The organism is Caulobacter sp. 602-1, assembly GCF_003931565.1.
Lineage (GTDB): Bacteria > Pseudomonadota > Alphaproteobacteria > Caulobacterales > Caulobacteraceae > Caulobacter.
Genome location: NZ_RRYI01000012.1, coordinates 1 through 55,651 on the forward strand (window position 1 = coordinate 1; position 55,651 = coordinate 55,651).

The window sequence follows — 55,651 nt, forward strand, 5'->3', positions numbered from 1 at the left end:
GTGTCAAATCGTTTTTTTCAAAACTTTCCGACAAACCCGCCAACCAACCCCAAGGTCACCAGCGGAGCCGGCAGCTTCTAAAGAAACCACCAAATCCAGTCAAGCAATTATTTCGAAGAAACTTCAAAACGATTACTTGTCTAGACCAACATCGCGCCGCTGATTTCTTGCAAAGTCTTGGCGGCGATGTCCGGAGCGGCGCTTCTAAAGAGGCGACACTCCGAAGTCAACCAACTCTTTTCGGCTATTTCAAACTCCGGAAACCCGGGGAGTGAAGAGACAAAAGAAGGATCCCTGGGCCGCCGTGGCCGCCCTTGCGGATCCGTCATCGAGTCGATTGGAGCGCGGTGTTTAGCGAAGCGTCTGAACCGATGCAACTCCCTTTCGGGGGTCGCGTCGTCCGGTCGCGATGCCGTTCCGAGCGAGGCGGTGATCTAGTCCTCCCTCGGACGACTGGCAAGCCCCTCGCGACAATATAACGTCGATCTTTTGACGCCGTGATTAATGCTGGCTTTCCGGCAGCCGCACGATCAGGCCGTCCAGCGCGTCGCTGACCTTGATCTGGCAAGACAGGCGGCTGTTGGGTTCGACGTTCTCGGCGAAATCCAGCATCGACTCTTCCATGGCCGACTTGTCGCCGGTCTTATCGAGCCAGGCCGGGTCGACATAGACGTGGCAGGTGGCGCAGGCGCAGGCCCCGCCGCAGTCGGCGTCGATGCCCGGTACGTTGTTCTTCACGGCGCCTTCCATGACGGTCAGGCCCGACTTCACGTCCAGGACATGTTCGGCGCCGTCGTGTTCGATGTAGGTGATCTTGGCCATCTGTTTCCCGTTACCCCTGGAAGGCTGTCTCTATCAGGGCGGCCTAAGCCGCCACCTCTTTCATGGACACCGATGTATCGGCGAGCTTGTCGGCGCTCACCGGCGTGCGTTTGGCGATCAACTGCTTGCCCGCCATGAATTCAGGCGGCGCGTTGACCGCCTCGACGGCCTGCAGCAGGTCGCCCTTCAGATGGAAGACCGCGAACTTGGCGGCGGCGACGTCGCCGCGCACCACCTGGCGGTCGGCCTCGAACGGCAGGCCGGCGATCTGCAGCTTCAGATCATATTGGTCGGACCAGAACCACGGCGCCTCGGGCGCGGGACCCGGACGTCCGAGAATCGCCGAAGCGGCCTGCTTGGCCTGCTCCAGGGCGTTGGGGACGGACTCCAGGCGGAACTGACGCTCATAGAGCGGGAGCGGACGATGGGTGACGTCGCCAATCGCGAAGATCGACGGATCCTCGGTTCGCGCCTCCAGGTCGACGACCACGCCATTGGCCGTCGCCAGGCCCGCATCCTTGGCCAGCTCGTCATTGGGGACCGCGCCGACGCCGACGAGGGCGACATCGCAGGCGACCACGCGGCCATCCGAGAACTTCACGCCGGTGACTTGGCCATTCTCGCCCTCGAAGCCGGCGACACCGGCGTTCAGCTCGAACACGACGCCATGCTTGCTGTGATAGTCCTGGAAGAAGAGCGACAGGGTCTCGCAGGCGACTCTCGCCAGGACCCGGTTTTCACGCTCGACAACCATGGCGTGGCTGCCCAGCGCCCGGGCCGAGGCGGCCGCCTCCAGACCGACATAGCCGCCGCCGATCACGGCCAGGCGCTTGCCCGGCCCCAGGGCGTGCTTGAGTCGTTCGGCGTCCGCGGCCGTGCGCAGGGACAGGACGCTGGCAAGGTCAGAGCCCGGAATCGGCAGCTCACGGGCGCGAGCGCCGGTGGCCAGGATCAGGAAGTCGTAGGCGATGACCTCTCCCGAAGCGAGGGTCACCGTCTTTTCGGAGCGGTTGATCCGCTCGGCCACGCCTTCGAGGCGCAGAGACACGTTGTTCTCCGCGTACCATTCGGCCGGCTTCAGCGAGAGCGAGTCGGCGTCGGCCTCGCCCTTCAGCCAGGCTTTCGAGAGCGGCGGGCGCTGATAGGGCAACAGCGGCTCGTCGCCGATCAGGACGATCCGGCCCTCGTGCCCATACTGACGCAGGAACGCGGCGGCCGAACCACCCGCGTGACCCGCGCCGACGATCACGACGCATGCGTTCTGATTGACGTTAGCGTTCAACGACGCCCTCCCTTTCGTCAAAAATGACGCCGGCGTCACCTATTGGCAAGCGCCTTCGACAGAGGCGGATATAGAGCGCGTCAGAGAAAGTGTCTGCGGTTTCGCGCCCGGACGCGCTCCCCATACAAAAAAGAGCCTACTAATGCAGGCTCTATGGGGCGGCTCGTTTCCGAAGCCGCCCCATTCTTGTCTTCTCAAGGAGCCCGTCAGACGACGCGCTCGACCATCATCTTCTTGATTTCGGCGATGGCCTTGGCCGGGTTCAGACCCTTCGGGCAGACCTGGGCGCAGTTCATGATCGTATGGCAACGATAGAGCTTGAAGGGGTCCTCGAGCTGGTCGAGACGGTCGCCGGTCGCCTCGTCGCGGCTGTCGATCAGCCAGCGATAGGCGTGCAGCAGGGCCGCCGGGCCCAGATACTTGTCCCCGTTCCACCAGTAGCTGGGGCACGAGGTAGAGCAGCAGGCGCACAGGATGCATTCATAGAGGCCGTCGAGCTTCTCGCGGTCTTCCGGCGACTGCTTCCATTCGGCCTGCGGCTCGGGCGTATCGGTGTGGAGCCAGGGCTCGACCGAGGCGTATTGGGCGTAGAACAGAGTCAGGTCCGGGATCAGGTCCTTGACCACCGGCATGTGCGGCAGCGGGCTGATCTGCACGGCCTTGCCCGGCACCTCGGCCCAGCCGTGGGTGCAGGCCAGGGTGTTGCGGCCGCCGATGTTCATCGAGCAAGAGCCGCAGACGCCTTCCCGGCACGACCGACGGAAGGCCAGGGTCGGGTCGATGGTGTTCTTGATATACAGCAGGGCGTCCAGGACCATCGGGCCCACGGTGTCGACGTCAACGTCGTAGGTGTCCCAACGCGGATTGCCGCCCGCTTCCGGGTCGTAGCGGTAGATCTTGAAGGTCTTAACCTTCTTGGCGCCGGCCGGCGCGGGCCAGTGCTTGCCCGACTTGACCTGCGAGTTCTTGGGGAGTGCGAGTTCGACCATCGTACCCTCAGTAGACCCGTTGCTTCGGCGGGATGTAGGCAATGTCGTCCGACATCGTGTAGCTGTGCACCGGACGGTAATCGATCTTCACCTTGCCGGTCTCGACATCGAGCCAGGCCAGGGTGTGCTTCATCCATTCGGCGTCGTCGCGGCTCGAGAAGTCCTCGCGGGCGTGGGCGCCGCGGCTTTCGGTGCGGTTGACCGCGCCGGCCACGGTCACGACCGCTTGGCCGATCAGGTTGTCGAACTCCAGGGTCTCCATCAGGTCGGTGTTCCACACCAGACCGCGATCGCTGACCTTGATGTCCTTGGCCTTGTCCCAGACCGTCGCCAGGCGCTGAGCGCCGCCGACCAGGGTTTCGCCCGTGCGGAACACCGCGGCGTCTTCCTGCATGGCCTTCTGCATCTCGAGACGCAGGGCGGCCGTGCCTTGGGTCCCGCTGGCGTTGCGATAGCGGTCAAAGCGGGCCAGGTGGCCGTCGGTCCAGGCGTCCTTCAGTTCCGGCTGCTTGGCGCCGGGGGTCAGGACCTCGGCGCAGCGCAGGGCCGCGGCGCGACCGAAGACCACCAGGTCGATCAGCGAGTTGGAGCCCAGGCGGTTGGCGCCGTGGACCGACACGCAGGCGGCCTCGCCCACGGCCATCAGGCCCGGGATCACCTGGTCGGGATTGTCGCCCGACTTGGTGACGACCTCGCCGTGATAGTTCGTCGGGATGCCGCCCATGTTGTAGTGGACGGTCGGCAGCACCGGGATCGGAGCCTTGGTGACGTCGACGCCGGCGAAGACCTTGGCGGTCTCGGAGATGCCGGGCAGACGCTCGTGCAGGATCTTCGGATCCAGGTGATCCAGGTGCAGGAAGATGTGGTCCTTGTTCGGGCCCACGCCGCGCCCCTCGCGGATCTCGATGGTCATCGCGCGGCTGACCATGTCGCGCGGCGCGAGGTCCTTCACCGACGGGGCGTAGCGCTCCATGAAGCGCTCGCCTTCCGAATTGGTCAGATAGCCGCCCTCGCCGCGCGCGCCTTCCGTGATCAGGCAACCGGCGCCGTAGATGCCGGTGGGGTGGAACTGCACGAATTCCATGTCCTGCAGCGGCAGGCCGGCGCGCAGCGCCATGGCGTTGCCGTCGCCCGTGCAGGTGTGGGCCGAGGTAGCCGAGAAGTAGGCGCGGCCATAGCCGCCCGTGGCCAGGATCACCGTCTGGGCCTGGAAGCGGTGCAGGGTGCCGTCATCGAGCTTCCACGCCGTCACGCCGCGGCAGACGCCGTCGTCCATGATCAGGTCGAGGGCGAAGTACTCGATGAAGAACTCGGTGTCGTGGGCCAGGGACTGGCCGTACATCGTGTGCAGCATGGCGTGACCGGTGCGGTCGGCCGCCGCGCAGGTGCGCTGGATCGGGCCTTCGCCGTAGTTCTTGGTCATGCCGCCGAAGGCGCGCTGATAGATCTTGCCGTCGGCCGTGCGCGAGAAGGGCACGCCCCAGTGCTCGAGCTCATAGACCGCCGCCGGCGCGTTGCGGGTCAGATACTCGATGGCGTCCTGGTCGCCCAGCCAATCCGATCCCTTGACGGTGTCGAACATGTGCCAGCGCCAGTCGTCCTGCCCCATGTTGCCCAGCGAGGCCGAGATGCCGCCCTGCGCCGCCACGGTGTGGCTGCGGGTCGGGAACACCTTGGTGACGCAGGCGGTCTTCAAACCGGCTTGTGCAGCGCCGAGGGCGGCGCGGAGACCCGAACCGCCGGCGCCGACGACGACGACGTCGAACTTGTGGTCGATGAACTTGTAGGCCGACATCAATGGGCTCCGGTCACGGTCAGGGCCACCTTGAGGATCGAGAAGACCCCCACGGCGCCGGCCAGCACGCAGACGAACAGATTGCCGATCACCAGGGCCGACTTGCTCGTGAAGCGGTGGATGTAGTCTTCGATCACCACCTGGACCGCGTTCGAGAGATGGATCAGGGCGGAGATCAGCAGCAGGCTCAGCAGCACCGCGTTGACCGGCTGGCCGACCCAGGCGGCGGCGGTGTGCTGGTCGGCGCCGACCAGCTTCAGGGCGGCGAACACGCCCCAGACGCTCAGCGGCGCCAGGGCCAGACCCGAGACGCGCTCTGTAATGAAATGGCTCACGCCGTGGCGCGAGGCGCCCAGGCCGCGAGCGCGCGACAGCGGCGTACGGAACTGGATGGGCTGGAAGATGTCGTTCTTGCTCATGATCAGAACGCTCCGTTCGCGCCGGCGATGACCCAGGTGACGATCGTCGCCACCACCGCGAAGGCGATCGCCATGGCGCCCGTCATGTCGGCGATACGCGGGGCGAACCCCTTGCCGGTGTCCCAGAAGGTCTGGCGGATCGTGTAGGCGATGTTGAAGAACACGGCGAAGGTTTCGCCCAGCAGCACCAGCTTGCCGATCGGCGAGCCCAGTACGCCGAGCAGGCCGGCATAAACGTCCGGGCCGGCGGCCAGGGCGGCGGCCCAGGCGGCCAGGATCACGGCGCCGACCCACAGGCCGACGATACAGCCGCGGTGGAGGATCGAGCAGGCCATGGTGATATGCCAACGCCACACCTGCAGGTGTGGCGACATCGGGCGCTCAGGCAGCCCCCGGCTCGTGTCGGTCATGAGAGGTCCAACCCCAGTAGCCTTTGTGCGTTGCGGGATGCTTTTAAGCGTGAGGGCGGGGGTGTCAATTAAAGCGACGCCTGTTGAGAAACGTTCTCAGTACCGCTCCAGCTTGGTTAAGGAACTCCCAAGGCCAAGGTTGCGTTACGGTCTGTCGCTTAGGGGAGCAAGGCGTGCGCATGACGGGTCCGATCGATTTCGGCGCGATCTTTGATCGCATCCCTTCGCCCTACATGCTGCTCGACCGTGACTTTCGGTATGTGGCCGCCAACGCCGCCTATCTGCGCACCGTGCAACGCGGGTGGGGCGAACTGGAACATCGCAACATCTTCGACGCCTTTCCCTCGGAAGGCGAGACGCGAGCCCAGCTCGAAACCTCCCTGGCCCACGCCCGTGACCGGGGCGAGGTGACCGAACTGCCGCTGATCCATTACGCGATCGAAAGACCGGCCCACTTGGGCGGCGGCTTCGAGGATCGGATCTGGAGCGCCACCCATACGCCGATCCCCGATGAAGCCGGCGTTACCCGCTACATCCTGCAACACACCCAGGACGTCACCGCGATCCAGCGCCTCAAGGACGCGGCCTTTGGCTCGCGGTCGGCGACCATGCTGGGCGACGAAGTGCTCCGGCGGGCCCAGACCGTGCAGACCCAGAGCCGGCAACTTCGCAGCCTGTTCATGCAGGCCCCCAGCTTCATGGCCGTGCTTCGCGGTCCCGATCACGTCTTTGACCTCGCCAACAACGCGTACACCCAGCTGATCGGCCACCGCGAGGTTACCGGCCTGCCGGTGCGAACCGCTCTTCCGGAGATCGTAGACCAGGGCTTCATCAATCTTCTGGATCGGGTCTTGGCGACCCGCGAGGCGTTCGTGGGCCGGCGCGTGAAGATCGCCTTGCAGCGCAACGCCGGGGCGGCGCTGGAAGAGCGCTATCTCGACTTCGTCTATCAGCCGATCATCGAGGCGGACGGGACGGCCTCGGGCGTCTTCGTCGAAGGCGTGGACATGACGGATCAGGTCCAGGCGGACAACCGCCAGCGCCTGCTGCTCGACGAGCTGAACCATCGCGTAAAGAACACGCTGGCCACGGTCCAGGCCATCGCCCAGCAGACCCTGCGCGGCGCAACGACGCCCGAGACCTTCGCCGCCGCGTTCGAGGCTCGGCTGCTGGCCCTGTCCCAGACGCATAACGCCCTGACCGACAGCCAGTGGGCCGGAGCGGGTCTGCGCCAGATTCTGATCCAGGAGCTCGGACCCTATGGCTCGGAGCGCATTGTCATGGACGGCCCGGACGTTCACCTGCCGGCGCGCGTGGCCCTTTCGCTGGGCATGGTCTTCCACGAGCTGGCCACCAACGCCGCCAAGTACGGGGCTCTTTCGATGGGAGGCCGGCTGCTGCTGGATTGGAACCTGACCGGCGGCGGCGAAGTGCTGAGCTTCGAATGGCGAGAGACCGGCGGCCCACCGGCCAAACACCCCGAGCGTCGGGGCTTCGGCTCCCGGCTGATCGAGCGCAGCATCACCGGCGAGCTTCAGGGTGAGATCGAGGCCGACTATGGCGAGACCGGACTGGTGACCCGATTCAGCGTGCCGCTGGCCCGGGATTTCGGCTAGGCGCGGAACACCGTCAGGGCCAGATGCTGCAGCAGCATGATGGTCTTGGCGTCGCGGATGCGGCCATCGGCGATCATCGCCAGGGCCTCGTCTATGGTCGGCTCCAGCACCTCGATGTCCTCGCCCTCGTCCGGGTGCCCGCCGCCGTCGCCGATCCGCATGGCCGCATCATACTCGGCGACGAAGAAGTGCAGGATCTCGGTCACCGAGCCCGGACTCATGAAGGCCTCGAACACCTTACGCACGTCGCCCAGGCGGTAACCCAGCTCCTCCTCGACCTCGGCGCGGATGCGAACCTCCGGCTCGGCGTTGTCCAGAAGACCAGCCGCCGCCTCGATCAGCAGGTCGTCATAGCCATTGACGAAGGCGGGCCATCGGAACTGCCGGACCAGCAGCACCGTCCGGCTTTCCAGATTGTAGGGCAACAACACCGCCCCATTGCCCCTGTCGTAGTGCTCGCGATGCTGGGTTTGCCAGGTCCCGTCCCGCCGCTTCCAGTCGAAGGTGGTCGTCTTCAGGACGTACCAATTGTCGGACAGCAGCTTGGTCTCGCGGACGCGGACACGATCCTTGACGCTCATCGCCTTCTCCCTAGTCCCGCACCCGCGCCACATAGTCGGCCGAGCGCATTTCCTGCAGGCGCGAGACCGTGCGCTCGAACTCGAAGGATCCGTCGCCTTCGGGATAAAGCTGTTCCGGCTCGGCGTCGGCCAGGGCCACCAGCTTGGCGTCGGCTTCGTAGAGTGCGTCGATCAGCGTGTTGAACCGCTTGGCCGCGTCACGCCGGGCGGGGGTCAGGCGTGGCACGTCTTCCAGGAAGATGGTGTGGAACCGCTCGGCGACGGCCAGGTAATCTTGCGGCCCCAGGGCTTGCTGGCACAGGCTGGCGAAGGATGAGCGCAGCATCCCGCCGGCGGCGCGGGGCAGGCGCATCTTGCGGCCCAGCACTTCCAGCGTCGCGCCGGTCTCGGGCGCGCCATCCAGCATCTCGGACCACAGCCGCTCGAACTCGGCCTGGCTTTCCTTGTCGTTCGGCGCCAGCCAGGTGCGGGCCGCGCGCAGACGATCCAGTCGGAAGTCGACCGGCCCGCGCACGGCCACGACGTCCATGGCGCTCTTCAGCATGTCGATGAAGGGGACGAAGAGCTGGCGGTTGAGACCGTCCTTGTAGAGGTCGTCCGGCGGCCGGTTCGAGGTGGCCACGAGGGTGACGCCGCGCGCGAACAGGGCCTCGAACAGGCGACCCAGGATCATGGCGTCGGCGATGTCGGTGACCTGCAGTTCATCGAAGCACAGCAGGCGGGCGCGCGTGGCGATCAACTCGGCGGTCGGGGCGATCGGATCGTCGCCCTTGGACTGGCCGAAGCGCGCCTTGCGCGCCGCGGCGTCGCCCTTGCGCCAGGCGTCGATGTCGGCATGGACCTCGGCCATGAAGGCGTGGAAGTGGATGCGGCGTTTCTTGCCGATCGGCGCGCTGTCGAAGAACAGGTCCATCAGCATGGACTTCCCGCGCCCGACCGGTCCCCACAGATAGACGCCGCGCTGGCTCTTGGGTTTGCGGCCGAACAGCGAAAACCCGGGCTCGCCAGCGTTGTCGAGATCGGCCTCCAGCCGCGACAGGGCGTCGACGGCCGCGGCCTGGGCCACGTCGGGCCGGATCTCGCCCTGAGCCAGGCGCTCGCGATAGGCGGTGCGAAGAGAAGTCGGCATCGGGACTGCGGTTAGCGCGTGAGCGGCGCGGGGGGAAGGGCCTTGCGCCTCTCAACATCAAGGGAGCGAAGCGCTATGGGAGGGGAATGAATATCCTCCACTTGCCCGACGAGGCCGCCACCCAGGCCTTGGGCCGAACGCTGGCCGCGTCCCTGCGCCCGGGCGACGCCGTGTGCCTGACCGGTCCTCTGGGCGCGGGGAAGTCGACCCTGGCCCGGGCCCTCATCAGGGCCCTGACGACGCCGGACGAGGAGGTGCCCAGCCCGACCTTTACCCTGGTGCAGTTCTACGAGACACCGGCCTTCCCGCTGGCGCACTTCGACCTCTACCGCCTGTCCGACCCCGACGAGGCCTACGAGATCGGGCTGGACGAGGCCCTGGACGGCGGCGTCGCCCTGATCGAATGGCCGCAACGGCTCGAAGGGCGTTTGCCCGCGACTCGGCTCGATATAGACATCGCCCTCGACGGCGACGCACGGCGCGCCGTCATCACACGGCACGGCGATTTCGAGGGGCGTGATCTTGAGTTCTGAGCGCGAGACGGCGAAGGCCGCGTTCCTAGAAACCCACGGCTTCGGCGACGTCCGCCGAGAGAACCTGGGCGGCGACGCCTCGACCCGGTCGTATGAACGGTTGCACCGGAATGGCGGCGCCAGCTTCATCTTCATGGACCAGCCGCCGGCGCTGGAAAGCGTCGTCTGTCCGCCGGGCGCGACCGAGGCCGAGCGCCTGGCCTTGGGCTACAACGCCGCCGCGCGCCTGGCCGCCGGCTCGGTCGCCGCCTTCGTCGCCACCGCCGACTATCTGCGCCAGCGCAGCCTCTCGGCGCCGCGCATCTTCGCCTATGACGTCGCCCAGGGCTTGGCGGTGCTGGAAGACCTGGGCGACGGCCTCTACGCCACCCTGATCGCGGAAGGCCAGGACGAGCGCCCGCTCTACGAGGCCGCCGTCGATCTGCAGGTGGCCCTGCACGTCGAGACGCCGCCGGACGTTCTGGCCGTCGACGACGTCCGCTGGCCGCTGCTGACCTACGACACCCTGGCCCTGAAATACGCTACCGACACCTTCCTGGAATGGTGGCCGCAGTTCGCCGGCATCCCGGCCTTCAGCCCCGAAGCCGTAAACGCATGGGACGCGCTGTGGGCGCCCGTCTGGGTGCGCGGCGAGGCCGGGGCCAGCGTCTTCAGCCACCGCGACTATCACGCCCAGAACCTGCTGTGGCTGCCCGAGCGCGACGGCGTCGCCCGCGTCGGCCTGCTGGACTTCCAGGACGCCCTGCGCGCCCACCCCGCCTGGGACCTGACCCACCTGCTGCAGGACGCCCGCCGCGACGTGTCGCCGGAATTGGAGGCGGCCATGCTGGACCGCTATCTCGCCGCCCGACCGAGCGTCGATCGCGAGGCCTTTATCGCAGACTATCGCGCCCTGGCCGCGTCGAACGCCGCCCGCATCCTGGGCCGGGTCTTCGCCCGCCAGGCCCTGCTGGGCCGCCGCCAGTACGAGGCCTTCATGCCGCGCACCTGGCGCTACCTGGAGCGGAACCTGAGCGATCCGGCGATGAGCGATCTCAAGGCCTGGTTCGATCGCTACGTTCCCGCCGAGGCCCGCCGATGAGCGGCCCCAAGGTCGCGATGGTGCTGGCCGCCGGCCTCGGCACCCGCATGCGCCCGCTGACCAACGACCGGCCCAAGGCCCTGGTCGAGGTCGCCGGCAAGGCGCTGATCGACCACATGCTGGATCGCCTGGCCGCCGCCGGGGTCGAAACGGCCGTGGTCAATGTCCACTATTTCGCCGACCTCGTGGAAGCCCACCTGAAGGCTCGCGAGGCCAAGGGTCTTGGTCCGCGCATCGTCATCTCCGATGAGCGCGCCCAGGCCCTGGAGACGGGCGGCGGCGTCAAGCACGCCCTGCCGCTGCTCGGCGAGGATCCGGTCTTCGTGGCCAATATCGATTCGATCTGGATCGAGCACGGCGGCGCGGCCGTCGACGCCGTGGCCGCCGCCTGGAATCCCGAGACCATGGACGTCTGCCTGATGCTGGCCTCGACTAGCGGTTCACTCGGCTTCCACGATAGCGGCGACGTGTTCCTCGAAGACGGCGTCGTGCGCTTCAAGGATCCCGGCGAGATCGCGCCGCTGGTCTATGTCGGCGTCCATATCTGCAAGCCGGCGATCACCGCCGATGGCCCCGAGGGTCCGTTCTCATTGCTGCCGCTGTGGAAACGCCTGGCCGCCGACCACCGCGTCCACGGCGTCGCGCCCGACGGCCTCTGGATGCACGTCGGCGATCCCGACGCCAGGCTGGCGGCCGAAGCCAGGCTCTCCCAGGGCGATTTGGCCGAACGATGAGCGGACCGGCCCCCTTCTTCGAAAGACCGGGGCCGCGCTGGTTCTCGATCCCCGCCCATCGGCCGTTCGTCGACGACCTGGCGCGCGGCCTGCTGAACACGCTGGAACCGCTGGGCCCCGAGGCCCTGCCCCGCGCCATCGTCCTGACCCCGACCCGTCGCGGCGCCCGCGCCCTGGCCGACGCCTTCCTGGCGGTCGGCGGCGGTCGGGCGCTGTTGCTGCCGCAGATCCGGCCGCTGGGCGACCTCGATGAAGGCGAGCCGCCCTTCGAACCCGGGGAACTGTCCCTCGACTTCCCGCCCGCAATCTCGTCGCGCCGTCGTCGGTTCGAGCTGGCGCGGCTGGTCGTCGACCACGGCGACAAGCTGTCGTTCAAGCCTGGCCCGGTCCAGGCTCTGGAACTGGCCAAGGCCCTGTCGGACTTCCTCGACAGTTGCCAGATCGAGGAGGTCCCGTTCGCCGACAAGCTGGACGGCCTTGCCGAGGGCGACCTGGCCCAGCACTGGCAGGTCTCGGCCCGCTTCCTGAAAGGCGTGCTGACCGCCTGGCCGAAGCGCCTGGAAGCTCTGGGCCTGATCGACGTCGCCGAACGCCGGGTGAAGCTGCTGCGGGCCCTGGAAAAGCAGTGGGCCGAGAACCCGCCGGCCGGGGTTCTGGTCGCCGCCGGCTCGACCGGCACGGCGCCGGCGACCGCCGATCTGCTGCGCGTCATCGCCGCCGCCCCGAAGGGCGCCGTGGTGCTGCCAGGCCTCGACGAGGACCTGGCCGACAGCGCCTGGACCCAGATCGAGGGCTCCCAGGGCGAGCAGCATCCGCAAGGCGCGATGAAGCGCCTGCTGGACCGCGCTGGCGTCGCGCGTTCGGATGTCCGCGCCTGGGTTCCCGATGTCGACAGTCGCGGCCGCTGGCGGCGGCGGATCGTCAACGAGGCCCTGCGTCCAGCCGAGGCCACCGCCGACTGGCTGGCCCAGATCGCCGCCCTGCGCGCCGAGGCCCCGGACCTCGACCCCGTCGCCGAGGGCCTGACCGGCTTCTCGGTCATCGCCGCCCGCGCCGAGGAAGAGGCCGCCGGGGCCTGCGCCTTGCTGCTGCGCGAGGCGCTGGAGACGCCGGACAAGACCGCGGCCCTGGTCACGCCCGACCAGACCCTGGCTCGCCGGGTGATGACCCGCCTGCAGCGTTGGGGCGTGATCCCCGACAGCTCGGCCGGTGCACCGCTGGCCGCCGCCGGCTCGGCGATCCTGGCCCTGCATCTTGCGCGTCTGGTCGAGGAACCGTTGGATCCCGTCCGCCTGCTGGCCTTCGCCAAACATCCGCTGGTGCTGGGCGAAGACGAAACGCCGGCCGCCGCCGTGCTCGAACGCAAGGGACTGCGCGGCGCCGCGCCCGGCTCGAAGGCCGTACTACGCGCCCGGCTGAGCGACGCGCCCGACGCGCTCGCGCTCTGCGACCGTGTGCTGGCGGCCATCGACCATGCCGCCAGCCCCTATGCCAACGGCTTCGCGCCGCCCTGCCGCGCCGCCCAGGCCCTGGTCGAGGCGCTGGAAGGCCTGATCGCGCCACACCGCCTTTGGGCCGGCGGCGCGGGCGAATGCCTGGGAACCCTGATGGCGGCCCTGATCCAAGACGGCGAGCCCCTGCCCGACGCCTCGCCCCAGGCCTTCGCCGACATCCTCGACCGACTGGTCAACGAGGAGACCGTCCGCGTCGGCGGCGCCACCCATCCGCGCCTGCGCATCCTGGGCGCCATCGAGGCCCGCCTGGTCCGCGCCGACCGCCTTGTGCTGGCGGGGCTGGAGGAGGGCGTCTGGCCGCAGGGGGCGCCGATCGATCCGTTCCTGTCGCGCCCCATGCGGAGCCGGCTCGGCCTGCCGCCGCCAGAACGCAAGATCGGCCTGACGGCCCACGACTTCGCCCAGGCCGCCAGCGCGCCGGACGTGGTGCTGGTCCACTGCGAGCGACGCGGCGGCGCGCCGGCCGTCGAGTCCCGCTGGCTGTGGCGCCTGAAGACCCTGGCCGCCGGCGCGGGGCTCGCCCTGCCCCGTCGCGACGACGTACTGGACTGGGTGCGCGCCCTGGACGCGCCTGATCCTTACGCGCCGATCGGCCGCCCGGCCCCGACGCCGCCGGTCGAGGACCGTCCGCGCAGGATGGCCGTCACCCGGATCGAGGCCCTGACCCGCGACCCCTACGCCGTCTGGGCCCGCGACATTCTCAAGCTCTATCCGCTGGAGCGCCCCGACGAGCCGGTCGAGGCCCGCGCCCGCGGCACCGCCATCCACGCGGCGTTCGAGACATTCGCCGAGACCTATCCCGACGCCGTGCCGGTCGAGGCCGCCGGCGTGTTCGAGCGCCTCTACATCGACGCCCTGATCAAGGCCGGCATGCCACCGACCGCCCTGGCCCGCGAAAGGGCCCTGGCTCGCGAGGCCGCCCTGTGGGTCGCCGACTGGGAGCGCCATCGCCGCACCACGGCCCGCAAGGTCGTGGTCGAGGCGGCGGGCGAACTGTCGCTGTCGATCAATGGCCGCCCCTTCACCCTGACCGCCAAGGCCGACCGAATCGAGCCGACCGCCGATGGGACCGCCCACATTCTCGACTACAAGACTGGCGCCGCCCCGTCGCAGAAGCAGGTCGACACCGGCTTCTCGCCGCAGCTGACCCTGACGGCGGCGATCCTGATGCACGGCGGCTTCCCGGACCTGGGCAAGCCGACGCCCGGTGACCTGACCTATGTCCGCGTCACGGGCCGTCGCCCCGCGGGCGAGGAGCAGGTCCGCGCTCTGGCCGGCGAGGAAAGCGCCGCCGCCGCGACCAAGGCGCTGGACGGCCTCTCGACCCTGATCGCCCGTTATGACGATCCGGACGAGCCCTACCGCTCACGGGTCGCCCCGCAGTTCGTCAAGGAGCATCCCGGCGACTATGCCCACCTGGCGCGGGTGTTCGAATGGTCGACCAGCGGCGACGACGGGGATGGCGAATGAGCGCGCCCGATCATCAGCGCATCGCCGCCGATCCGACGATCTCGGCCTTCGTCACGGCCAATGCCGGTTCGGGCAAGACCAAGACCCTGATCGACCGGGTCGCGCGCCTGCTGCTGGCCGGGGTCGAGCCGCAGGCGATCCTGTGCGTGACCTACACCAAGGCCGCCGCCGCCGAGATGCAGCGCCGCCTGTTCGAGCGCCTGGGCAAATGGTCGGTGACCAGCGACGCCGATCTGCGGGCCGAGCTGATCAAGCTCGTGGGCGAAACGGACGCCGCTTACGACGCCAAGGGCCTGTCGGACGCGCGCGCCCTGTTCGCCAAGGCGCTGGAGACTCCGGGCGGCCTGAAAATCCAGACGATCCACGCCTTCTGCGAAAAGCTGCTGCGGCGCTTCCCTCTGGAGGCCGGTGTCTCGCCCGGCTTCACGGTGATGGACGATCAGGCGGGCGCCGCCATCGCCCGCGCCGCCCGCCGCGCCACGGCCCAATGGGTCGATACGCACGAAGACGCCTTCTCGGAGGCCTATGCCCGCTTCTCGGTGGCGCTCGACTTTCAGAGCTTCGAGAACATGTTCGCCGGCTTCGAGGCGCGGCGCGGGCAGGTCATGGACTATGTCCGGCGCTGCGGCGGCCTTTCCGAAGCGGTCGCCGACGCCTGGACGCGCTGCGGCTTCGACGATCCGACCTCGGCCGCGGACCTCGCCGCCCAGGCGATGGCGCGGCTTGACCTCGGCGTCTGGCGCGCCGCCGCGACCGTGCTGTTCGACGGCGGCGGCAAGCAGGACGCCAAGTATGCCGAAGCCCTGGCCGCCGTGGCCCGCGACCCGGACGCCACGCTGGAGCTTGCCCTCCGCGCCCTGTTCACCGAGGGCGGCGAAGGCGCGCCGGCGACCTGGCCCGGAAAAACGTCGGGCCTGAAGAGCCGCGAGGACCTTCGGGAGGCCCTGCTGCTGGACCAGGCCAAGCTGGAGGCCGCCCGCGAACGGGTGCGCGCCGCCAAGGTGGCCGAGGACACCGCCGACGCCCTGCGGCTGGCGGTGCTCTATGTGGAGTCCCACCGCATCGAAAAGGACGCCCGGGGCGCGCTGGACTTCACCGACCTGATCGACAAGACCCGCGTGCTGCTGACCGAAAAGGTCGAGGCCGCCTGGGTGCTCTACAAGCTGGACGGCGGCATCGACCACATCCTGCTCGACGAGGCCCAGGACACCGCCCCGGAGCAGTGGGAAATCCTCAGAGCCCTGACCGCCGACTTCTTCGTGGGCGAGACCTCCGAGGGCTGGAGCGGCCGCCGGGCCGAGCGGACCCTGTTCGTGGTCGGCGATCACAAGCAATCAATTTACTCGTTCCAAGGTGCGGATCCCGCGCGCTTTGGAGCAGAAACCCGAGGTTACATCGCCCGGATAGCTGAGGCTGGCCGGGAAGGAGTGGGCGTCCGTCTAGCGAAATCGTACCGTTCGACGGCCCAGGTCCTGGCTTATGTCGACAGTCTTTTTTCAGTGGAGGAGAACCGCGTCGGGCTCATGCCTGAAGGAGGAGACCTTGAGCCCCATGAGCCTACTCGACGCGAGCCAGGCTGCGTGGACCTCTGGCCTCTAACGCGCGAGTCCCCGGGCGAAGAGCGTGAAGCTTGGGAGGCGCCTGTCGACGCCGAGAGCGAGCAGAGTGCCAACCGCCGCCTCGCTGAGAAAATCGCTGCCGAGGCTGCCGCGATTATCCATCGGGGTGACGCTGTCTTTGACAAGGACCTTCGTATCAGTCGCGCCGCCCATGCCGGCGATATCCTTGTCCTCGTCCGCCGCCGCAAGGTGCTGTTCGAGGAGATCATCCGGGCCTTGAAGCGACGCGGCGTGCCGGTGGCCGGGGCCGACCGGCTGTCGCTGTCCAGCCACATCGCCTTCGAGGATCTGCTGGCGCTCGGGCGATTCATCCTGTTCCCGGATGACGACCTGACCCTGGCGGCCCTGCTGAAGTCGCCGTTCTGCGGCCTCTCCGACGAAGACGTCTACGCCCTGGCCAAGGGCCGCCGGGCCGCCCTGTGGGCCGAACTGCGCCGCCGGGCCGATGAGCGCCCGGAATGGACCACGGCGCGGACGGTGCTGGACTGGGCGCTGACCGAGGGGCGCAGGCGCCAGCCATTCGAGTTCTTCGCCGGCTGGCTGGGCCTGGCCGACGCCAGCGGCCGCTCGCACCGCGCCAAGGTCCTGACGCGCCTCGGGGCGGAAGCCGAGGAAGCGCTCGACGAGTTCCTGGCCCAGGTGATGGAGGCCGAGCAGCGCGGCGTCCGCGACCTGGAAGCCCTGGTCGCCGACTTCGCGGCGCTCGACATCGTGGTCAAGCGCGAGATGGAAGGCGCCCGGCGCGAAGTGCGGGTGATGACCGCTCACGGGTCCAAAGGCCTGGAGGCGCCGATCGTCTTCCTGCCCGAGACGACGGTAAAGCGCGGAGCCGGGGGCTCGCCGCTGCTGGTCACCGAGGACGGCGGCCTGCTGTGGTGCGCCAGCGGCAAGGGCGACTGCGACGCCTCGGCAAGGGCCCGCAAGCTCCGCGAGGACAAGGAGAGCCAGGAGGCCCTTCGCCTGCTGTACGTGGCCCTGACCCGGGCCCGGGACCGGTTGATCCTGTGTGGCCGTATCGACGCCCGGACCAAGGACGACAAGGTCGGCGGCTGGTACGCCGCCGCTCGCGCCGCCTTCGGCCACGCCGATATCGCCCCTGAAGTGCGGACGATGGGCGAGGGAGAGACCGCCTTCCTGCGCTACGGTCCCGATCCGGTCAGCGCGCCGCGCATCGAGGAGACCGTGCGCGACCCGGCGGGGGCGCCGGCCTGGATCAAGGTCGAAGCCCCGCCCGAGCCCGCCGCAGCCCGCTACGCCGCGCCGTCGCGGATCGAGGACAACGCCCGTGTCCCGGCTCCCTCGCCGCTGGCCAAGGTCTCGGGCCTGGGCCGCTACAGACGGGGCGAGATCGTCCACAAACTGCTGCAGCTGCTGCCGGAGGTCGCGCCGGACCAACGCTCCACCGCCGCCCGACGCCTGCTGGCCGCCGAGCGCGACCTGACCGACGAACAGCGCCAGGAGATGGCGGAGGCCGCCTTCGGCGTGCTGGACGATGCGCGCTTCGCCGCCGTGTTCGGCCCCGGCTCTCGCGCCGAGGTCGCCCTGGCCGGAACCAGCGCTCACTTGCCCAAGGGCCTCGCCGTCTCGGGCCGTGTGGACCGGCTGGTGGTCGACGAAGGCCGGGTGCTGGTGGTGGACTACAAGACCAATCGTCCCTCGCCTGACCAGATCGAGGACGCCGACCCGGCCTATCTGGCCCAGATGGCGGTCTATGCCGCCGTGCTGCGCGAGGTGTTCCCAGGACGGACCGTCGAAGCGGCCTTGGTCTGGACGGACGGCCCCAAACTGATGCCGGTTCCAGAAAAGGTGATGGCCCAGGCTCTGGCCCGCCTGACCTAATCCCGTTGCCGGACGGCCAACGTCCTCCTACATCTTTCGCAAGCGACCGGAACGAATCCGGGCACATTGACCTTATCGCGTCCTCCGCGCCGAACGCGTGACGCCAGACTGGAGCAAGCCATGAGCACCGTTGTGGTGACCGACGCCACCTTCGAATCCGACGTCCTGAAGGCCGGCAAGCCCGTGCTGGTCGACTTCTGGGCCGAATGGTGCGGTCCCTGTAAGCAGATCGCTCCGGCCCTGGAGCAGATCTCCGAAGAGCTGGCCGACGTGGTCACCGTCGCCAAGGTCAATATCGAGGACAGCCCGACGACGCCGTCGCGCTATGGCGTTCGCGGCATTCCGACCATGATGCTGTTCCGCGATGGCCAGATGACCTCGATGAAGGTCGGCGCCATGCCCAAGCAGAAGATCCTGGAATGGCTGAACGAGGCCGGCGTTCAACCGGTCTAGACGGCTTTCAGGCCTTGAATTGAAGACGCCCGCTCCGGTTTCCGGGGCGGGCGTTTTTCGTGTCGGCCTACTTCTTGGGCGTCACGATGAACGGCGAGACCGAGACCGGCGGGGCCTTCTTCTCGGCCTTCGGTTTGCGGATTTCCTTGTTTGATTTCTTCTGACCCTTGGCCATCGGCGGTTCCTGCCAGGACGGGTGCGCTCGCCGAGGATGTCCAGCGGGCCGCGCCGCCCTATCGGCGTGGGCTCAGCCTTACGCGTTTAGGTCGGCCAAGTCTCTGGGCTCATCGCCAGCACCTCGCCCGCGAGGTAGAGCGAGCCGCAGATCAGAACGTGGGGCGTCGGCTCCAGGTCGAGCGCCCGCTCCAGGGCGTCTTCGACCGAAGCGCAGGCGCGGGCTCGCAAGCCGGCCAGCTCGGCGGCGGCGGCCGTATCGGCGGCGCTGGCGGCGGCGCGGCCTTCGAAGGTGACGGTGAAGACCTTGGCCGCCACGCCCCGGAACGGGCCGAAGAAGCCGGGCGCGTCCTTGTTGGCCAGCAGGCCCGAGATCAGCGCCACCGGCCGGCCGTCGCGGGCGGCCAGATCGGCGACGGCGCGGGAGACGGCGCGGCCAGCGTGGGGATTGTGGCCGCCGTCCAGCCAGAGATCGGCGCCGGCCGCCCTGGCGCGCTCGGCCAGCGGGCCGGCGGTCAGGCGCTGGAAGCGAGCCGGCCAGACCGCGCCGGCGATCCCGCGCCCCATGGCGGCTTCGTCGATGCGCGGATCGGCCAGGGCCAGCAGGGCGGCGACGGCCAGGCCGGCATTGGCGAACTGGTGCTCGCCGGGCAGCGAGGGCGCCGGCAGGTCCAGAAGACGGTCCTGCATCTGGACCAGCAGCCGGCCCCGCTCGTTCCAGGCGTCGAAATCGCGGCCCATCAGGGTCAGTTCGACGCCGGCCAGGGCGGCCGTGGTCTCCAGCACGTCCTCGGCTTCGCCATGCTGGCGGGCCGAGACGGCCGGCGCGTCCGGCTTGATGATCCCCGCCTTTTCGACGGCGATCTTGGCGATGGTGTCGCCCAGGAACTCGCGATGGTCGATGTCCACCGGGGCGATGACGCAGACCGCCGGCCTCTGGATGACGTTGGTGGCGTCCAGGATGCCGCCGAGGCCGACCTCGACGATGCACAGATCGGCCGGGACCTCGGCGAAGGCGACGAAGGCCGCCGCCGTGGTGATCTCGAAGAAGGTGATCGGGAGGCCGGCGTTGGCCGCCTCGACGCGGTCGAGCACATCGGCCAGGTGGTCGTCGGTGATCAGGGCTCCCGCCAGGCGGATCCGTTCGGCGAAACGGACCAGATGCGGCGAGGTGAAGACGTGGACCTTGAGGCCCGCCGCCTCGGCCATGGCCCGGAGGTAGGCGACCGTCGAGCCCTTGCCGTTGGTGCCGGCCACGTGGATCACCGGCGGCAGGCGGTCCTGGGGATCGCCCAGCGCCGCGCACAGCCGCCGCATCCGGTCCAGCGACAGGTCGATCAGCTTGGGATGCAGCGCCTGCAGCCGCGCCAGGGCGGCGTCGTGAGCGCGGAGGTGGTCGCTCACAAGGAGACTCAGGCCGCCTTGCGGTTGCGGCCCATCATCAGGGTGCCCAGGATCGAACCCAGCACCTGCGGCAGGTCCTTGCGGTGGGTGACGCGGTCGACCATGCCCTTCTCGACCAGATATTCCGAGCGCTGGAAGCCCGGCGGCAGGGTCTCGCGGATGGTCTGCTCGATGACGCGCGGACCGGCGAAGCCGATCAGGGCGCCCGGCTCGGCCAGGTGGATGTCGCCGAGCATGGCGTAGGAGGCGGTGACGCCGCCGGTGGTCGGGTCGGTGAGGACCACGACATAGGGCAGGGCCGCGTCCTTCAGCTCGTTGATCGCCAGGGTCGTGCGGGCCATCTGCATCAGCGACAGCGCGCCTTCCTGCATCCGCGCGCCGCCAGCGGCGGTGAAGGCGATCATCGGCACTTCACGCTCGAGCGCGGCCTTGGCGGCGGCGATGAAGCCCTCGCCCGCGGCCATGCCCAGCGAGCCGCCCATGAAGGCGAAGTCCTGGACCAGCACCACGGCGTCGACGCCGGCGACCTTGCCATAGCCGATGGCCATGGCGTCGGGCTCGCCGGTGGCCTTGCGGGCCGCGGCGAGGCGATCCTTGTAGGGCTTGCCGTCCGAGAAATGCAGCGGATCCTCGGCGACCGACGGGGTCGGCAGGGCCTCGTACTGGCCGTCGTCGAAGGTGAACTTGAAGCGGGCTTCGGGCCCGATCCGCATGTGGCGACCGGCCGGGGTGACCCACAGGGCCGCCTCCAGGTCGGAGCGGAAGATCATCTCGCCCGTGTCGGGGCACTTGACCCAGAGGTTCTCGGGCGTCTCGCGCTTGGCGAACGCGCCGCGCACGCCCGGCGCGATCCGCGACAGCCAGCCGCCTCGGCGGTCCGTCGCCACTTTCTTGTCGCCCTTTTTCGGGTCCTGGGGTTCAGCCATAGCCATAGCCTTAGAGCCTCACTTCGTCCCGACTCGCGCCGAACGCACAGCCTTAGCCAGCTCCGACGCCTTGAGAAGAACCTTCTCGGTCACGTTTTCGTTCAACTTGGCCGCCGACTCGATTTCGTCGACGAGCGCCGAGCCCACCACGGCCGCGTCGGCCACGCGGGCGACGGCGGCGGCCTGCTCGGGCGTGCGGATGCCGAAGCCCACCGCGACCGGCAGGCCAGAGGCCTTGCGCAGGCGCTCGACGGCGGGCGCGACATCGGCGGCGTCGGCCGACTTCACGCCGGTCACGCCGGCGACCGAGACGTAATACACAAAGCCCGAGGTGCGGCGAATCACGGCCGGCAGGCGCTTGTCGTCGGTGGTCGGCGAGGCCAGGCGGATCAGCGCCAGCCCCTCGGCTTCCAGGGCGTCCGACAGAGGGTCAGCCTCTTCCGGCGGGCAGTCGACGACGATCAGGCCGTCGACGCCAGCGTCATGGGCCTGTTTGGCGAAGGTTTCGAAGCCGCGGTTCACCAGCGGGTTCAGATAGCCCATCAGGATGACCGGCGTGTCCTGGTCGCCCTCGCGGAAGGCGCGGACGATGTCCAGCGTCCCGTTCAGGGTCATTTTCCGGGCCAGGGCGCGCTGGCTGGCGCGCTGGATGGTCGGGCCCTCGGCCATCGGGTCCGAGAATGGAAAGCCCAGCTCGATGATGTCGGCGCCGGCGGCCGGCAGGCCCCTGACGATCTCGAGCGCGGTCGCCGCGTCCGGATCCCCGGCCATCACATAGGCCACGAAAGCGGCGCGGCCCTCGGCCTTCAGCGCCGCGAAACGGCGGTCGATGCGGTCTTTGGTCAAGTGGTCTGTACCCTAGATCGCCATGGCCTAGATGGTGCGCCCGAGCGCGTCGGCCACGGTGAAGATGTCCTTGTCGCCCCGGCCCGACAGGCAGAGCACGATCACGCCGCCCTCGCCGATCTCCCTGGCCAGCTGCGGCAGCTTGGCGATCGCGTGGGCGCTTTCCAGGGCCGGGATGATGCCTTCGAGCTCGGCGCACAGCTGGAAGGCCTTCAGGGCCTCGTCATCGGTGCAGGTCAGGTACTGGGCCCGGCCGATGTCGTGCAGGAACGAGTGCTCGGGACCGATGCCCGGATAGTCCAGGCCCGCCGAGATCGAGTGGGCGTCCAGGATCTGGCCGTCCTCGTCCTGCAGCAGATAGGTCTTGTTGCCATGCAGCACGCCCGGGCGTCCGCCGGTCAGGGACGCGGCGTGCTTGTCGGTCTCCAGGCCGTGGCCCGAGGCCTCGACGCCATAGATCTTGACGCTCTCGTCGGCCAGGAACGGGTGGAACATGCCGATGGCGTTCGAACCGCCGCCGACGCAGGCGACCACCGCGTCGGGCAGACGGCCTTCCATCTCCTGGATCTGCTCCCGGGTCTCGGTCCCGATCACCGCCTGGAAATCCCGGACCATGGCCGGATAGGGGTGCGGGCCGGCGGCGGTGCCGATCATGTAATAGGTGTCGTCGACATTGGTGACCCAGTCGCGCATCGCCTCGTTCATGGCGTCCTTGAGGGTCGCCGCGCCCGAGGTCACCGGACGGACTTCGGCGCCCAGCAGGTTCATGCGGAAGACGTTGGGCTTCTGACGGGCGACGTCGACCGCGCCCATATAGACCACGCAGGGCAGGCCGAAGCGGGCCGTGACGGTGGCGCTGGCCACGCCGTGCTGGCCCGCGCCGGTCTCGGCGATGATCCGGGTCTTGCCCATGCGCTGGGCCAGCAGGATCTGGCCCATGCAGTTGTTGATCTTGTGCGCGCCGGTGTGGTTCAGCTCCTCGCGCTTGAAGTAGATCTTCGCGCCGCCGAGATGCCTGGAGAGGCGCTCGGCGAAATAGAGCGGGCTGGGCCGGCCGACATAGTGCGTCAGATAGCCCTTGAGCTCGCTCTGGAAGCTCGGATCGTTCTTGGCTTCCGTGTAGGCGCGGTCCAGCTCCAGCACGAGCGGCATCAGCGTCTCGGCCACATAGAGGCCGCCGTAGTCGCCGAAGCGGCCCTTGGCGTCGGGATAGGCCGACCAATCGTTGGGCTTGGAAGGGGCGTTCACAGGCTCATCCAACAGCTAGACGCGTTTGACGGCGTCGAGGAACGCCGTGATCAGAGCCGGGTCCTTTAGGCCCGGACCGCGCTCCACGCCAGAGGAAACGTCCGCCAGGGGCGCGCCGGAGACCCGGATTGCGTCCGTCACGTTCCACGGATCGAGGCCGCCAGCCAGGAAATGCGGGCGGGAAAAGCGCTTGCCGTCCAGCAGTCCCCAGTCGAAACGGGCTCCGGTGCCGCCGGGCAGGGTTGAGCCTTCCACCGGCTTGGCGTCGAACATCAGGTGCTCGACGACGCCGTCGAAAGCCCTGGCCTGGTCGACATCGGCCGAAGACGACACCGAGAAGGCCTTGATGACGCCGACACCGGTCCGGGCGGCGATCTCGCGGACCCGCGCGGGCGTCTCCTTGCCGTGAACCTGGATCAGGTCAGGGCGCATCGTGGCCATCAGGCGGTCGATCAGGGCGTCGTCGGGATCGACGGTGACGGCGACCGTCTTCACGCCGCGACCGCGCCACATTTCGCTTTTGGCCGGCTCGACCAGCCGCGCGGCGGTCTCGGGCGCGAGGTTGCGCGGGCTCTTGTCGAAGAAGACGAACCCCAGGAACGCCGCCCCCCCGTCGAAGGCGGCCTTCACCGTCTCGGGCGTCGACAGTCCGCAGATCTTGGCCCCAGGGGCGGAAATGCTCATCGAGCGGGAGTTACGTCCGGGGAAGGAAAGAGGCAAGCCCAGGGATTCTGATGGCAGCCCCTTCCCCTGGATGGGGGAAGGAACGTGTTTCAGCGTCCTCGCGCCTGAGCGGCTGCGAGTTTGGGTGGGGAGGCGACGGAGCGGCCGGGCGAACCCGGGGACCGTGAGGTTTGTTTTGTTTCGGCTCGCTGACCGCTCCGCCAGGCTGTTCTTGCCCGTGAGGTCGGGAGGCGTGAGCGTTGTCTGCTCGGGTCCCCGTTTACCCCCGGACGGGCGCGGACCAAGTCGATCGGCTACATCCGTCTCGACCCCGACGATCCACGATAGGCGGCTTGTACGATCACCGCCCTGTCGCTCCGCTGATGGCTTTGGCCCCGAAGACCGCCCGTTCGCCAGCCGATCCGCCTAAAGAGTACGGACGGGGCGACTTTCGAGCCTCCGGGAACCGCCAGCGGCCCCGCTCAACCTACCCCCGCCGCCGTATTGGGCCGGATCCAAACGCCCTCCCCCGCGACGGGGATGGCTTTGATTGTGCAGGCGGATTCAACGCGGATCATTCAGGGGCGCGTAAAATCGACAAGCCATTGATTTCGCGGGGTTCAGCTTCGCGAACACCGGGGATACAGCCCTCTCAATCCCCTCTCTCTTAGAGAGAGGGATTTAGGGGCAAGGGCCGGCCGGCGTCCGCAAGGGGTGGACGCCGGCCGGAGGGCTTACGCGTCGGCATACGCTCGCCGACCCTACCAAGATGGGGGCGCGGGGGCGCCGTCGTCAGACCCTGTGACGCCCTGACACAGCGAGCCGCAGAGGTCGCGGCCAAGCTTACTCGGCCGGGTCCTCCTCCGGCTGATCGTAGGCGGCCATCATCGCCATGTTCAGGATCCTCGACACCGAGGCGGACAGCGGGGCGATCTGCACCGACTTGGACAGGCCCAGCAGCACCGGCCCGATCACCGTGGCCCCGCCCAGCGACTGCACCAGCTTGGTCGAGATCGAGGCGGCGTGGATGGCCGGCATGATCAGGATATTGGCGCTGTCGGTCAGGCGCATGAACGGATAGTTGGCGCGCTTTTCCGGATCCAGGGCCAGCTCGGGGGGCATCTCGCCCTCGTACTCGAAGTCGACGTCCATCTCGTCGAGCATGGCCACGGCCTCGCGCACCTTCTCCGAGCGCAGGCCCATCGGATTGCCGAAGGTCGAATAGCTCATGAAGGCCACGCGCGGCTTGAAGCCCAGGCGCTTGACGGCGCGGGCGGCCTCGCAGGCGATCTCGACCAGTTCCTCGGCCTCGGGCAGCTCGGTGACGTTGGTGTCGGCCACGAAGATCGTGCGGCCCTTGGCCAGCACCACCGACATGCCCATGATCCGGCCGCCGGGCGCGGGATCGACGACGCGCAGCACCTCTTCCAGGGCCTGGTCGAAGCTGCGGGTGACGCCGGTGACCATGCCGTCGGCCTCGCCAAGCGTGACCATCGAGGCGGCGAAGCTGTTGCGGTCCTGGTTGATCAGGCGCTGGACGTCGCGCTTCAGGTAACCCTGGCGCTGCAGGCGGTGATAGAGCGCGTCGACATAGTCCGGATTGCGGTCGGACAGGCGCGCGTTGACGATCTCCAGCCCGACGGTCTCGGGATCGAGGCCGACCAGCTTCATGTTCTCGTGCACCAGGTTCTCGCGGCCGCACAGGATGGCCTTGCCGTAGCCGCCGGTCTGATAGGCGTAGGCGGCGCGGATGACGCTGGGGTCCTCGCCCTCGGCGAACACGATGCGCTTGGGATTGGCCAGCACCGCGCCCGAGATCTTCTGCAGGAAGCCGGCGGTCGGGTCGAGGCGCTGGGCCAGGCCCGCGCGATAGGCGTCCATGTCGGCGATCGGCTTGCGGGCCACGCCGGTGTCCATCGCCGCCTGGGCTACGAACGGCGGCACGTACCAGATCAGGCGCGGGTCGAAGGCCGAGGGGATGATGTATTGCGGGCCGAACTTCAGCTGGCGGCCGTGATAGGCGGCGGCGACCTCGTCAGGCACGTCCTCGCGGGCCAGCATGGCCAGCGCTTGCGCGCAGGCGATCTTCATCTCGTGATTGACGCGGCGGGCGCGGACATCCAGCGCGCCGCGGAAGATGTAGGGAAAGCCCAGGACGTTGTTGACCTGGTTGGGATAGTCGCTGCGGCCCGTGCCCATGATGGCGTCGGGGCGCACGGCGTGCACCTCCTCGGGCGTGATCTCCGGATCGGGATTGGCCATGGCGAAGATGACCGGGTTCGGCGCCATGCTGGCGATCATCTCGGGCGTGAAGGCGCCCTTGGCGGAAAGGCCCAGCAGCACGTCGGCGCCGGCCACGGCCTCGGCCAGGGTGCGCTTGTCGGTCTTGACCGCGTGGGCGCTCTTCCACTGATTCATGCCCTCGGTGCGGCCCTCGTAGAGCACGCCCTTGCTGTCGACCGCGATGACGTTGCCCGGGTGGACGCCCATGGCCTTGATCAGCTCCAGCGAGGCGATGCCCGCCGCGCCGGGACCGTTCAGCACGACCTTCACGTCCTCCAGCTTCTTGCCGGTGATGTGGCAGGCGTTGATCAGGCCGGCCGCGCAGATGATCGCCGTGCCGTGCTGGTCGTCGTGGAACACCGGGATGTCGAGCAGGTCCTGCAGCTCGGTCTCGATGCGGAAGCACTCGGGGCTCTTGATGTCCTCCAGATTGATGCCGCCGAACGAGATCCCGATGTTCTTGACCACCGTGATGATCTCGTCGGGATCCTTGGAGCTGATCTCGATATCGATGCTGTCGACGTCGCCGAAGCGCTTGAAGAGGACGGCCTTGCCTTCCATGACCGGCTTCGACGCCAGGGCGCCGAGGTCGCCCAGGCCCAGGATCGCGGTGCCGTTGCTGATCACGGCGACCATGTTGCCCTTGGAGGTGTATTCGTAGGCCATGTCCGGATCGGCGGCGATGGCGTGGACGGGCACGGCGACGCCGGGCGAATAGGCCAGCGACAGGTCGCGCTGGGTCGCCATCGGCTTGGTCGGGGTCACCTCCAGCTTGCCTGGCTGGGGGTGACGGTGGAAGGCCAAGGCCTCCTCGTCCGTGAAGGTCTTGCGTTCCGCGTCGCTCATCCGGCGTTCCCATTCCTGCTGCGCAAGTCGAAGAAGGGGCGCGCCGATCGATGCGAACACGCCCTTATGTGGGATCACCGTAGCGAGGGGCGCCGAGCGTCACAACCGGGGAAGGACGCGAAAATCCCAGCAAACGCTTGTTGGACTTGGCCTTGCGTCAACGTCGCTGACGTTCGGGAAGGCCGGGAGAGGTTGACCCGAGGGGGCGGATTGGGCGATTTGCCTCAAGTACATTTTGTACTGGAGCCCGACTTGTCCCAGCCCGTGAAGATCGCGATCGCCGGCGCCAACGGCCGCATGGGCCAGGCCGTGGCCAAGGCGCTGGAGGGCCGCGCCGACGCGATCGTGACCGCGCGCTTCGAACGTCCGGGCGTGGACGGCGCCGGCCTGGTCTCGCGCGACGAGGCCCTGGCGACGACGGACGCCGTGATCGACTTCACCCTGCCGGAAGCCTCGGTGCTGCTGGCCGAGGCGGCCGCCGCGAAAGGCGGACCGGCCCTGGTCATCGGTTCGACCGGCTTCTCCGACGAGCAGCTGGCCCGCATCGACGAAGCCAGCAAGACCATCGCCATCGTCCGCTCGGGCAACTATTCGCTGGGCGTCAACATGCTGATGGGCCTGGTGCGCCAGGCCGCCGCCGCCCTGCCCGCGCAGGACTGGGACATCGAGGTCTTCGAAGCCCACCACAAGCGCAAGATCGACGCGCCGTCGGGCACGGCCCTGATGCTGGGCGAGGCCGCCGCCGAAGGGCGCGGGGTCGGCCTGGGTCAGGTCGCCGACCGCGCCCGCGACGGCGTCACCGGTCCCCGCAAGGAGGGCGCGATCGGCTTCTCGGTCGTGCGCGGCGGCGGAATCATCGGCGAACACAGCGTGATCTTCGCCGGCGAGTCCGAGAGCCTGACCCTGTCGCACTCGGCCATCGACCGGGGCCTGTTCGCGCGCGGGGCGATCGCCGCCGCCGTCTGGGTCAAGGGCAAGCCGCCGGGCCTCTACGACATGCAGGACGTGCTAGGCTTTTCGAAGTAGGGATCTAAGCTAGGCCGGGGGGCTTTCTGTAGGATCTGAACCGCCAAGGACCTGATGGCCGAGCCCTCGACCGCCCCAGAATCCAGCAAGACGCCCCGAAAAGCCTGGGATCGCGCGCGCGTGATCGACCTCGGCCTCGAGGCGCTGTCGCTGTCGATGCTGGCCTTGATCGCCACCGGCCTCGTGGTCTGGTCCGGCCGACGCGAAATCAGCCGCGAGCTGGCCGAGGCCTGGCTGCGCGAGCATGGCGTCGAGGCCGCCGTCGAACTGGACGACCTGGACGCCACAGGCTTCACGGGCAAGGTCCGCCTGGGTTCGCGCGACAATCCCGTCTTCGCCGCCGACCGGCTTGAGGTGGCCTACGACCTGTCCGCCCCGTGGAATGGCGAGGCGTTCGGCATCCAGACCAAGGCCGTGCGGCTCGTCCGCCCGCGCGTGCTGGCCAGCATCGACGACAAGGGCCAGGTGCGGTTCGGGGCGTTGCAGCCGCTGCTCGACGAATTCCTGAAGTCGCCGAGGAAGCCGAACGTTCCGGGGCCGGCCGTGCTGGTCGAGGACGCGCGACTGGACCTGATCACCCCCGGCGGCCGCGCGCGGATCACCGGCGACGCCAGCCTGGACGACGGCCAGCTGTTGCGCTTCGACGGCCGCCTGGCGCCGCTGCGCTACGCCACTCAGAACCTGGCCCTCGACGCCCGGGGCGCGACGGTCACGGCGCGCAAGCGCGGCGACCGCCTGACCATCGACGTCTCGCTGGCCCTCGACAGCCTGGAGGCCGAGGCCGCCGACCTGGCCGGCGCCACCGCCAAGCTCTCCGCCGACCTGCCCTATCCGGACCTGGCCAGGATGACCGCCAACGGCCCGCTGGAGGCGCGGCTGGCCCTGCGCGCCGCGGACGGCCGGTTCGGCGACGCCCAGGGCGAGTCGGTGACCGGCGACCTCTCCCTGAACGGGCGCGTGGACGGCGGGCTGGAGCGCTTCGCCTTCCTGGGCAAGGGTCGCGCGGCCCTGCGCGGCGGGCGACTGTCGGCGCCGTCTCTGGACGCCCGCGACGCCAGTCTCGCCCTGGACCTCTCTCGCGTCGCCGGCGGTCGCCAGGACGGCCGGCTGACCCTGCGCGGCGCGACCAGCGCGGAGTTGCGAACGGGCGAGGCCGTGGCCGCCGGGACCGCGCTCCGTGCGCTTCGGGCTCGAGCGACCTCCGACAATCTGGGCCTGGCGACCGACTCGAGCGGCATGAGCGTCAACGGACCGCTGAAGATCGAGGCCGGCGCCGACCGTCTGGCCGCCGGCGCGCTGGCCCTGGCCTCGGCGCGGCTGAACGCCAGCGGCCGCATCGACCAGGGCGCCAAGGGTCTGTTCCTGACCTTGAACGGCTCGGCGGGCGGCCACAGCGCCATCTCGGGCCCCGACGCCGAGCGCCTGGCGGCCCTGATCCCCAATCCGGACTATGGCAAGCCGCTGAGCCAGGCCCTGCGGACCTTCGACCTGACCCTGCCCGCCGTGGGGCTGGCGATCAGCGGCGCGCGCGTGAAGATGACCCTTCCCCGCGAGGCGCGCCTGTCCGCGCCCAACGGCGTCGTGCTGGCCGCCGCCGCGCCGAATAGCCTGCTGCTGGACGCCGGCCCGAACGGCGCGCGCGGCGCGCTGCGAGCCTCGCTGTCGGGCGGACGCCTGCCCACCGTGCGGATCACGGCCAGCGACTGGCGCGCCTCGGGCGGGGTGATGACCTCGCCCCTGTCCGTCGCCACCAAAGACTTCGACCTGCCGCCGATCCAGGGCGTGACCGGCCAGATCGACGGCCAGGCGCGGATCGCCGGCGGCCGCTTCACCCTGACCACGCCCAAATGCGCGCCGATCACCGCCAAGGCCTACGCCCTCGGCGACGCCCCCGTCACCGCGATCCAGGCGACCCTGTGCCCGGCCAAGGTCCCGCTGGTCACGGCCGGCGCCCAGGGCTGGAGCGCGGCCTTGCGCTTCCAGGACGCCAAGGGCGAACTGGCCGTGGCCCAGGCCAGACTCCAGGGCGTCAAGGGCGAGGCGACGCTGGGCGGCGTTCACGGGTTCGAGCGCGCCAGCGTTCAGGTCGCCAGCGCCGCCATCACCGACGCCGCCCCCGAGCGCCGCTTCAACCCCATCCTCGCCAAGGGTCAACTGGGGCTGTCGGGCGGCCTGTGGACCGGAACTTTCCAGGCCGCGACGCCGGTCGGCGCGCCGCTGGGCGAGATCCGCCTGCGCCACGTGGTGGCGACCGGCGTCGGCCAGGCCGACATCGACGCCTCGAAACTGGCCTTCGCCAAGGACGGCCTGCAGCCCGCCGACCTGTCGCCGATGGCCGCCTTCGCCACCGACGCGCGCGGCCCGGCCAGCTTCACCGGCGTCTTCGCCTGGAACGCCAAGGGCGCGACCAGTCGCGGCCGCCTGGTCGCCGACAACATCGACTTCACCAGCCCGATCGGCCTGGTCGCGACCCTGGACGGCGCCGTCGACTTCGACAGCCTGGCGCCGCTGACCACCGCTCCCGGCCAGGCGCTGAGAATCGCCAAGATCGACTCCATCGTGCCGCTGACCGCCGTGGAATCCGAGTTCCAGCTGGCCGCCGACAGCCTGAAGCTCTCCAAGGCCACGTTCGAGGCCGCCAAGGGCCGGATCTCGATCGAGCCGATCGACGTGCCCCTGGGCCTGGACAAGACGCTCAGCGGGACCATCGTCATCGAGCATCTCGACCTGGGCGAAGTCATCGCCGCCACGTCGCTGGCCGAGAAGGTCAAGGTCCAGGCCGTGGTCGACGGCCGCCTGCCCTTCACCTTCGGTCCCGAGGGCCTGCGCTTCCATGAGGGCAGGATCACCGCCATCCAGCCCGGCCGGGTCGAGCTGTCGCGCACCGCCCTGACCGGGGTCGCGGCCAGCCCCGCCGACAGCCCGGGCGCGCCGCCACCGGCGCCGGCTCAGGTCAACGCCATCCAGGACTTCGCCTATCAGGCCATGGAGAACCTGGCCTTCGAACAGCTGGAGGCCGGAGTGAACAGCACCGACAATGGCCGCCTCGGCGTGATCTTCCACATCAAGGGCCGGCACGATCCCAAGGTCCCCGAAAAGGCCCGTGTCGGGATCCTGGACCTCCTGCGCGGCCGCGCCTTCGACAAGCGTATCGCCCTGCCGGCCAAGACGCCGGTCGATCTGACCCTCGACACGTCGCTGAACTTCGACGAGCTTCTCAACGCCTGGAAGCTCGCCTTCTCGAAGCCGGCCCAAACCCGTTCAGGCGCGGTTCAACCTTGACCCGCCAAGCTGAATACGAACTGGAGACTTCACGCATGAAGACGCGCGCCCTCTTACTAGCCCTCGCCGCGACGGGAGCGCTCGGCGCGGCCGCCTGCACGCCTACCGTCCGCGTGAAGGTCGACCCGATCAACATCTACGCCAAGCTGGACGCCGACGTGCGCGTGCGGCTGGACAAGGAAGTCCAGTCGCTGATCCAGCAAAACCCCAACCTGTTCTAAGAAGGAGAGCCGACATGATCCGCAAGACGATGACGGTTCTGGCCCTGGGCCTGGCGATGACCGCCGCCGGCGCCAACCTGGCCATGGCCCAATCGGCCGCCGCCAAGGCCGCCGTGGACGCCGGCAAGGCCGCTGGCACGGTCGGCGAGCAGGCCGACGGCTATCTGGGCATCGTGTCCGGCGGCGACGCGTCGCTGCGCGCCTCGGTGGCCGAGATCAACACCGGCCGCGCCGCCGCCTACAAGGACATCGCCGCCAAGACTGGCGTGACCGCGGAAGCGGCCGGCCAGGCCACCGCCAAGCAGCTCTACAGCCGCCTGGCGCCCGGCCAGTACTGGAAGCCGCTGGATGGCGGTTGGGTGAAGAAGTAACGACGACCGGGGCTAGGCGGCTTGACTGTCTAGCCCCTCCACTTTCACCCATTTTGAATGGCAATCTTTGCCAAAGAATGCCATTCTCACTTTAGAGGTGAGCCATGGCGACGATGAACGTGTCTCTTCCCGACGCCATGAAGATGTGGGTTGAAGAGCAGGCTGAGACCGGTCGCTACAGCAACGCCAGCGACTATGTGCGCGACCTGATCCGCCGAGATCAGGAACGGGCCGACAAGATCGCGACCATGCAGCGGCTTATCGACGAAGCCGAAGCTGGCGGCGTCAGCGCCAAGTCGATGAGCGAAATCCTGACCGCGGCGCGCGAAAAGGCCGGCGGCCGGCGTGGCCTATAGGCTCAGCCTCAAGGCCGAAGACGACATCACTCAGATCTACGTGACAGGCGTGGAGATGTTTGGGGTCGACCAGGCCGAGCGCTATTATGAAGGTTTGGAGCAAACCCTCAATTTCCTGTCGGATTTCCCGTTCGCCGCGGCGGTGCGCACCGAACTGAAGGGTTTATCGCGCGTCCATCCCTATCGAAGCCACATCATCATCTATCGGCTCGATGGCCCGGATATCCTTATCCAGCGCGTGCGCCACGCGAGCGAAGATTGGATCCGGCAATCCTAGCGTCTGTCGATCTCCCCGCCTAAAAGCGGCCGATGTCCGCCGCCCGTCCGCTGCTCCTGCCCTATGCGGCCCTGATCGGGGCGATCGTCACGCTGTGCGTCGGCACGTCGCTGGCCAAGGGCCTGTTTCCGATCGTCGGCGCGCAGGGGACCAGCGCCTATCGGGTCGGCTTCGCGGCGCTGATCCTGATGCTGGTCTGGCGGCCCTGGAACCATCCGATCTCGCGCGCCGACCTGGGCAGGGTCGCGCTGTACGGCGCGGTGATGGGCGTGCTGAACCTCAGCTTCTACATGGCCATCCGCACGGTGCCGCTGGGCGTGGCCGTGGCCATCGAGTTCATCGGGCCGCTGGCCGTTTCCGTCGCCAGCTCGCGCAAGCTGATCCACTTCGTCTGGATCGGCCTGGCGGTGCTGGGCCTGGGCCTGCTGCTGCCGATCGATCCCGGCGCCAGGCCGCTGGATCCCGTCGGGGTCGGCTTCGCGTGCGTCGCGGCGGTGATGTGGGCGCTCTACATCATCCTGGGCAAGCGGACCGGCCACCTGCACGCAGGACGCTCGGTGGCGCTGGGCATGGTCGCCGCGGCCCTGATCGTCGTACCGATCGGCGTCGCCTCGGCCGGGACCGCGCTCTTCCAGCCCAGGCTGATCGCGCTGGGCCTGGTGGCGGCCGTGATGTCCAGCGCCATCCCCTATTCGCTGGAGATGATCGCCCTGCGCGCCATCCCCAAGCGCAGGCTTCGGCGTGATGCTCAGCCTGGAGCCCGCGGCCGGGGCCCTGGCGGGACTGGTCATCCTGCGCGAACATCTGGCGGCGACCCAGTGGCTGGCCATCGCCGCCATCGTCGCGGCCTCGGCCGGGACGATCATGACGACGCCCGCCGAACCGATGGTCGAGGACGCCCCTTAGGCCGCCGGCGCCCCGCGCACCACGAACCAGCCGTTGCGGAAGCCCTGGTCGGCCTTGCCGTAGGTGAAGGGCGAGCCGTCCGGCTGGGTGAAGGTTCCCCCGGCCGCGACCACCACCGCATGGGCGGCGGCGGTGTCCCACTCCGAGGTCGGGCCGTGGCGCGGATAGATGTCGGCCGAGCCCTCGGCGATGCGGCACATCTTGATCGAGCTATCCATGGGCGCGCGCAGGTCGAAGCCGTACTGGGCGGCCAGTTCGGCGGCCTTCTCCTCGCGCATGGTGTGGCTGACCAGGCCCAAGGCCGCGCCCGTGGGCCAGGAACGCACGCGGACCGGCGTCTCGGCCCCGTCCGGGCCCGAGCGCTTCACCGCCCCTTGCGCCGTCGTGAACCACAGCTCGCCCGTGGCCGGGGCGCAGACGGCGCCGGCGACCGGGACGCCATGGTCGATCAGGCCGATATTGACCGTGAAATTGGGGTCGCCGCGCACGAAGGCCTTGGTGCCGTCGACCGGATCGACAAGGAAGAAGCGCGGACCGACGGCGTCGGGCGTCCCGAACTCGCTGGCGTGCTCCTCGGAGATCACCGGCACGTCCGGATAGAGCTCGGCCAGTCGCCGCAGGATCAGGCGCTCGCCGGCGCGGTCGGCCTCGGTGACCGGGCTTTCGTCGGCCTTCTGGGCCACGGCCAGTTCGGTTTTCCAGAACGGCAGGATGACTGTCGCCGCCTCTTCGGTGATCCCGGCCAGGGCGCGGCCCCACTCCGCAAGATCTTTGGCGGTGAGATTTTCGCTGGTCATTCTTGCCCCCTCACCCCGATCCTCTGGGGTCGTCGCCGACGAAGACCAGACGCACGCGGCTGGCGTCGATGGTCTGCTTGCCGGCGTCTTCGAAATTGACGGTCACGCGGTGTCCGATCACGGACTGAACCTGCCCCAGGCCCCAGTCGGGCTGGCCGGGGTGGCGCACCAAAACGCCGGGCTCTAGAAACGGATCGACCACGGGCTTCGTTTAGAGCGGCGGGCCCCGTTTGCCAAAGCCTCAAATCACGGCAGAGTCCGCCGCCATGACCGATATCGTCCCAGAGACCTCCCTTGCGGCCCCGGCTCCCGCGTCCCCCGAAACGGACGTCCAGGGCCCCGACTTCGCCGCCATGCTGGCCGCGCGCCTGTGCCACGACTTCATCAGCCCCGCCAGCGCCATCGTCTCGGGCCTCGACTTGCTGGACGATCCGGCGGCCCAGGACATGCGCGACGACGCCATGAACCTGATCGCCTCGTCGGCCCGCAAGCTGGCCGACCTGCTGCAGTTCACCCGCGTGGCGTTCGGCGCCTCGGCCTCGGCCGAGAACTTCGACTCGCGCGAGCTGGAAAAGCTGGCCCAGGGGGTGTTCGCCCACGTGCGCCCGACCCTGGACTGGCAGATCGAGCCTCAGGCGATGAACAAGCCGTCCTCGCGCGCCATCCTCAACATCGCCCAGATCGCCGCCAGCGCCCTGCCGGCCGGCGGCGTGGCCACGGTCAAGGGCGTCGCGGCCGACGGCCGCTTCTCGATCATCGCCGACTCGGTCGGTCCCCGCGCCCGCCTGCGCCCGGAAGTGCTGGCCGGCCTGAAGGGCGAGCCCCTGGCCGAGGGCCTGGGCGGTCCGTGGGTCCAGGCGGCCTATCTGAACGCCCTGGTCCGCGCGGCCGGCGGCCAGATCGCCGTCGAGATCGGCGAGGATCGCGCCAGCATCGCCGCCTGGGTTCCGGCCTAGACGGCCGCGCCGCTCAATCTTCGCCGTAAAAGTTACATTTGCCGCACCCCGATCCGGGTTTAGGCAAACCGCTCCTTAACCAGACCGCTCCCACGATGGCGGCCTGAACTGGAGCATGCCGTGAAGACCTGTCTGGTGGTCGACGACAGCCGGGTGATCCGCAAGGTCGCCCGCCGGGTCCTCGAGGACATCGGCTTCGAGATCGCCGAGGCCGCCGATGGCATGGAGGCCCTGGCGTGGTGCCGCGCGGCCATGCCCGACGCGGTTCTGCTCGACTGGAACATGCCGGTGATGAACGGCATCGACTTCCTGCGCCAGCTGCGCCGCGAGCCCGGCGGCGCGACGCCCAAGGTCGTCTTCTGCACCGTCGAGAACGGTCCCGACCACATCCGCGCCGCCATCGAGGCCGGGGCGGACGAGTACATCATGAAGCCGTTCGACGGCGACATCATCGAGGCGAAGTTCGCCGAGGCCGGCCTGCTGTGACGCCCGAAGACATGGACTTGCTGGCGGCCCTGGGCCGCGCTCGCGCCGGCGTGCGGGTCGAGACCGAAAAGCCCTATCTGGTCGAAAGCCGTCTCTCGCCGCTGGCGAGACGCGAAGGCTACGACTCGATCGACGCCTTGATCGCCGCCCTGCGGGCCAAGCGCGAGGACCGGCTGATCTGGGCCGTGGTCGAGGCCCTGTGCCGCAGCGACACCGCCTTCTTCCGCGGCCGCGAGGCCTTCGCCCAGCTGCGCGACGAGGTGCTGCCCGCCCTGTCGCATCGCCGATCCGAGGCGCCGATCCGCCTCTGGAGCGCGGCCTGCGCCACCGGCCAGGAGGTCTATTCGCTGGCCATCGCCGCCAACGAAGCCACGACCCTGGCCACCGGGACGCGGTTCGAGTTCTTCGGCTCCGACCTTTCCGAGCGCTCGCTGGAGAAGGCCCAGGCCGGAATCTACACCCAGTTCGAGGTCCAGCGCGGCCTGCCGATCCGGATGCTGATCAAGTATTTCGAGAACCAGGACGACACCTGGGCGATCTCGCCGCGCATCCGGCAGATGGTGCGCTGGAAGCGGATCAACCTGCTGTCCGACCTGTCCGTCATGGGCCGCTTCGACGTCATCCTGCTGCGCGGCGTGCTGAGAAACATGGACGCCTCGCTGCGGGCCAAGGTGGTCCAGGCCCTGGTGGCGCTGCTGCCGGCCGACGGCGTGCTGGCCCTGGATCCGGAAGACGACGTCTCGGAGTTCGACGACGTCCTGACCGCCGCGCCGGGCGGGGCCGGCATCTACCTGCGCGATCCGTCCGTGCGGGTCGCCGCGGCGGCGTAGGCCTTGGCGGGCGCGCGCGCCACCGCCGCCCCGCCGACGAGACCGCCCAGCGCCTCTCCCAGTCTGGTCAGTCCGCCCACCGGCGCCGGCGTCACCGCCGCGAAGGCGGGCGCGAGCTTGCGGAACAGGATCGGCGGCGCTTGCGGACCGACGATGGCGCCATGCAGGTCCATCAGATCCACCACCTGACGGGCGGCCTTGCGCCACGCGATCGGCGGGGCGATGCCGTGCGGCGCCGGGGCGCGGCAGTCCGAGAAGTCGGGCTTCAGCCCGCAGCCGGCCTCGATCGCCGTCTCCACCTCTCGGGCATAGGCCTGGTCACGGGCAAGGCGATCGACATCGACCACCAGGTCAGCGTCCGGCAGGGCCTTCAGGTACGAGCGCAGCCACACCGCCAGGAAGGCCTGGAACGAGACGCTGGCCGGGGCGCGCTTCAGATGCCGGCGGACGGCGGCGACGCGATCATCGAGCGTTCCACGCCCGTCGAACTCATGCCCCAGCAAGGTCCGGGCGACATCGCCGCAGCCGGCCATCTCGGACAGCAGAACATAGTGGCACAGCTCGAAATAGGTCGGCCGAGGTCGCTTGCGCAGCGAATAGAACGACAGCCATTGCTGCACCGGGTCGCGGATCAGCACCACATGGAAGCCGCCGAACCGGCGCTTCAGCCATCCCGCCCGGCCCAGGGTCCGGCAGCAGGCCAGAACCGGCGTCTCGCCCCGGGCCCGGGCCGCGGCGACCAGTTCCTCGACATAGGCCTGCTGGGCCAGGTCGCTGGCCTCGGGCTCGATCCAGAAGCGGTCGAGGGCGAAGCCGGGCTCGAAGCGCCGCACGCCGCCCGCGGGGTCGAGGACGACCTCGAATTCCTTCAGATAGGGCTCGGTCCCGCCCGGATGGCGCAAACCGCTATTTTCGGGAGTTTCCACATCGATGGTCCGCGCCGTCAGCCGGGCCAGTTGCTCGTGCCAGGGTTCGTAATAGGCGCGCACGCCCGCCAGCGCCCTGAAGCGATGCCAGACATAGGTGCTGGAGCAACGCCAGCCGCTGTGTACGAAGACGGTGTGAGTGTGTGACAACAGGCGCGCCCCTCGACAGGGACCGAGCCTGGCTTGGCGATCTTGCGTTAGGATATCGGCGGGACCGCTCAAGGTTGCACTGACGCAACACTGTGACGTTTATCGCCGTAAACGAAAAAGGCCCGCCGGCGGAACCGGCGGGCCTTTCGCTAGATCAGGTCTGAACGCTTACTTGACGTCCTTGGCCGTCTCGCTGACGGCCTTGCCGGCCGACGAGACGTCCTTGCCAGCGCCCTCGACGGTATTGCAGGCGGCGACCGACAGAGACGCCAGGGCGGCGGCGATAATCACGAGCTTACGCATTTTCTTCTCCGATGTTCGCCCCCGGAAGGGATGGGGAAGGGGCGCTGCAACGATTGCCCCTCAAGAACGTCAGCGGCGAAGCTCGGTTCCGGCCCCCACGCTCTAGGTTGGCGGAATCACGGCCTGCGGCGTCGGAAAGGTCAGGCGCACGGTCAGGCCGCGCGGCGCGTGGGTCTCGAACGTCACCTTGCCGCGCAGCTGTCGGGCGAAAGCGGTCATCAGCGTGCGGCCGACGCCGCCGCCGACGCTGTCGGGCGCGCCCGGACCATCGTCGCTGATGGAGAGCTCGGCCTCCTCGCCCCGCACGTGGAAGCCGACGCTGAGCATGCCGCCCGCCGGACCGAAGGCGTGCTTCTGGGCGTTGGTGATCGCCTCGACCGCGAACAGGGCGATCGGGGCCAGCCGGTCGGGATCAATGACCAGAGGATCGGCGTGGACCTCGGTGCGCACCAGGGGCGAGGTGGACATGTCGTTGGCCAGGAGCTGAGCGGTCAGCTCCTCCAGGAACGGCCGCAGATCGACGCGCTTGAGATCCGGCCCCTGGTAGAGGGCCCGATAGATCTGGGCCAGGGCGGTGATCCGCTGGCGGGTGTCGTTCATCGCCGCCTTGGCCGCGGGATCGGCCAGGGCCCGCTGCTGCATGTTCAGCAGCGAGGTGATGATCTGCAGGTTGTTCTTCACCCGGTGATGGATCTCGCGCATCAGCGCGTCCTTCTCGGCCAGGCTGTCCAGCAGCGAGGCGTCGCGGGCGACGATGCCGCCCGCCATGGCGTCGAGGGTCGCCGCCAGCTCGCGGATCTCCGGCGGCGCCCGCTCGGCCTGCAGCGGCCGGACGGTGAAGCGTCCCCGCGCATAGATCGCCGCCACGCGCTGCAGGTAGACGATCCAGCGGATCACCTCCCGCTCGGAGACGATCAGCACCGCGCCCAAGGCCAGGAAGAAGGCCAGCAGCGGCAGCAGCAGGCGCGAGATCGGGTTGATCCAGGCCCAGGACACCAGGCCGGGCGCGGGCGCCGACAGCACCACGAAGACATCGTCGCTGACCAGCGGCGCGGCCGAATAGGTGCGCTCGTGATGGGCCGCGTCCTCGTGGCTCCAGATCGCCGCGCCGCTCTTGGCCGCGCGCTCGCGCCAACCGCGCGGCGGCGTCGAGAAGGCCGAAGGGTCGGTGGCGGCGAAGATCGCGCCGTTCGAATCGGCCAGCGCCACCTCGGCCCCATCGGGCATGAAGCGGTTGACCGTGCCGACCTTGAGGTCGCGCAGGTTCAGGACAGCGGCCATCGCGCCTTCGAACTTGTCCGGCGGGCCGGCGCGAACGGCGGCCAGGACGGCAGGCTCGTTGGCGTAGACCGCGCCGGGAGCCGAGGCCACGACCATGCTCGCGCCGGCGCGCAGTTCCTGGAACCAGGGTCTCTGGCTCCGCTCGGCGTCAAACGGCGTCGTCGCCGCGGCGCAGACCACGCGGCCACGCGAGTCGAAGCGGATCAGATTGGCGTAGCCTGGCAGGCGGGCGCGTACGTCGGCCAGGCGCTGAGCGCATTCCAGCCCGACCGAGCCGGGGCCCAGGGTCTGGAGCAGCACCCCGGCCGCCTCGATACGGGCGCGGGCGTTGGCCGCGCTCTGTCCAGCCGCCAGCTCCAGGCTCTGGCGGCGCGAATCGGCCTCGGCCCGGAAGGCGAAGATCGACTGCGCGCCGCCGATGACCAGCACCGGAAGCAGAGCGACGCACAGCGCGAAGGCCAGGCGGACTCGGATGGATGTTACGGCCTGCTCGGCGCGGCCGGCAAAAGTCTTCACCGCGGGGAGCTCAATCGCTCCGCGTCGGCGAGGATCGCATGCATGGCGTCACCCGCCGATGCGCCGTCACGATCATAGGCCCCCGCCTCGAGAATGGCCTGCAACGCCCGGCGGGCGCGGCTGACACGGCTCTTCACGGTGCCCACGGCGCAGCCGCAGATCTCGGCGGCCTCTTCGTAGGCGAAGCCGCCGGCCCCGACCAGGATCAGGGCTTCGCGCTGCTCGGCGGGAAGCATGCCAAGGCCCAGGCGGAGTTCGTCAAGGGCGACGGGCGCCTCGGGATCGTCGACCGCCACCAGGGTCCGCTCGGCGGCTTCCTGGTCAAGCTGGCTCTGGCGCCAGCTGCGGCGCTTTTCCGAATAGAACTGGTTGCGCAGGATCATGAAGGTCCAGGCCTTCATGTTAGTGCCCAACTGGAAGCTGGCGCGCGCGTCCCAGGCCTTCATCATGGCGTCCTGCGCCAGATCGTCGGCCGCGGTGGGGTCGCCGGTCAGGGTGCGGGCGAAGGCGCGCAGATGCGGAATCAGGGTGACCAGTTCGCGCTTGAACTGGTTGTCACGGACGGGGTCGGGCGGCGAGCGGCCGACTTGCGGTTCGCTCATGCTCAGCGCTCTCCCTTCGGGGGCTCGGCCTTGCGGAGAATTTCGAGGAATTCGTCGGGCACCGCCTCATTGACGACCTCGTCGAACATCTGACGCAGCTTCACGCCGATGGCCTGCTGGCGCAGACGCGCTTCATCCAGCGCCGCGGCGCTCTTGCGTTTGTCTTCCATGGGTACGTGTTCGATCATGTCCTCGACACCGAAGTGCATGTGCATCGGCGTCCGCCCCCTTTGGCCGAATGTCTTTCCGCCAGACGACAACGTGGTTTTCCGTGCCCGGTTCCCTAAGCTTGGGCTTAAGATGTCAAAAATTCGCAACGGACGGAACCGCTCAGTTGAGGCGGCGTTATCGACCATCGACGGAACGGCATAGCTTTGCCGTTCGTTAGTTAGTTTCCGAAGACACCGCATCGGGAGGGGTCATGAGTCTTCTTGCTCGGCTGGCGCCGCATCTGCCTTACATCCGCCGCTACGCCCGCGCCCTCACCGGCGATCAGTCGACGGGCGATCATTATGTCCGCGTAGCCCTCGAGGCCCTGGCGGCCGGAGAGCGTTCGCTGGACGACGATCTGTCGCCGCGCGTGGCGCTCTATCGCGTCTTCCACGCCATCTGGCTCAGTTCCGGCGCCCAACTCGAGGCCCGTCGCGACGAAGGCCTGACGGCCGGCGACGACGCCGCCCAGCGCCTGATGCGAATCGCTCCGCGTTCGCGGCAGGCCTTCCTGCTCACCGCGCTCGAGGGCTTCACGCCGACCGAAGCCGCCCAGATCCTCGACTGTGACTTCGGCGAGGTCGAACGCCTGATCTCCGACGCCCAGGCCGAGATCGACGCCGAGCTGGCCACCGAAGTTCTGATCATCGAGGACGAGCCGGTCATCGCCGCCGACATCGAGGCCCTGGTCAAGGAACTGGGCCACCAGGTCACCGACATCGCCGCCACCCGCGGCGAGGCGGTCGAGGCCGTGGCCCGTCGCAAGCCCGGCTTGGTGCTGGCCGACATCCAGCTGGCCGATGGCTCGTCCGGCATCGACGCGGTCAAGGACATCCTGGGCCGGATGGACGTGCCGGTGATTTTCATCACCGCCTTCCCCGAGCGCCTGCTGACCGGCGAGCGCCCGGAGCCGACCTTCCTGATCACCAAGCCCTTCCAGCCGGAAACGGTGAAGGCGGCGATCGGCCAGGCGCTGTTCTTCCACCCGCGCCGGGCCGCCAAGGCGGCCTGATCTCAGGGTTGTCCCGATAGACCCGTGAAGCGGCTCTCCGAAAGGAGGGCCGTTTTTCGTTGGCCGTGCGTCGGACTCTTGCGGCCCCCTATTGCCCTGGGGCGGATGAGGGATCGCGAAGACGAAACCGCCGCGACAACGGTCAGGCTGTCGCGGCGGTTCTGATCTTGGCCCTCACGCCATCGCTCTCTCGCGAAGGCGTGAGCGTTTGGACCGTAGCGGTCGTTACGGCGTCTGGCGCACCGGCGCCTGCTGGGTGTCATAGCGCTGCGCCTCGGCGGGCGTCTTGGCGCCGTTATTGACCTCGACGGCGGCGAGGTCGTTGGCGCGGAAGGTCCAGGCCCCGAACAGGGCCAGCGCCGCGAGCACGATGGAGATGATCAGCACCCAGAACACGTGGCGTCCCCAACGGCCCTGGCGGGCGCGGGTGGCGTTCACGCGTGGGCCGCGCGTGTCGGGCGCGACGTCGTGATGAATGTCGGCGGGCATGATGTCATACCTCCTTATGGCGTCCAGATACGGGCGGCGTCCGCGCGGTCGCGGTCGCTGAAAGCCTGCACCATCCCGGCGGAGGCTCCGACCGCCGCGATCACGACCAAGGCCATGACGCGCGAGCGCACCCTTCTTTGACGCTGCGTGAGCGTCGAGACGAAAACCGTACCGCCATGTTCGGCCTGATAAGTCCGGATCACGACGTTGCTCCCTGCCCCGGCGGACCACATGTCCGCCTGGGATTTCAACGTGTTCCGGACACCACCGTTCCCGCCGCCCGCCCGTTTCGGTCCTTCGCGAAAAAAATCGCGCGAGGCCGGAACCGTTCGCCCGGGACGTCGTTTCTATTTTTGCGAAGGCGGCGACGCCCCCCCGACTTAAGGCTGGCGATAGCCAGCCTGCCGCCTTCGCACCCCCTTTGTTGATGCGAACTTGGGCGGACCGGATGACCGGCCCGCCTTTCCTTCCGATGGGTACGACAGGCCTGGGAGGCCCGCCCATCCCGGCCTACTTGCTCTCCAGATCGAACAGGATGTCCGCCCGTCGGCGCAGCGGCGCGGACGCGCCCGACGCCGCCACCGCCCCGGCGTCCCCCACGGCGGCCGTATCGATCTCGACCTTGCCGAAGCCGGCCTTGGCCAGGGCCGAGGTCACCGTTTGGGCGCGACGCTTGGACAGGGCCAGATTGGCCTCGGAGGTCCCGACCGCATCGGCCAGACCCGTCACCCGCACGGATTTCACGGCGCAACCTCTCGCCTGGGTCTGGGCGTTGGACAGCAGCATGCGGGCCTCCTTCGTCAGCTCGGCGCTGTCCTGCTCGAAATAGACCGAGGACTGGAAATCGGCACAGGCGGGCGGCGCGGCGGCCACGGGCTTGCGCAACACCCGCCAGGGGCTCTCGGACGTGGCGCAGCCCGCCAGCGCCAGGACCACGCCCGCCACGCTGATGGCCTGCACGGCGTTGGTGATCTTCATCGTCTTCATTCGAACCCTCCTCCTCGAACCTGCGAACACAAGAAAGGCGATCGGCTGGGCCGATCGCCTTTCGTTGGCGTCGTCGCGTCCCGTCCAGCTTAGTAGCGGGGCGCGCCATCTTCCCAGTAATAACGACCGCTGCGAGAGTCGTAGTAGTAGTAGCGGCCCGCGCGCTCGTCATAATACTGGCGGCGGTTGGTGTCCGTCGCGCCACAGCCGCCGTCTTCGCGGCAGCCCTTGATGGCCCCAGCGGTGCCGCCGATGGCCGCGCCGATCGCGGCCCCCGTGCCCGCGCTGCCGCTGCCCACATTGTTGCCGATCACGGCGCCGGCCAGGGCGCCGATGGCCGCGCCGCCAGCGGCGTTGCGCTCCACATTGCCGGTCGAGGTGCACGCCGCGGCGAGCACGCCCACGCCCATCAGGGCGATCATGGTCATCTTCATCCTGGCTCTCCGTTCCAAGCTTCCTGTCCCCTGCTGCAGCAAACGACTCCCAAGCGCGACGGTTCCGTTTGGCGGGGGAACCACGGCCGAGCTCCGCCCGTTGCGTCGGCGAGTTTTGACGAGAAAAGGGGAGCGCGTGAAGCGCATCGAGGTCGTCGCCAACACCGCGTCCGGATCCGTTGGCCCGGACGCGCCGCGGATCGCCGAACAACTGCTGGCGGAATACGGCGTCTCCGGTGTCGTCCACGCGCCGCAACCGGGCGAGCTGGTCGACTGCCTGAGGACGGTGATCGACAGCGCGCCGGACGCGGTGTTGGTCCTGGCCGGCGACGGCACGGCCCGCGCCGCCGCCGAAATGGCCGGACCGGAGGGGCCCCTGATCGCTCCCCTGCCCGGCGGCACCATGAACATGCTGCCGCGCGCCCTCTACGGCGACCGCGACTGGCAGGCGGCGATGAAGGCCTGCCTGGAGAGCGGCGAGGCGAGGACCATCTCCGGCGGCGAGGTCGGCGGACGCCTGTTCTTCGTCGCCGCCATCCTGGGCAGCCCGGCCCTGTGGGCCACCGCGCGCGAGGCGGCCCGCGAAGGCCGCTTCAACATCGCCCTGGCCCGCGCCCGCCGCGCCTTCCGCAACGCCTTCTCAGGGCGACTTCGCTTCTCGCTGGATGGGCGGCCCGAGATCAAGGCCGAGGCCCTGACCCTGATGTGCCCGCTGGTCTCGACCGCCCTGGACGCCGAGGAGCGGGCCCTGGAGGCCGCGGCGCTCGATCCATCCAGCGCGCTCGACGTCTTCCGTCTCGGGTTCAACGCCGCCCGCGGCCATTGGCGCGAGGATCCCTCGGTGAACGCCGGGCGCTGCCGCACCGGCAAGATCCGCGCCCATGGCCGCATCCCCGCGATCCTGGACGGCGAGCCGGCGCGGTTCGATCCCGAGGTGTCGATCCGCTTCCGCCCGAAGGCCTTCCGCGCACTGGTTCCGCCGGACGAGACCGCTGAATGAGGCTGGTCCAGCTCTCCGACATCCATTTCGGCGGCGAAAACAAGGAAGCCGTCGAGGCCGCGACCGCCTGGATCACCGAGGCCCGGCCCGACCTGGTGGTCGTCGCCGGCGACCTGACCCTGGACGGCAAGGTCCCCGAGTTCGACGCCGCCGCGGCCTGGCTGAAGCGCCTGCCCGACCCGATGATCGTCGTGCCCGGCAACCACGACACGCCCTTCGTCGGTCTCGGCGAGCTCGTCGAGCGCTTCACCCGCGCCTGGCGTCGGTTCAGGGACCGGTTCGGCGACGAGGACGGCGCGGCCTGGCGGACGCCGGGGATCACCGTGACCTCGCTGAACACCGCCCGCGCCGCCCAGGCGCGCTGGAACTGGTCGAAAGGCGCGGTGTCGCGCGGCCAGATCCGCCGCGTCGTCCGCGAACTGGAGGCCGCCCCCGCCGGCGACCTCAGGGTGGTGGTCTGCCACCATCCCCTCATGGAGGTTCTGGGCGGACCGATGACCGCCAAGGTCCGTGGCGGAGTCGACGCGGCCAATCGCTTCGTCCAGGCCGGGGCCGACATCATCCTGTCGGGCCATATCCACCTGCCGTTCGTCACCGCCGTCCCATTCGGCGACGGCAAGACCCAGGCGATCGGCTCGGGCACCCTCTCGCATCGAGAGCGGGGCGCGGCGCCGGGCTTCAACGTCATCGAGGTCGAGCCGGGCTGCGTGCGCGTGCAGGCTCTGGCCTATGCGCACGGCAAGTTCGAGGTCTGGCGGACATGGGCCTGCGATCGGCGCGTCCCCTGACAAACAAGAACGGCGCGACCCGAGGGCCGCGCCGTTTTCATTGTCTCGCCGTGCTGACGCCTAGCGTGGCGCGCCGCGGCCGCCTCGGAAGAGGTGGCTGACCAGCGACACCAGGAACAGGATCAGGAAGACATAGAACAGGATCTTGGCGATCCCGATCGCGGTCCCGGCGATGCCGGTGAAGCCCAGGAGGGCGGCGATCAGAGCGACCACCAGAAAGGTAACGGCCCAGTTCAGCATGGGTCTCTCCGGATGAGCCCGGCCTTTCGAGCCGGGGCGTTGTCTTTAATCAAGGCCCATGGCCCCGCTTGGAGAAAACGCACCCGACTCCCGGGCGTTCCGGAAATTCAGGCCCTATTCCGGAGCCGGATAGGCCCAGCCCTGCTGGCCCGACTTGGCCGCGGCATATTGGCTGTCGGCCAGGGTCCAGTTGAGCAGGTTGTCGAACACGGCTTCCAGGAAGCCCTTCCGCAGGTTCTGGTAGTCCAGATAGTAGGCGTGCTCCCAGACGTCGGCGACCGCCAGGGCCGTCAGGTCCTGGGTGACCGGGCTTTCGGCGTCGTGGGTCGAGATGACCTTCAGCGCGCCCGAGGCGTCCGAGACCAGCCACACCCAGCCCGAGCCGAAGTGGCCGATGCCTTCGGCGACGAACTTCTCCTTCAGGGCCGCGAGGCCGCCGAAGGTCGAGTCGATGGCGGCGGCCAGGTCGGCGCCCGGAGCGGTCTTGGTGGGCGAAAGGCCGTCCCAGAAGAAGGCGTGGTTCCAGGCCTGGGCGGCGTTGTTGAACACCTTGCCCGGGCCGGCGCCCTTGATCACGGCTTCCAGCGAACCCTTGTCGTCGCCGTTCAGCAGGCCGTTCAGCGCGGTCACATAGGCCGCGTGGTGCTTGTCATGGTGGAAATGGAGGGTGTTGGCGGAGATCGTCGGCTCCAGCGCGTCGTACGCGTAGGGCAGGTCCGGCAGCTTGTACGTCATGTTCACTCCATGGGAAGGCGTTCCAGGGAGGAGGGAACGCGCGGGAAGCATCTAGAGCGCGCCAGGACAAAGCGTAAGCGGTTTCACCGCCGCAAGCCGCCCAGGCGTGCTCAAATTTTCGAGATAGATTCCCTTGAAAACTTAGGGTTTCCGGGAAATCCGAAGAACAACGCTCCAAGACAAACGCCACCGAACGGATCCGGTGGCGTCGGTCTTGAACAAGATTGACGTGATCAGCGCTGCGGCGGCTTCGGGTCCAGGAAGGCCTTGGCCAGCGAAGCGGTCAGGCCAGGGTTCTTCAGGGCGAAGATTCCCGCGGCCAGACCGATGCCGATCGACATCAGCGGCCTGTCGCGCACGATCTCGACGACCTTGCTGGTCATGTCGAAGCCCTGTTGCGGGGCCTGCTGGCTGTTGTGATGACGACCTTCGACCTTGCGGGCGGCGATCATGCCGGCGACGGCGACGATCAGGGCCGCGACGGCCGAGACGATCGCGGCGGCGCCGGCCGCCGTGACGAGCGGAACCAGCACGGCGTAGATCGCGAAGGCGGCGGATACGACGGCCACCGCGGCGGCGGCGGCGATCGCCGCGGCCGCGGCCAGCGTCATCAGAGTCTTTTCGAAGATCACCGGTTGTTGCTGCGGCCGCCGGAGAGCAGCAGGCCGATCAGCACGCCGACGCCGAGACCGGCGAGGGTGGCGGTGATCGGACGCTCACGCACGCGCTCGGAGACGTAGCGCTGGGCGTCCTCGATCTGCTGGCCGGCGGTGTCGGTATAGGTGCGGCTCTGCGCGCGCAGGGTTTCGAAGCCTTCCGCGACGGATTTCTCGACGCGCTTGGCGGCTTCGGTCAGCGAGACACGGGCGGCGTCGGCGGCGTGGGCGAAGCTCCGCTCGGCGTGTTCAACAGCCTCGAGGGTGGCCGACTTGGCCTTTTCGGCTTCCTTGGCGGCGGCGGGACTGGCGGGCATGATCATCTCCTGTTCGCGACGCGACCGACCTGGGGCGCTGAAGCTGCGCCTCGTCAACGTCTGCTCGACGTCGGAGTTCCACGTTAGCGCAAGGGCCCAAGCTTCACCACCGTGGAATCCCCGGTTGAGCGCGTAAGAGGCCCGAAAAAGAAGCGTCCAAAGGCGCTCGCGCTAGACGCGAAGCGGGTCTAAGGTCGAATCATGGAGGACGCCCCCATCGTCAGCGACGAGCGCCAGGAAGCCGCCCGGCTCAACGCCTTGAAGGCCTTGAACATCCTGGACGGCGCGGTCAACGAGCCTCGCTTCCTGCGCCTCGCGCGTCTGGCCGCCCGCCTGTTCGACGCGCCCAAGGCCGCCGTCGTCCTGGTCGACGAGGACAGGGTCTGGCGCAAGGCCTTTGTCGGTTATCCCGGTCCCGAAGGCCCCCGCGCCGGCGATCTGGCCGACCAGATCGTGACCGCCAACGGCCCCGTCGCCCTCGGCGCGCCGATCCGCGACAAGCAGGGTCATGTGCTGGGCGCCCTGGTGGTGGAAGGCCCGGGCGCGAGCGGCCCCGCCTCCGACGAGGATCTGCGGGCGCTGGAAGACCTGGCCGACCTGGCCGCGGAAGGCCTGGCCGACCAGCCATGCCTGGCCCGCAGCCTCGAAAGCGAACGCCTGGACCTGGCCATCTCGGCCGCCAGCCTCGGCGAGTTCGAATGGGACATCAAACGCGACGTCTTCAAGATCAGCCCCCGCCTGGCCAAGATCTCGGACATCGAGCCCGGCGAGATTCCGGCCGAGGACGGCGAGGCCCTCTATCGATACCTGCATCCCGACGATCGGGACTGGCTGAGGGAATCGATCAACGAGCAGCTGGCGGAAAGCGATCGCTACGAGGCCGAATACCGCCGGCCCAACGGCCCCGACGGCCGCGAAATCTGGAACCACGGCTCGGGCGTCATCGTGCGCGACGCCCATGGCGAGCCGGCCTATCTGATCGGCGTCGTCCAGGACATCACCGAGCGCAGGGCCGAAGAGGACCAGCGCGAGAACCTCGTCGCCGAACTGGACCACCGCATCAAGAACCTGCTGGCCGTCGTCCAGTCGGTGGCGGCCCAGTCGGCGCGCAAGTCGGCCTCGCTGGACGTGTTCCTCAAGACCTTCGCCGCGCGGCTGAAGTCGATGAGCTCGGCCCACGACCTCCTGACCGCCGCTCGCTGGCGCGGGGCGACCCTGGCGCGGATCGCCGCCGCCGAACTTGGCGGCCTGGCGCCCACCCAGACCCGTTGGGACGGGCCGGAACTGTTCCTCACGCCGCGCGCGGCCTCGGCGCTGTCGCTGGCGTTGCACGAACTGGCGGTCAATGCGATGCGCTACGGCTCGCTATCGACCGAGAACGGCAAGGTCGAGGTCGTCTGGCGGCGCACGCCGGAGGGCGGCTTCGCCCTCGAATGGCTGGAGACCGGCGGCCCGCCAGCCACCGCGCCGGTCGCCAAGGGCTTCGGCGCCACCCTGATCGAGGACGTCGCCGGCCGCGAACTGGGCGGTTCGGCCAAGATCAACTACCGCTCCAGCGGCGTCACCGCCATGATCCAGGGCGCGGCCGAGGCCCTGGCCGACGCGCCGCCGATCGAGCCGGCCGAAGTCGCTCCCGAGCGTATCGTCGAGACCGTGGTCGCCGCCGACGAGACCGTCCGCCCGGGCGCCATCGCCGGCCTCAAGGTGCTGATCGTCGAGGACTCGCTGCTGCTGGCCCTGGAGCTGGAAGCGGGCCTGGAGGACGCCGGCGTCGTGGTGGTCGGTTGCGCGGCCGAGCTCAGCGAAGCGCTGTCGATGGTCGAGATGGACTTCGACGTCGCGGTGCTGGACGCCGACCTCAACGGCCAGTCGGTGGCGCCGGTGGCCGAGATCCTGCGCACCATGGGCCGACCGTTCGTCTTCGCCACGGGCTATGCCGACAAGGCCGCGCCCATGGGGTTCGACGCCCCGATCGTGCGCAAGCCCTACAACGTGCACCAGATCGCGCGGGCCGTGGCGGGGGTCACGGGGCGGGCTTAGGGTCTAGATCACGCCCCGCTTCCGCAACCCCTGCACCGCCTCAGCGCTCATTCCGGCCACCTGCGTCAACACCGCCTCCGTATGCTCGCCCAGCGTCGGCCCGGTCCAGCGCACCCCGCCCGGCGTCTCCGTCAGCTTCGGGAAGGCGTTCTGCATCTTGATCCGGCCGAACACCGGGTGCGGCGTGGTGACAATGGACTCCCGCGCCGCGAACTGCGGATCGGCGATCATGTCGGGCGCGCGGTAGATCCGGCCGGTGGCCAGGCCGGCGGCCTCCAGCTTGGGCAGCAGGTCGTCGATCTCCTGGTCGGCGGTCCAGGCGGCGATGCGGGCGTCGAGTTCAGCTTGGTGCGCGCCGCGCGCGGCATGATCTCGGTAGCGGACGTCGTCGGCCAGATCCGGCCGGCCCATCAGGTCGCAGAGCCGCTTGAACAGGGTGTCCTGGTTGGCGCCGATCAGAACCAGCTCGCCGCTCTTGGTCGGATAGACGTTCGACGGCGCGATGCCGGGCAGCACCGCCCCCGAGCGCTCGCGGACATAGCCGGTCAGGTCGTATTCGGTGATCAGGTTCTCCATCACCGTCAGCACGCTCTCATAGATCGCCACGTCGACAACCTGGCCCTTGCCGGTGCTTTGGCGGGCGTGCAGGGCCATCATCACGCCGAGCGCGGCGTTCAGGCCCGACAGGCTGTCGCCGATCGAGATGCCGGCCCGGGCCGGCGGCCGGTCGGGCTCGCCGGTGATGTGGCGCAGCCCGCCCATGGCCTCGCCGACCAGGGCGTAGCCCGCGCGACTGGCGTAGGGCCCCGTCTGGCCAAAGCCCGACACCCGCGCCATGACCAGGCCCGGATTGGTCTCGGCCAACGCCTCATAGCCCATGCCCCACTTTTCCAGCGTGCCGGGTCGGAAGTTCTCGACCACCACGTCGGCCTTGGCGATCAGCGCGCGGGCGATGTCCCGGCCTTCGTCCGTACGCAGATCGACGGTGACGGATTTCTTGTTGCGGCCGATCACCGGCCACCAGGGCGACAGGCCCTGGGGCTTGGAGCGCCCCCACTGGCGCATGGGGTCGCCAACCTTGGGATCCTCCAGCTTGATGACCTCGGCGCCGAAGTCGCCCAGCACCTGGCCGCAGAACGGCCCGGCGATCAGCGAGCCCATCTCGATCACCCGCAATCCGGCCAGCGGACCCTGCGTCATGCCATTCTCCCCCACCCTCGCCGGAACCGTTCACGGCCCCGTGAGGTTTTGTTGTCCACACGGCGCCGCACGCGTCGCCTGTCCACGAACCTCTAAGAAAAACGCACAGGGAAAGACAGAGCCATGAACCGTCATATCATGTTCGGCGCCGCCGCCATCGCCGCCCTCAGCCTGGCCGCCTGCGGCCAGAAGGCCGAAGAGACCAAGGGCGCCGCCACCCCGGCCGAACAGGCCGCGACCCCGGACGCCAACCCCGCCGCCACGGTCCCGACCCCGGCGGACGAGACCAAGGCCGACGTCTTCGCCATGAAGGCCGCGGACAGCGACATGTTCGAAGTCGCCGCCGCCAAGCTGGCCGCCACGCGCTCGACCAATCCTTCGGTGAAGAAGTTCGCCGCCGCGATGGAGAAGGCCCACATGGCCAGCACCGCCGAGCTGAAGTCGGCCATCGCCGCCTCGGGCGCGGCCATCACCCTGCCGACGACCCTGTCGAAGGACGCTCAGGACGACCTGGACGACCTGAACAAGGCCGACGCCAAGGACTTCGACAAGAAGTACGCCGACGACATGGTCGACGCTCACCAGGCGGCGCTGAACCTGCTGCAACGCTACGCCCAGGACGGCGACACTCCCGCCATCAAGGCTTTCGCCGCCGCCACGGCGCCGAAGGTCCAGGAGCACCTGAACATGGCCGAGGGCCTGAAGAAGGGCTTCGACACCGGCGAAGACGTCGCCAAGGACAACGCCAAGCACTAAGCGCGGCTGACCTAGGGGATGGCGTAGGCGACCGTCGCCTTGGCGGCGGCTCGCTCGCGCCCTTCCGTCCACATCAGGACATCGGCCGTCGCGATGCGGCGGCCGAGCTTGAGAAGGGTCCCCTCGGCGTACAGATCGCCGGGTTGGCAGCCTCTCAGGAAATGAATGTTGAGCGAGGTGGTCACCGCCATGGCCACCTCGCCGATGTGCGCCAGGACCAGGGCATAGGCCGCCGTGTCCGCCAGCGTCATCAGGGTCGGTCCCGAGATCACCCCGCCCGGCCGCAGCTGCCGGGTCAGGTACGGCAGTTTCAACAGGACACGTCCGGCCTCGACCTCCACGACGGAGGGCATGTGCTCGGCGTCGGCCTCCGGAAAGGCCGAGCGCAGGAACGCGTTCAGCGCCGCCGAGTCCATCCGGATCAGCGGTTCGCTCACCCGCCGACCTTGATCGTGTTGTCGTCGCCGTTGCGGTCGATCACCGTGTTGTACGGATCGATCCCCGCGAACGTCGGCGCCTTGGCGGTTGTGAAGGTGAAGGTCTGCACGCCCGAGCGGATCGGCCGGCGCTCGTAGAGCACCACGTTCCTGGCGTCGAAGCCCTTGTCGCCCGGCTTGGCGGTGAAGAGACCGATGTCCATGGCCTCGTTCAGGGCGGCGTTGGTCTCCTTGCCCTTGCCGTCGGCGTACTTCTTCTGGGCGTCGACCGTGATCGTCACGTCGAACCTGCCGTCCGCCCGCTTCTTGACCGACGCGCTCTTGGTCTTCAGGTCGTAGAGCGTGATCTTCTCGAACAGATCGGTGATCAGGGCCTGCTTGTCGGCCGGAGCCTCGGCCCGCAGGGCGGTCAGGAAGTCGGTGGTGATCGGATAGGGCGCGCCCTTGAAGGCGTGGTCGGCGATCAGCTTGCGCAGGGCGCGGTTGACCGTCTCCTCGCCGATCTCGCTCTGCAGCCGGTACATGACCAGCGAGCCCTTGCGATAATAGACGTAGGGCTGGTTCTCGACCTTGTAGAGCGGTTGCTCGTCGATCACGTCGCCGCCGCGCGCGCGCAGATAGCTGTCCAGCTCGAACTTCAGGAACTTGCGGATCTGAGCCTCGCCATAGGTGTGCTTCATCACCATCAGGGCCGAGTACTGGGCGAAGGTCTCCGACAGCATCGCCCCGCCCTGCTGGTCGGCGCCGATCACCTGGTGGGCCCACCACTGGTGGCCGATCTCGTGGGCCCCGACATAGGTGACCATGTCGATCTTGGTCGGGTCGCGATAGTCGGAGATGAAGAACATTCCCTCCGACCACGGAATGGTGTTGGCGAACGACTGGGCGAACTGGGCGTAATCTGGGAACTCCTGGAAGCGCAATTGCCGGAACTGATACGGGCTGAAGTTGGTCCCCATATAGTCCAGCGACCGCTTCATCGCGGTCTTCATGCGCTCGATGTTCCAGGGGTGCTGGGCGTCGTAATAGACCGCCAGCTTCACGCCCCTGTAGCTCTCCTCGGCGACCTGGTAGCGGGCCGACTGGATGGAGACGAACGGCATGATCGGCGCCTCGGTGACGAAGCGGGCGATGCGGCGGCCGTTCTTGACCGTGTCCGAGACCTTGTAGCCCGGCGCGATCGGGGTCTGGTCGGCCTCGGTGGCGACGGTGATGTCCGAGGTGATGAAGTCGGCGTCCTTGCGCAGGCCGTTGAACTGGCGGGACGGAACGTCGCCCAGCTTGGCCATGCGGCGCTCGGGGGGCAGGCCGTACTTGCGGCGCTTGGCGCGGTCCTGCAGCAGGCCGTCGCGGGCCATGCCCAGGATCGGCGCGATCTCCAGGTTGTTGACGAAGGTCCCGTTGTCGACCACCCGGCTTTCCTGGTCGCTGTTGGGGAAGCCGCGCTGCGAACGCAGGGTGATGAAGCTCATCTTGCGCCGCTCGCCCGGCTGCATCGGGGTGTCGAAGGCGAAGATGCGGTAGTTGAAGCGCTCGAAGGTCTTCTTGGGTCGCGCGCCCTCGATCGACAGGCCCTTGACCCGCAGGTCGCGGTCGAAGCGGACGTGGATTTCCTTCAGCGGCGCGCCCGTCTTGTTCTCGATGACGTAGGAGCCCTTGGTCTCGAGGCTGGGCTCATGCGGCTTCAGATCGACGTCGAGGGTCATGGCGACGATCTTGGGCTGCGGCGTGTTCTCGAACGGCAGCAGGGTCTTTTCGTAGTCGGCCTGCCACTTCTCGTTGTCGATCTTGGTCCGGTAGTCGTTCCAGACATTGGTGTTGACGTAGATGAACCCGCCGATGCCCACGAAGGCGACCAGGGCGGCGACCAGCAGCAGGCCGGCCCCGCCGTTCAGGCGAACGGGCAGTCGGCGCAGGCGCGGCAGGAGGCGGCTTTCGGTTCCGCGCCGCCACAGACCGTAGGCCAGCACCAGCAGCACCACCGCGAAGGCCGTCCAGTAGGCGCGCAGCCACCAGGCGCCGATCCAGAACTTGCCCAGGCCGTTCATGTCCGAGAACGGCGTCTCGGTGGTCGAACCGTAGTTGTAGAGCTTGGACTCGAAGCCCAGGTTCACGAAGGTGATGGTGGTGACCAGGTAGATCACCATCAGGCCCCAGCCGATGAACTTGTGCGGGCTGATCGCCTGCAGGAACACCGCCAGCACCGCCAGCAGGATCCAGTCCACCGCCTGCGGCAGCACGTACCAGACCAGGTACTTGTCGAGCTCCAGCTTGAAATAGCCGTGGAAGACCTGGCTGAGGATGGCGGCGAAAACGCTGACCAGCAGGGTCGAGATCAGGACGAGCGAGATCGCCAGGGTCTTGGGCGCCACGAAGGCCCAGTCGGGCACGGGGGTGGCGTCGATGATCTCGTGCGTCTTGCGCTCGCGCTCGCGCCAGACCAGTTCGCCCGAATAGTAGATGGCGATGATCATTGGGATCAGGCCGAACGAGCCCAGCAGCGGCGACAGCAGCACGCGGGTGACCGGATAGATCACGCCGCCATAGCGGCCGGCGTCGGTGGCGAACCATAGGGCGCCCATGGCGTTGGCCAGGCCCAGGAACAGCAGCACGAAATAGGCCGGGCTCTTGAACACCTGGCCCATGTCGAGGCGCGTGCGGACCACTAGCTGGGCCCAGGCCGTGGCGCGGTCGAACACCGGTCGCGGCAGCGGGCCGCCCGACGGCGCCGGCGCGGCGTTGTCGTCGATCTTGCCCTTCTTGACCTTGCGCTGCCCCGAGAGGTCGGCCGACTGGAACCGGAACAGGCTGTAGGCCAGAGTCAGGAAGCCGGCCGACAGCGCCACTGCGAACAGGCGATTGAACAGCAGCCCTCCGGACAGCGGCGGGACGAGCGTATTGCGTTCGCTGGCCGTCCAGTACTTGGTCGTCAGGCCGTAGGCGGCGGTGCCGAGCGGCTCCCAGTAGGCGGCGATCTTCTCGAACTCGGGCTTGTCCAGCGCGATGTTGGCGATGATCCACAGCACCATGAAGGCGACCACGCCGACATAGGTCCACATCATCGAGCGGGTGATCGTGGCCAGGGCGAAGAACAGCGCCGAGGTCAGCAGGATCGATGGCAGGGCCAGGGCGAAATAGGAAAACAGGTAGGCGTGCAGGTCATTCGGACCCAGGCGCTCGGGATCGATCCACGGCATGAACGAGCCGATGAAGATCGCCAGCGGCACGGCCAGGAACGAGATCGCGGCGGCCAGGAAGGCGCCGGTGAACCGGCCATAGAGATAGTCGAACTTGCGGATCCGCGTGGACCGCAGGATCGGCCCGAAGCCCGTCTCGTCGTCGCGCACCACCACGTTGGCCACGAAGGCCGTGGTCACGAACATGTAGAAGATCGACAGGATCAGGTGGGTCTGGGCGATCGCGAACGGCGCGTTCTTGTGGATGTTGCCGCCGCCGCCGATACGGATCTGGTCGATCGTCGCCGCCCCGAAGGTCAGCAGGAAGAAGATGGTCGCCACCACCCAGAAGACGGGCGACTTCAGCTGGTAGCGGAGCTCGAAGCCCGCGATCTTGCGAAACATGCCGCCGCTCCCCGTCAGGCCGCCCGCCGGGTGGTCGAGAGGGTGGAGAAGTAGACATCCTCCAGCCCGCCCTCGACCGGCGTGAAGCCGTTCCCCGGGTTGTCGTCCGACAGGATGTGGATGACCGTGCGGCCGGCCAGCAGGCGCGTGGAGATGACCTTGTACTGGGCCTTGGCGGCCTCCAGCTCGGCCTTGTCGATGATCTTCTTCCAGATCCGGCCCTTCAGCTGGCCGACCAGATCCATCGGCGCGCCTTCGCGCACGATGCGGCCGTCGCAGATGATGGCCATGGCCGGACAGAGGTCGCTGACATCCTCGACGATGTGGGTCGACAGGATCACCACCACGTTCTCGCCGATCTCGGCCAGCAGGTTCAGGAAGCGGTTGCGCTCCTCGGGGTCGAGGCCCGCCGTGGGCTCGTCGACGATGATCAGGCGCGGATCGCCGATCAGGGCCTGGGCGATGCCGAAGCGCTGGCGCATGCCGCCCGAGAAGCCGGCGATGGCCTTCTTGCGGACATTCCACAGATTGACCTGGTTCAGCAGGTTCTCGACCGTCTCCTTGCGCGCCTTGGCGCCGGAAATGCCCTTCAGCACGGCCATGTGGTCGAGCATGTCGTAGGCCGAGACCCGCGGATAGACGCCGAAGTCCTGCGGCAGGTAGCCCAGCGTCTTGCGCAGTTCCTCGGGCGTCTTCAGCACGTCGATGTCGCCGAAGCGGATATGGCCCGAGGTCGGGGCCTGCAGGGTGGCGATGGTGCGCATCAGGGTGGACTTGCCGGCGCCGTTCGGCCCCAGCAGACCGTAC

At 68.6% G+C, this 55,651-nt stretch carries 56 protein-coding genes and 1 pseudogene (1 of these 57 cut by a window edge); 23 read left to right on the plus strand and 34 right to left on the minus strand.

The genetic code is table 11. The annotated features are described in order from the left end of the window. Window positions 1-275: hypothetical protein (locus EIK80_RS26795; protein ID WP_233586926.1), on the plus strand; the 275-nt coding region annotated here is incomplete at its 5' end. 226 nt (window positions 276-501) lie between these two features. Here the strand turns inward: EIK80_RS26795 and EIK80_RS23920 are convergent. The 6 genes from EIK80_RS23920 to sdhC form a co-directional block, all read right to left on the minus strand. Further along, window positions 502-822 carry a 2Fe-2S iron-sulfur cluster-binding protein gene (locus EIK80_RS23920; RefSeq protein ID WP_125159520.1) on the minus strand — a complete coding sequence of 107 codons (321 nt, stop codon included), beginning with the start codon at window positions 820-822 and terminating at the stop codon, window positions 502-504. 43 nt (window positions 823-865) lie between these two features. Beyond that, on the minus strand, window positions 866-2,104 hold the full coding sequence (locus EIK80_RS23925) for an NAD(P)/FAD-dependent oxidoreductase (protein ID WP_125159521.1): 1,239 nt from the start codon (window positions 2,102-2,104) through the stop codon (window positions 866-868). 206 nt (window positions 2,105-2,310) lie between these two features. After that, on the minus strand, window positions 2,311-3,093 hold the full coding sequence (locus tag EIK80_RS23930; RefSeq protein ID WP_125159522.1) for a succinate dehydrogenase iron-sulfur subunit: 783 nt from the start codon (window positions 3,091-3,093) through the stop codon (window positions 2,311-2,313). Window positions 3,094-3,100: 7 nt separating this feature from the next. Continuing rightward, the gene (gene sdhA, locus EIK80_RS23935; protein WP_125159523.1) at window positions 3,101-4,888 is read right to left on the minus strand and encodes a succinate dehydrogenase flavoprotein subunit; all 1,788 of its coding nucleotides are present in this window, start codon (window positions 4,886-4,888) and stop codon (window positions 3,101-3,103) included. Beyond that, window positions 4,888-5,343: a succinate dehydrogenase, hydrophobic membrane anchor protein gene (gene sdhD, locus EIK80_RS23940; RefSeq protein ID WP_199743611.1), complete on the minus strand. Its 456-nt coding sequence runs from the start codon at window positions 5,341-5,343 to the stop codon at window positions 4,888-4,890. Before sdhD ends, sdhA begins: the two co-directional genes overlap by 1 nt. Continuing rightward, window positions 5,310-5,717, minus strand: coding sequence for a succinate dehydrogenase, cytochrome b556 subunit (gene sdhC, locus EIK80_RS23945; RefSeq protein WP_125159525.1), 408 nt, complete (start codon window positions 5,715-5,717; stop codon window positions 5,310-5,312). Before sdhC ends, sdhD begins: the two co-directional genes overlap by 34 nt. 179 nt (window positions 5,718-5,896) lie before the next feature. Between sdhC and EIK80_RS23950 the strand changes: the two genes are divergently transcribed. Then, window positions 5,897-7,333: a sensor histidine kinase gene (locus tag EIK80_RS23950; protein WP_125159630.1), complete on the plus strand. Its 1,437-nt coding sequence runs from the start codon at window positions 5,897-5,899 to the stop codon at window positions 7,331-7,333. Here the strand turns inward: EIK80_RS23950 and EIK80_RS23955 are convergent. Both EIK80_RS23955 and zapE read right to left on the minus strand, forming a co-directional pair. Then, window positions 7,330-7,914 (minus strand): NUDIX domain-containing protein, encoded by a 585-nt coding sequence (locus EIK80_RS23955; protein WP_125159526.1) that lies wholly within the window; start codon window positions 7,912-7,914, stop codon window positions 7,330-7,332. The genes EIK80_RS23950 and EIK80_RS23955 overlap by 4 nt on opposite strands. A 10-nt stretch (window positions 7,915-7,924) precedes the next feature. Beyond that, complete coding sequence (gene zapE, locus EIK80_RS23960; protein WP_125159527.1) at window positions 7,925-9,043, minus strand: cell division protein ZapE; 1,119 nt, start codon at window positions 9,041-9,043, stop codon at window positions 7,925-7,927. An 86-nt stretch (window positions 9,044-9,129) separates the two neighbouring features. Here zapE and tsaE point away from each other — a divergent pair, with 86 nt between their 5' ends. The 6 genes from tsaE to trxA all read left to right on the plus strand — a co-directional run bounded on the left by tsaE (window position 9,130) and on the right by trxA (window position 18,286). Then, on the plus strand, window positions 9,130-9,576 hold the full coding sequence (gene tsaE, locus EIK80_RS23965) for a tRNA (adenosine(37)-N6)-threonylcarbamoyltransferase complex ATPase subunit type 1 TsaE (RefSeq protein ID WP_125159528.1): 447 nt from the start codon (window positions 9,130-9,132) through the stop codon (window positions 9,574-9,576). Further along, window positions 9,566-10,657 carry an N-acetylmuramate/N-acetylglucosamine kinase AmgK gene (gene amgK / locus EIK80_RS23970; RefSeq protein ID WP_125159529.1) on the plus strand — a complete coding sequence of 364 codons (1,092 nt, stop codon included), beginning with the start codon at window positions 9,566-9,568 and terminating at the stop codon, window positions 10,655-10,657. Before tsaE ends, amgK begins: the two co-directional genes overlap by 11 nt. After that, on the plus strand, window positions 10,654-11,391 hold the full coding sequence (murU, locus tag EIK80_RS23975; protein WP_125159530.1) for an N-acetylmuramate alpha-1-phosphate uridylyltransferase MurU: 738 nt from the start codon (window positions 10,654-10,656) through the stop codon (window positions 11,389-11,391). The genes amgK and murU overlap by 4 nt, the downstream gene beginning before the upstream one ends. Continuing rightward, complete coding sequence (gene addB / locus EIK80_RS23980) at window positions 11,388-14,375, plus strand: double-strand break repair protein AddB (protein WP_125159531.1); 2,988 nt, start codon at window positions 11,388-11,390, stop codon at window positions 14,373-14,375. The genes murU and addB overlap by 4 nt, the downstream gene beginning before the upstream one ends. Then, on the plus strand, window positions 14,372-17,833 hold the full coding sequence (gene addA / locus EIK80_RS23985) for a double-strand break repair helicase AddA (RefSeq protein WP_125159532.1): 3,462 nt from the start codon (window positions 14,372-14,374) through the stop codon (window positions 17,831-17,833). The genes addB and addA overlap by 4 nt, the downstream gene beginning before the upstream one ends. A gap of 120 nt (window positions 17,834-17,953) precedes the next feature. After that, a complete protein-coding gene (gene trxA, locus EIK80_RS23990) occupies window positions 17,954-18,286 on the plus strand; it encodes a thioredoxin (protein ID WP_125159533.1) in 333 nt (110 codons plus the stop codon). 67 nt (window positions 18,287-18,353) lie between these two features. Here trxA and EIK80_RS23995 read toward each other — a convergent pair whose 3' ends face one another. The 7 genes from EIK80_RS23995 to EIK80_RS24030 all read right to left on the minus strand — a co-directional run bounded on the left by EIK80_RS23995 (window position 18,354) and on the right by EIK80_RS24030 (window position 26,676). After that, window positions 18,354-18,461, minus strand: a complete 108-nt coding sequence (locus EIK80_RS23995) for a hypothetical protein (protein WP_004617960.1) — start codon at window positions 18,459-18,461, stop codon at window positions 18,354-18,356. Between the two features lie 86 nt (window positions 18,462-18,547). After that, a complete protein-coding gene (locus tag EIK80_RS24000; protein WP_125159534.1) occupies window positions 18,548-19,864 on the minus strand; it encodes a folylpolyglutamate synthase/dihydrofolate synthase family protein in 1,317 nt (438 codons plus the stop codon). Window positions 19,865-19,872: 8 nt separating this feature from the next. Then, window positions 19,873-20,796, minus strand: a complete 924-nt coding sequence (locus EIK80_RS24005; protein WP_125159535.1) for an acetyl-CoA carboxylase carboxyltransferase subunit beta — start codon at window positions 20,794-20,796, stop codon at window positions 19,873-19,875. Between the two features lie 12 nt (window positions 20,797-20,808). Continuing rightward, on the minus strand, window positions 20,809-21,636 hold the full coding sequence (gene trpA, locus EIK80_RS24010) for a tryptophan synthase subunit alpha (RefSeq protein WP_125159536.1): 828 nt from the start codon (window positions 21,634-21,636) through the stop codon (window positions 20,809-20,811). A gap of 27 nt (window positions 21,637-21,663) precedes the next feature. Continuing rightward, on the minus strand, window positions 21,664-22,884 hold the full coding sequence (trpB, locus tag EIK80_RS24015) for a tryptophan synthase subunit beta (protein ID WP_199743608.1): 1,221 nt from the start codon (window positions 22,882-22,884) through the stop codon (window positions 21,664-21,666). A gap of 15 nt (window positions 22,885-22,899) precedes the next feature. Beyond that, a complete protein-coding gene (locus tag EIK80_RS24020) occupies window positions 22,900-23,568 on the minus strand; it encodes a phosphoribosylanthranilate isomerase (RefSeq protein ID WP_125159538.1) in 669 nt (222 codons plus the stop codon). 822 nt (window positions 23,569-24,390) lie between these two features. Continuing rightward, window positions 24,391-26,676: an NADP-dependent malic enzyme gene (locus EIK80_RS24030; RefSeq protein ID WP_125159539.1), complete on the minus strand. Its 2,286-nt coding sequence runs from the start codon at window positions 26,674-26,676 to the stop codon at window positions 24,391-24,393. Between the two features lie 252 nt (window positions 26,677-26,928). Here EIK80_RS24030 and dapB point away from each other — a divergent pair, with 252 nt between their 5' ends. The 7 genes and pseudogenes from dapB (at window position 26,929) to EIK80_RS24065 (ending at window position 33,115) form a co-directional block, all read left to right on the plus strand. Further along, the gene (dapB, locus tag EIK80_RS24035; protein WP_125159540.1) at window positions 26,929-27,702 is read left to right on the plus strand and encodes a 4-hydroxy-tetrahydrodipicolinate reductase; all 774 of its coding nucleotides are present in this window, start codon (window positions 26,929-26,931) and stop codon (window positions 27,700-27,702) included. A gap of 120 nt (window positions 27,703-27,822) precedes the next feature. Next, entirely contained in the window at window positions 27,823-30,984 is a 3,162-nt protein-coding gene (locus EIK80_RS24040; protein WP_233586927.1) for a YdbH domain-containing protein, read from the plus strand. A 35-nt stretch (window positions 30,985-31,019) separates the two neighbouring features. Then, entirely contained in the window at window positions 31,020-31,205 is a 186-nt protein-coding gene (locus EIK80_RS24045; RefSeq protein WP_099575348.1) for a YnbE family lipoprotein, read from the plus strand. A 14-nt stretch (window positions 31,206-31,219) separates the two neighbouring features. Continuing rightward, the gene (locus tag EIK80_RS24050; protein ID WP_125159542.1) at window positions 31,220-31,576 is read left to right on the plus strand and encodes a YdbL family protein; all 357 of its coding nucleotides are present in this window, start codon (window positions 31,220-31,222) and stop codon (window positions 31,574-31,576) included. Window positions 31,577-31,680: 104 nt separating this feature from the next. Next, window positions 31,681-31,932 (plus strand): type II toxin-antitoxin system ParD family antitoxin, encoded by a 252-nt coding sequence (locus tag EIK80_RS24055; protein WP_125159543.1) that lies wholly within the window; start codon window positions 31,681-31,683, stop codon window positions 31,930-31,932. Continuing rightward, window positions 31,922-32,209 (plus strand): type II toxin-antitoxin system RelE/ParE family toxin, encoded by a 288-nt coding sequence (locus tag EIK80_RS24060; RefSeq protein WP_125159544.1) that lies wholly within the window; start codon window positions 31,922-31,924, stop codon window positions 32,207-32,209. The genes EIK80_RS24055 and EIK80_RS24060 overlap by 11 nt, the downstream gene beginning before the upstream one ends. Before the next feature lie 32 nt (window positions 32,210-32,241). Further along, window positions 32,242-33,115: pseudogene (locus tag EIK80_RS24065) on the plus strand (DMT family transporter). Here the strand turns inward: EIK80_RS24065 and cysQ are convergent. Beyond that, on the minus strand, window positions 33,112-33,912 hold the full coding sequence (cysQ, locus tag EIK80_RS24070) for a 3'(2'),5'-bisphosphate nucleotidase CysQ (protein WP_125159545.1): 801 nt from the start codon (window positions 33,910-33,912) through the stop codon (window positions 33,112-33,114). The pseudogene EIK80_RS24065 and the gene cysQ overlap by 4 nt on opposite strands. Before the next feature lie 10 nt (window positions 33,913-33,922). Continuing rightward, a complete protein-coding gene (locus EIK80_RS24075; protein ID WP_125159546.1) occupies window positions 33,923-34,114 on the minus strand; it encodes a DUF3553 domain-containing protein in 192 nt (63 codons plus the stop codon). 64 nt (window positions 34,115-34,178) lie between these two features. On the opposite strand from EIK80_RS24075, the gene chpT reads away from it, so the two are divergent. The 3 genes from chpT (at window position 34,179) to EIK80_RS24090 (ending at window position 36,184) form a co-directional block, all read left to right on the plus strand. After that, window positions 34,179-34,868, plus strand: a complete 690-nt coding sequence (gene chpT, locus EIK80_RS24080) for a histidine phosphotransferase ChpT (protein WP_125159547.1) — start codon at window positions 34,179-34,181, stop codon at window positions 34,866-34,868. Between the two features lie 108 nt (window positions 34,869-34,976). Then, window positions 34,977-35,354, plus strand: a complete 378-nt coding sequence (locus tag EIK80_RS24085) for a response regulator (RefSeq protein WP_199743612.1) — start codon at window positions 34,977-34,979, stop codon at window positions 35,352-35,354. Continuing rightward, a complete protein-coding gene (locus tag EIK80_RS24090) occupies window positions 35,351-36,184 on the plus strand; it encodes a protein-glutamate O-methyltransferase CheR (protein WP_125159549.1) in 834 nt (277 codons plus the stop codon). The genes EIK80_RS24085 and EIK80_RS24090 overlap by 4 nt, the downstream gene beginning before the upstream one ends. On the opposite strand, the gene EIK80_RS24095 is transcribed toward EIK80_RS24090, so the two are convergent. The 5 genes from EIK80_RS24095 to EIK80_RS24115 form a co-directional block, all read right to left on the minus strand. Beyond that, on the minus strand, window positions 36,142-37,260 hold the full coding sequence (locus EIK80_RS24095) for a hypothetical protein (protein ID WP_125159550.1): 1,119 nt from the start codon (window positions 37,258-37,260) through the stop codon (window positions 36,142-36,144). The genes EIK80_RS24090 and EIK80_RS24095 overlap by 43 nt on opposite strands. Before the next feature lie 168 nt (window positions 37,261-37,428). Beyond that, window positions 37,429-37,563 (minus strand): entericidin A/B family lipoprotein, encoded by a 135-nt coding sequence (locus tag EIK80_RS24100; RefSeq protein WP_125159551.1) that lies wholly within the window; start codon window positions 37,561-37,563, stop codon window positions 37,429-37,431. 102 nt (window positions 37,564-37,665) lie between these two features. Further along, window positions 37,666-39,360 (minus strand): sensor histidine kinase, encoded by a 1,695-nt coding sequence (locus tag EIK80_RS24105; protein ID WP_125159552.1) that lies wholly within the window; start codon window positions 39,358-39,360, stop codon window positions 37,666-37,668. Beyond that, window positions 39,357-39,962 carry a sigma-70 family RNA polymerase sigma factor gene (locus EIK80_RS24110; RefSeq protein ID WP_125159553.1) on the minus strand — a complete coding sequence of 202 codons (606 nt, stop codon included), beginning with the start codon at window positions 39,960-39,962 and terminating at the stop codon, window positions 39,357-39,359. The genes EIK80_RS24105 and EIK80_RS24110 overlap by 4 nt, the downstream gene beginning before the upstream one ends. Window positions 39,963-39,964: 2 nt before the next feature. Further along, window positions 39,965-40,150, minus strand: coding sequence for a NepR family anti-sigma factor (locus EIK80_RS24115; RefSeq protein WP_199743613.1), 186 nt, complete (start codon window positions 40,148-40,150; stop codon window positions 39,965-39,967). Window positions 40,151-40,383: 233 nt separating this feature from the next. On the opposite strand from EIK80_RS24115, the gene EIK80_RS24120 reads away from it, so the two are divergent. Beyond that, complete coding sequence (locus tag EIK80_RS24120; RefSeq protein ID WP_125159554.1) at window positions 40,384-41,184, plus strand: response regulator; 801 nt, start codon at window positions 40,384-40,386, stop codon at window positions 41,182-41,184. Window positions 41,185-41,409: 225 nt separating this feature from the next. Here the strand turns inward: EIK80_RS24120 and EIK80_RS24125 are convergent, their stop codons facing one another. From EIK80_RS24125 to EIK80_RS24140, 4 genes are all read right to left on the minus strand, one after another. Further along, window positions 41,410-41,673, minus strand: a complete 264-nt coding sequence (locus EIK80_RS24125; RefSeq protein ID WP_125159555.1) for a hypothetical protein — start codon at window positions 41,671-41,673, stop codon at window positions 41,410-41,412. A 14-nt stretch (window positions 41,674-41,687) separates the two neighbouring features. Beyond that, window positions 41,688-41,876 (minus strand): hypothetical protein, encoded by a 189-nt coding sequence (locus EIK80_RS24130; RefSeq protein ID WP_125159556.1) that lies wholly within the window; start codon window positions 41,874-41,876, stop codon window positions 41,688-41,690. A 307-nt stretch (window positions 41,877-42,183) separates the two neighbouring features. Then, window positions 42,184-42,660, minus strand: coding sequence for an OmpA family protein (locus EIK80_RS24135; RefSeq protein ID WP_125159557.1), 477 nt, complete (start codon window positions 42,658-42,660; stop codon window positions 42,184-42,186). An 89-nt stretch (window positions 42,661-42,749) separates the two neighbouring features. Beyond that, entirely contained in the window at window positions 42,750-43,094 is a 345-nt protein-coding gene (locus EIK80_RS24140; protein WP_125159558.1) for a YMGG-like glycine zipper-containing protein, read from the minus strand. 136 nt (window positions 43,095-43,230) lie between these two features. Between EIK80_RS24140 and EIK80_RS24145 the strand changes: the two genes are divergently transcribed. Beyond that, complete coding sequence (locus tag EIK80_RS24145) at window positions 43,231-44,094, plus strand: diacylglycerol kinase family protein (protein ID WP_125159559.1); 864 nt, start codon at window positions 43,231-43,233, stop codon at window positions 44,092-44,094. After that, window positions 44,091-44,882 (plus strand): metallophosphoesterase, encoded by a 792-nt coding sequence (locus EIK80_RS24150; protein ID WP_125159560.1) that lies wholly within the window; start codon window positions 44,091-44,093, stop codon window positions 44,880-44,882. Before EIK80_RS24145 ends, EIK80_RS24150 begins: the two co-directional genes overlap by 4 nt. A gap of 60 nt (window positions 44,883-44,942) precedes the next feature. Here the strand turns inward: EIK80_RS24150 and EIK80_RS24155 are convergent, their stop codons facing one another. From EIK80_RS24155 to EIK80_RS24170, 4 genes are all read right to left on the minus strand, one after another. Continuing rightward, on the minus strand, window positions 44,943-45,122 hold the full coding sequence (locus EIK80_RS24155) for a DUF1328 domain-containing protein (RefSeq protein ID WP_125159561.1): 180 nt from the start codon (window positions 45,120-45,122) through the stop codon (window positions 44,943-44,945). Window positions 45,123-45,236: 114 nt separating this feature from the next. Then, window positions 45,237-45,857: a superoxide dismutase gene (locus EIK80_RS24160; RefSeq protein ID WP_125159562.1), complete on the minus strand. Its 621-nt coding sequence runs from the start codon at window positions 45,855-45,857 to the stop codon at window positions 45,237-45,239. A 233-nt stretch (window positions 45,858-46,090) separates the two neighbouring features. Then, on the minus strand, window positions 46,091-46,489 hold the full coding sequence (locus tag EIK80_RS24165; protein ID WP_125159563.1) for a hypothetical protein: 399 nt from the start codon (window positions 46,487-46,489) through the stop codon (window positions 46,091-46,093). Next, window positions 46,486-46,830 (minus strand): hypothetical protein, encoded by a 345-nt coding sequence (locus EIK80_RS24170; protein WP_125159564.1) that lies wholly within the window; start codon window positions 46,828-46,830, stop codon window positions 46,486-46,488. The genes EIK80_RS24165 and EIK80_RS24170 overlap by 4 nt, the downstream gene beginning before the upstream one ends. Window positions 46,831-47,031: 201 nt before the next feature. Between EIK80_RS24170 and EIK80_RS24175 the strand changes: the two genes are divergently transcribed. Beyond that, the gene (locus tag EIK80_RS24175; protein WP_125159565.1) at window positions 47,032-48,870 is read left to right on the plus strand and encodes an HWE histidine kinase domain-containing protein; all 1,839 of its coding nucleotides are present in this window, start codon (window positions 47,032-47,034) and stop codon (window positions 48,868-48,870) included. A gap of 3 nt (window positions 48,871-48,873) precedes the next feature. Here the strand turns inward: EIK80_RS24175 and EIK80_RS24180 are convergent, their stop codons facing one another. After that, window positions 48,874-50,070: a CaiB/BaiF CoA-transferase family protein gene (locus EIK80_RS24180; protein ID WP_125159566.1), complete on the minus strand. Its 1,197-nt coding sequence runs from the start codon at window positions 50,068-50,070 to the stop codon at window positions 48,874-48,876. A 123-nt stretch (window positions 50,071-50,193) separates the two neighbouring features. Here EIK80_RS24180 and EIK80_RS24185 point away from each other — a divergent pair, with 123 nt between their 5' ends. Then, window positions 50,194-50,826 carry a DUF4142 domain-containing protein gene (locus EIK80_RS24185; protein ID WP_125159567.1) on the plus strand — a complete coding sequence of 211 codons (633 nt, stop codon included), beginning with the start codon at window positions 50,194-50,196 and terminating at the stop codon, window positions 50,824-50,826. An 11-nt stretch (window positions 50,827-50,837) separates the two neighbouring features. On the opposite strand, the gene EIK80_RS24190 is transcribed toward EIK80_RS24185, so the two are convergent. The 3 genes in view from EIK80_RS24190 to EIK80_RS24200 are tightly spaced (at most 17 nt apart) and all read right to left on the minus strand, a layout consistent with a single transcriptional unit that may run on beyond the window. Continuing rightward, entirely contained in the window at window positions 50,838-51,242 is a 405-nt protein-coding gene (locus EIK80_RS24190; RefSeq protein ID WP_370450259.1) for a PaaI family thioesterase, read from the minus strand. Window positions 51,243-51,259: 17 nt separating this feature from the next. Further along, on the minus strand, window positions 51,260-54,844 hold the full coding sequence (locus tag EIK80_RS24195) for a M1 family metallopeptidase (protein ID WP_125159569.1): 3,585 nt from the start codon (window positions 54,842-54,844) through the stop codon (window positions 51,260-51,262). A gap of 14 nt (window positions 54,845-54,858) precedes the next feature. After that, window positions 54,859-55,651, minus strand: partial view of an ABC transporter ATP-binding protein gene (locus tag EIK80_RS24200; protein WP_125159570.1) — the 3' portion only. It continues 86 nt past the right edge of the window; 793 of the gene's 879 nt are visible here — the last part of the coding sequence; its start codon lies off the right edge, out of view; the stop codon is at window positions 54,859-54,861.

Excerpts from the sequence above, each read along its gene's own strand:
- EIK80_RS24045 (WP_099575348.1), top strand. The coding sequence starts at position 31,020 with ATGAAGACGCGCGCCCTCTTACTAGCCCTCGCCGCGACGGGAGCGCTC.
- cysQ (WP_125159545.1), bottom strand. The coding sequence starts at position 33,912 with ATGACCAGCGAAAATCTCACCGCCAAAGATCTTGCGGAGTGGGGCCGC.
- EIK80_RS23930 (WP_125159522.1), bottom strand. The coding sequence starts at position 3,093 with ATGGTCGAACTCGCACTCCCCAAGAACTCGCAGGTCAAGTCGGGCAAG.
- murU (WP_125159530.1), top strand. The coding sequence starts at position 10,654 with ATGAGCGGCCCCAAGGTCGCGATGGTGCTGGCCGCCGGCCTCGGCACC.
- sdhA (WP_125159523.1), bottom strand. The coding sequence starts at position 4,888 with ATGTCGGCCTACAAGTTCATCGACCACAAGTTCGACGTCGTCGTCGTC.
- EIK80_RS24140 (WP_125159558.1), bottom strand. The coding sequence starts at position 43,094 with ATGAAGATGACCATGATCGCCCTGATGGGCGTGGGCGTGCTCGCCGCG.
- EIK80_RS24125 (WP_125159555.1), bottom strand. The coding sequence starts at position 41,673 with ATGCCCGCCGACATTCATCACGACGTCGCGCCCGACACGCGCGGCCCA.
- chpT (WP_125159547.1), top strand. The coding sequence starts at position 34,179 with ATGACCGATATCGTCCCAGAGACCTCCCTTGCGGCCCCGGCTCCCGCG.
- EIK80_RS24115 (WP_199743613.1), bottom strand. The coding sequence starts at position 40,150 with ATGATCGAACACGTACCCATGGAAGACAAACGCAAGAGCGCCGCGGCG.
- EIK80_RS23955 (WP_125159526.1), bottom strand. The coding sequence starts at position 7,914 with ATGAGCGTCAAGGATCGTGTCCGCGTCCGCGAGACCAAGCTGCTGTCC.
- EIK80_RS24055 (WP_125159543.1), top strand. The coding sequence starts at position 31,681 with ATGGCGACGATGAACGTGTCTCTTCCCGACGCCATGAAGATGTGGGTT.
- EIK80_RS24190 (WP_370450259.1), bottom strand. The coding sequence starts at position 51,242 with ATGGACTCGGCGGCGCTGAACGCGTTCCTGCGCTCGGCCTTTCCGGAG.
- EIK80_RS24110 (WP_125159553.1), bottom strand. The coding sequence starts at position 39,962 with ATGAGCGAACCGCAAGTCGGCCGCTCGCCGCCCGACCCCGTCCGTGAC.
- EIK80_RS23950 (WP_125159630.1), top strand. The coding sequence starts at position 5,897 with ATGACGGGTCCGATCGATTTCGGCGCGATCTTTGATCGCATCCCTTCG.
- EIK80_RS24195 (WP_125159569.1), bottom strand. The coding sequence starts at position 54,844 with ATGTTTCGCAAGATCGCGGGCTTCGAGCTCCGCTACCAGCTGAAGTCG.
- addB (WP_125159531.1), top strand. The coding sequence starts at position 11,388 with ATGAGCGGACCGGCCCCCTTCTTCGAAAGACCGGGGCCGCGCTGGTTC.
- EIK80_RS24155 (WP_125159561.1), bottom strand. The coding sequence starts at position 45,122 with ATGCTGAACTGGGCCGTTACCTTTCTGGTGGTCGCTCTGATCGCCGCC.
- EIK80_RS24030 (WP_125159539.1), bottom strand. The coding sequence starts at position 26,676 with ATGAGCGACGCGGAACGCAAGACCTTCACGGACGAGGAGGCCTTGGCC.
- EIK80_RS24160 (WP_125159562.1), bottom strand. The coding sequence starts at position 45,857 with ATGACGTACAAGCTGCCGGACCTGCCCTACGCGTACGACGCGCTGGAG.
- EIK80_RS24120 (WP_125159554.1), top strand. The coding sequence starts at position 40,384 with ATGAGTCTTCTTGCTCGGCTGGCGCCGCATCTGCCTTACATCCGCCGC.
- EIK80_RS24020 (WP_125159538.1), bottom strand. The coding sequence starts at position 23,568 with ATGAGCATTTCCGCCCCTGGGGCCAAGATCTGCGGACTGTCGACGCCC.
- zapE (WP_125159527.1), bottom strand. The coding sequence starts at position 9,043 with ATGCCGACTTCTCTTCGCACCGCCTATCGCGAGCGCCTGGCTCAGGGC.
- EIK80_RS24005 (WP_125159535.1), bottom strand. The coding sequence starts at position 20,796 with ATGGCTATGGCTGAACCCCAGGACCCGAAAAAGGGCGACAAGAAAGTG.
- EIK80_RS24050 (WP_125159542.1), top strand. The coding sequence starts at position 31,220 with ATGATCCGCAAGACGATGACGGTTCTGGCCCTGGGCCTGGCGATGACC.
- EIK80_RS23920 (WP_125159520.1), bottom strand. The coding sequence starts at position 822 with ATGGCCAAGATCACCTACATCGAACACGACGGCGCCGAACATGTCCTG.
- EIK80_RS24175 (WP_125159565.1), top strand. The coding sequence starts at position 47,032 with ATGGAGGACGCCCCCATCGTCAGCGACGAGCGCCAGGAAGCCGCCCGG.
- EIK80_RS24150 (WP_125159560.1), top strand. The coding sequence starts at position 44,091 with ATGAGGCTGGTCCAGCTCTCCGACATCCATTTCGGCGGCGAAAACAAG.
- EIK80_RS23995 (WP_004617960.1), bottom strand. The coding sequence starts at position 18,461 with ATGGCCAAGGGTCAGAAGAAATCAAACAAGGAAATCCGCAAACCGAAG.
- tsaE (WP_125159528.1), top strand. The coding sequence starts at position 9,130 with ATGAATATCCTCCACTTGCCCGACGAGGCCGCCACCCAGGCCTTGGGC.
- trxA (WP_125159533.1), top strand. The coding sequence starts at position 17,954 with ATGAGCACCGTTGTGGTGACCGACGCCACCTTCGAATCCGACGTCCTG.
- EIK80_RS24170 (WP_125159564.1), bottom strand. The coding sequence starts at position 46,830 with ATGCCCGCCAGTCCCGCCGCCGCCAAGGAAGCCGAAAAGGCCAAGTCG.
- EIK80_RS24135 (WP_125159557.1), bottom strand. The coding sequence starts at position 42,660 with ATGAAGACGATGAAGATCACCAACGCCGTGCAGGCCATCAGCGTGGCG.
- EIK80_RS24185 (WP_125159567.1), top strand. The coding sequence starts at position 50,194 with ATGAACCGTCATATCATGTTCGGCGCCGCCGCCATCGCCGCCCTCAGC.
- sdhC (WP_125159525.1), bottom strand. The coding sequence starts at position 5,717 with ATGACCGACACGAGCCGGGGGCTGCCTGAGCGCCCGATGTCGCCACAC.
- EIK80_RS24100 (WP_125159551.1), bottom strand. The coding sequence starts at position 37,563 with ATGCGTAAGCTCGTGATTATCGCCGCCGCCCTGGCGTCTCTGTCGGTC.
- EIK80_RS24180 (WP_125159566.1), bottom strand. The coding sequence starts at position 50,070 with ATGACGCAGGGTCCGCTGGCCGGATTGCGGGTGATCGAGATGGGCTCG.
- addA (WP_125159532.1), top strand. The coding sequence starts at position 14,372 with ATGAGCGCGCCCGATCATCAGCGCATCGCCGCCGATCCGACGATCTCG.